50 protein-coding genes, 2 pseudogenes and 2 riboswitches (1 of these 54 running past the window's edge) are annotated in these 57,187 nt (G+C 70.2%); of the genes and pseudogenes, 14 read left to right on the plus strand and 38 right to left on the minus strand.

Annotated features, from left to right (window positions below; all coding sequences use genetic code 11):
* The first annotated feature begins 216 nt into the window (after window positions 1–216).
* A complete protein-coding gene (locus G412_RS0120895) occupies window positions 217–804 on the plus strand; it encodes a peptidase inhibitor family I36 protein (protein ID WP_244283144.1) in 588 nt (195 codons plus the stop codon).
* Between the two features lie 166 nt (window positions 805–970).
* Here the strand turns inward: G412_RS0120895 and serA are convergent, their stop codons facing one another.
* The 6 genes from serA to G412_RS0120925 all read right to left on the minus strand — a co-directional run bounded on the left by serA (window position 971) and on the right by G412_RS0120925 (window position 10,741).
* Window positions 971–2,563, minus strand: a complete 1,593-nt coding sequence (gene serA, locus G412_RS0120900; RefSeq protein ID WP_028813776.1) for a phosphoglycerate dehydrogenase — start codon at window positions 2,561–2,563, stop codon at window positions 971–973.
* A 236-nt stretch (window positions 2,564–2,799) separates the two neighbouring features.
* Window positions 2,800–3,801 (minus strand): ketol-acid reductoisomerase, encoded by a 1,002-nt coding sequence (ilvC, locus tag G412_RS0120905; RefSeq protein WP_028813777.1) that lies wholly within the window; start codon window positions 3,799–3,801, stop codon window positions 2,800–2,802.
* A 136-nt stretch (window positions 3,802–3,937) separates the two neighbouring features.
* Window positions 3,938–4,465 (minus strand): acetolactate synthase small subunit, encoded by a 528-nt coding sequence (gene ilvN / locus G412_RS0120910; RefSeq protein ID WP_028813778.1) that lies wholly within the window; start codon window positions 4,463–4,465, stop codon window positions 3,938–3,940.
* A 26-nt stretch (window positions 4,466–4,491) separates the two neighbouring features.
* Window positions 4,492–6,351, minus strand: a complete 1,860-nt coding sequence (locus G412_RS0120915) for an acetolactate synthase large subunit (protein WP_028813779.1) — start codon at window positions 6,349–6,351, stop codon at window positions 4,492–4,494.
* A gap of 205 nt (window positions 6,352–6,556) precedes the next feature.
* Window positions 6,557–9,466, minus strand: a complete 2,910-nt coding sequence (locus G412_RS0120920; protein ID WP_028813780.1) for a putative bifunctional diguanylate cyclase/phosphodiesterase — start codon at window positions 9,464–9,466, stop codon at window positions 6,557–6,559.
* Window positions 9,467–9,802: 336 nt separating this feature from the next.
* A complete protein-coding gene (locus tag G412_RS0120925) occupies window positions 9,803–10,741 on the minus strand; it encodes a 2-hydroxyacid dehydrogenase (RefSeq protein ID WP_028813781.1) in 939 nt (312 codons plus the stop codon).
* Between the two features lie 75 nt (window positions 10,742–10,816).
* Here G412_RS0120925 and G412_RS0120930 point away from each other — a divergent pair, with 75 nt between their 5' ends.
* Window positions 10,817–11,809, plus strand: a complete 993-nt coding sequence (locus G412_RS0120930; RefSeq protein WP_078607217.1) for an aldo/keto reductase — start codon at window positions 10,817–10,819, stop codon at window positions 11,807–11,809.
* Window positions 11,810–11,943: 134 nt separating this feature from the next.
* Window positions 11,944–13,122 carry a PQQ-dependent sugar dehydrogenase gene (locus G412_RS0120935; protein ID WP_028813783.1) on the plus strand — a complete coding sequence of 393 codons (1,179 nt, stop codon included), beginning with the start codon at window positions 11,944–11,946 and terminating at the stop codon, window positions 13,120–13,122.
* Window positions 13,123–13,464: 342 nt separating this feature from the next.
* Here the strand turns inward: G412_RS0120935 and G412_RS0120940 are convergent, their stop codons facing one another.
* The 15 genes and pseudogenes from G412_RS0120940 to G412_RS35425 form a co-directional block, all read right to left on the minus strand.
* Window positions 13,465–16,641, minus strand: a complete 3,177-nt coding sequence (locus G412_RS0120940) for a helix-turn-helix transcriptional regulator (protein WP_425274497.1) — start codon at window positions 16,639–16,641, stop codon at window positions 13,465–13,467.
* A gap of 32 nt (window positions 16,642–16,673) precedes the next feature.
* Entirely contained in the window at window positions 16,674–16,871 is a 198-nt protein-coding gene (locus G412_RS0120945) for a hypothetical protein (RefSeq protein WP_028813785.1), read from the minus strand.
* 176 nt (window positions 16,872–17,047) lie between these two features.
* Window positions 17,048–17,656, minus strand: a complete 609-nt coding sequence (locus G412_RS35415; protein ID WP_051338515.1) for a hypothetical protein — start codon at window positions 17,654–17,656, stop codon at window positions 17,048–17,050.
* A 35-nt stretch (window positions 17,657–17,691) separates the two neighbouring features.
* Window positions 17,692–18,243, minus strand: coding sequence for a GNAT family N-acetyltransferase (locus tag G412_RS0120955; protein WP_028813786.1), 552 nt, complete (start codon window positions 18,241–18,243; stop codon window positions 17,692–17,694).
* Between the two features lie 15 nt (window positions 18,244–18,258).
* On the minus strand, window positions 18,259–20,481 hold the full coding sequence (locus tag G412_RS0120960; RefSeq protein ID WP_028813787.1) for an MMPL family transporter: 2,223 nt from the start codon (window positions 20,479–20,481) through the stop codon (window positions 18,259–18,261).
* Between the two features lie 181 nt (window positions 20,482–20,662).
* Complete coding sequence (locus G412_RS0120965) at window positions 20,663–22,762, minus strand: phosphocholine-specific phospholipase C (RefSeq protein WP_028813788.1); 2,100 nt, start codon at window positions 22,760–22,762, stop codon at window positions 20,663–20,665.
* Between the two features lie 254 nt (window positions 22,763–23,016).
* Window positions 23,017–24,528, minus strand: coding sequence for an Asp-tRNA(Asn)/Glu-tRNA(Gln) amidotransferase subunit GatB (gene gatB, locus G412_RS0120970; protein ID WP_028813789.1), 1,512 nt, complete (start codon window positions 24,526–24,528; stop codon window positions 23,017–23,019).
* A gap of 16 nt (window positions 24,529–24,544) precedes the next feature.
* Window positions 24,545–24,778 (minus strand): hypothetical protein, encoded by a 234-nt coding sequence (locus G412_RS0120975; protein WP_028813790.1) that lies wholly within the window; start codon window positions 24,776–24,778, stop codon window positions 24,545–24,547.
* Between the two features lie 5 nt (window positions 24,779–24,783).
* Window positions 24,784–26,298, minus strand: coding sequence for an Asp-tRNA(Asn)/Glu-tRNA(Gln) amidotransferase subunit GatA (gatA, locus tag G412_RS0120980; RefSeq protein ID WP_028813791.1), 1,515 nt, complete (start codon window positions 26,296–26,298; stop codon window positions 24,784–24,786).
* Between the two features lie 5 nt (window positions 26,299–26,303).
* A complete protein-coding gene (gene gatC / locus G412_RS0120985; protein ID WP_028813792.1) occupies window positions 26,304–26,600 on the minus strand; it encodes an Asp-tRNA(Asn)/Glu-tRNA(Gln) amidotransferase subunit GatC in 297 nt (98 codons plus the stop codon).
* A 176-nt stretch (window positions 26,601–26,776) separates the two neighbouring features.
* A complete protein-coding gene (locus tag G412_RS35420) occupies window positions 26,777–28,966 on the minus strand; it encodes a putative bifunctional diguanylate cyclase/phosphodiesterase (RefSeq protein ID WP_425274498.1) in 2,190 nt (729 codons plus the stop codon).
* A 241-nt stretch (window positions 28,967–29,207) separates the two neighbouring features.
* Window positions 29,208–31,391, minus strand: coding sequence for an NAD-dependent DNA ligase LigA (gene ligA / locus G412_RS0120995; RefSeq protein WP_028813793.1), 2,184 nt, complete (start codon window positions 31,389–31,391; stop codon window positions 29,208–29,210).
* Window positions 31,392–31,429: 38 nt separating this feature from the next.
* Window positions 31,430–32,437 carry a methionine synthase gene (locus G412_RS0121000; protein WP_028813794.1) on the minus strand — a complete coding sequence of 336 codons (1,008 nt, stop codon included), beginning with the start codon at window positions 32,435–32,437 and terminating at the stop codon, window positions 31,430–31,432.
* Complete coding sequence (locus G412_RS0121005) at window positions 32,434–33,123, minus strand: SDR family oxidoreductase (RefSeq protein WP_028813795.1); 690 nt, start codon at window positions 33,121–33,123, stop codon at window positions 32,434–32,436. The genes G412_RS0121000 and G412_RS0121005 overlap by 4 nt, the downstream gene beginning before the upstream one ends.
* 16 nt (window positions 33,124–33,139) lie before the next feature.
* Window positions 33,140–33,315, minus strand: a pseudogene (locus tag G412_RS35425) (LOG family protein); the annotation flags it as partial.
* A gap of 123 nt (window positions 33,316–33,438) precedes the next feature.
* On the opposite strand from G412_RS35425, the gene G412_RS0121015 reads away from it, so the two are divergent.
* Window positions 33,439–33,771 carry a DUF427 domain-containing protein gene (locus G412_RS0121015; RefSeq protein WP_028813796.1) on the plus strand — a complete coding sequence of 111 codons (333 nt, stop codon included), beginning with the start codon at window positions 33,439–33,441 and terminating at the stop codon, window positions 33,769–33,771.
* 90 nt (window positions 33,772–33,861) lie between these two features.
* Window positions 33,862–33,969, plus strand: a pseudogene (locus G412_RS41070) (alpha/beta fold hydrolase); the annotation flags it as partial.
* A 49-nt stretch (window positions 33,970–34,018) separates the two neighbouring features.
* Here G412_RS41070 and G412_RS0121020 read toward each other — a convergent pair.
* The gene (locus G412_RS0121020; RefSeq protein WP_028813797.1) at window positions 34,019–34,516 is read right to left on the minus strand and encodes an ATP-binding protein; all 498 of its coding nucleotides are present in this window, start codon (window positions 34,514–34,516) and stop codon (window positions 34,019–34,021) included.
* Between the two features lie 279 nt (window positions 34,517–34,795).
* Here G412_RS0121020 and G412_RS0121025 point away from each other — a divergent pair, with 279 nt between their 5' ends.
* Window positions 34,796–35,650 (plus strand): helix-turn-helix domain-containing protein, encoded by an 855-nt coding sequence (locus tag G412_RS0121025; RefSeq protein ID WP_028813798.1) that lies wholly within the window; start codon window positions 34,796–34,798, stop codon window positions 35,648–35,650.
* A 12-nt stretch (window positions 35,651–35,662) separates the two neighbouring features.
* Window positions 35,663–35,863 (plus strand): DUF397 domain-containing protein, encoded by a 201-nt coding sequence (locus G412_RS38355; RefSeq protein ID WP_078607219.1) that lies wholly within the window; start codon window positions 35,663–35,665, stop codon window positions 35,861–35,863.
* A gap of 42 nt (window positions 35,864–35,905) precedes the next feature.
* Here G412_RS38355 and mnmA read toward each other — a convergent pair whose 3' ends face one another.
* Complete coding sequence (gene mnmA, locus G412_RS0121030; protein WP_028813799.1) at window positions 35,906–37,033, minus strand: tRNA 2-thiouridine(34) synthase MnmA; 1,128 nt, start codon at window positions 37,031–37,033, stop codon at window positions 35,906–35,908.
* A 54-nt stretch (window positions 37,034–37,087) separates the two neighbouring features.
* On the opposite strand from mnmA, the gene G412_RS35430 reads away from it, so the two are divergent.
* Complete coding sequence (locus tag G412_RS35430) at window positions 37,088–37,756, plus strand: N-acetylmuramoyl-L-alanine amidase (protein WP_037649427.1); 669 nt, start codon at window positions 37,088–37,090, stop codon at window positions 37,754–37,756.
* Between the two features lie 12 nt (window positions 37,757–37,768).
* Here G412_RS35430 and G412_RS0121045 read toward each other — a convergent pair whose 3' ends face one another.
* From G412_RS0121045 to G412_RS40270, 3 genes are all read right to left on the minus strand, one after another.
* Window positions 37,769–38,938: a cysteine desulfurase family protein gene (locus tag G412_RS0121045; protein WP_028813801.1), complete on the minus strand. Its 1,170-nt coding sequence runs from the start codon at window positions 38,936–38,938 to the stop codon at window positions 37,769–37,771.
* A gap of 78 nt (window positions 38,939–39,016) precedes the next feature.
* Entirely contained in the window at window positions 39,017–39,295 is a 279-nt protein-coding gene (locus G412_RS0121050) for a hypothetical protein (protein WP_028813802.1), read from the minus strand.
* Window positions 39,296–39,302: 7 nt separating this feature from the next.
* The gene (locus G412_RS40270; protein ID WP_028813803.1) at window positions 39,303–39,467 is read right to left on the minus strand and encodes a hypothetical protein; all 165 of its coding nucleotides are present in this window, start codon (window positions 39,465–39,467) and stop codon (window positions 39,303–39,305) included.
* 97 nt (window positions 39,468–39,564) lie between these two features.
* Between G412_RS40270 and G412_RS0121060 the strand changes: the two genes are divergently transcribed.
* The gene (locus G412_RS0121060) at window positions 39,565–40,191 is read left to right on the plus strand and encodes a TetR family transcriptional regulator (protein ID WP_028813804.1); all 627 of its coding nucleotides are present in this window, start codon (window positions 39,565–39,567) and stop codon (window positions 40,189–40,191) included.
* A gap of 28 nt (window positions 40,192–40,219) precedes the next feature.
* Here the strand turns inward: G412_RS0121060 and G412_RS0121065 are convergent, their stop codons facing one another.
* The 10 genes from G412_RS0121065 to G412_RS0121110 all read right to left on the minus strand — a co-directional run bounded on the left by G412_RS0121065 (window position 40,220) and on the right by G412_RS0121110 (window position 50,986).
* Complete coding sequence (locus tag G412_RS0121065) at window positions 40,220–41,065, minus strand: thioesterase family protein (protein ID WP_028813805.1); 846 nt, start codon at window positions 41,063–41,065, stop codon at window positions 40,220–40,222.
* 37 nt (window positions 41,066–41,102) lie between these two features.
* On the minus strand, window positions 41,103–41,777 hold the full coding sequence (locus G412_RS0121070) for a trimeric intracellular cation channel family protein (RefSeq protein ID WP_028813806.1): 675 nt from the start codon (window positions 41,775–41,777) through the stop codon (window positions 41,103–41,105).
* An 18-nt stretch (window positions 41,778–41,795) separates the two neighbouring features.
* Complete coding sequence (locus G412_RS35435; protein ID WP_106964138.1) at window positions 41,796–42,977, minus strand: ABC transporter ATP-binding protein; 1,182 nt, start codon at window positions 42,975–42,977, stop codon at window positions 41,796–41,798.
* Between the two features lie 20 nt (window positions 42,978–42,997).
* Window positions 42,998–44,131: an ABC transporter ATP-binding protein gene (locus G412_RS0121080; protein ID WP_078607234.1), complete on the minus strand. Its 1,134-nt coding sequence runs from the start codon at window positions 44,129–44,131 to the stop codon at window positions 42,998–43,000.
* A gap of 5 nt (window positions 44,132–44,136) precedes the next feature.
* A complete protein-coding gene (locus G412_RS0121085; RefSeq protein WP_028813808.1) occupies window positions 44,137–45,135 on the minus strand; it encodes an ABC transporter permease in 999 nt (332 codons plus the stop codon).
* Between the two features lie 116 nt (window positions 45,136–45,251).
* Complete coding sequence (locus G412_RS0121090) at window positions 45,252–47,027, minus strand: ABC transporter substrate-binding protein (protein ID WP_028813809.1); 1,776 nt, start codon at window positions 47,025–47,027, stop codon at window positions 45,252–45,254.
* A 112-nt stretch (window positions 47,028–47,139) separates the two neighbouring features.
* Window positions 47,140–48,138: an ABC transporter permease gene (locus G412_RS0121095; protein WP_028813810.1), complete on the minus strand. Its 999-nt coding sequence runs from the start codon at window positions 48,136–48,138 to the stop codon at window positions 47,140–47,142.
* Between the two features lie 407 nt (window positions 48,139–48,545).
* The gene (locus tag G412_RS0121100; protein WP_028813811.1) at window positions 48,546–49,349 is read right to left on the minus strand and encodes an enhanced serine sensitivity protein SseB C-terminal domain-containing protein; all 804 of its coding nucleotides are present in this window, start codon (window positions 49,347–49,349) and stop codon (window positions 48,546–48,548) included.
* 89 nt (window positions 49,350–49,438) lie between these two features.
* Window positions 49,439–50,212 (minus strand): enhanced serine sensitivity protein SseB, encoded by a 774-nt coding sequence (locus tag G412_RS0121105; RefSeq protein ID WP_051338518.1) that lies wholly within the window; start codon window positions 50,210–50,212, stop codon window positions 49,439–49,441.
* Between the two features lie 57 nt (window positions 50,213–50,269).
* On the minus strand, window positions 50,270–50,986 hold the full coding sequence (locus tag G412_RS0121110) for an AAA family ATPase (RefSeq protein WP_028813813.1): 717 nt from the start codon (window positions 50,984–50,986) through the stop codon (window positions 50,270–50,272).
* Window positions 50,987–51,158: 172 nt separating this feature from the next.
* A riboswitch (glycine riboswitch) is annotated at window positions 51,159–51,256 on the plus strand.
* Window positions 51,257–51,362, plus strand: a riboswitch (glycine riboswitch).
* 35 nt (window positions 51,363–51,397) lie between these two features.
* Here G412_RS0121110 and gcvT point away from each other — a divergent pair.
* The 4 genes from gcvT (at window position 51,398) to G412_RS0121130 (ending at window position 55,747) form a co-directional block, all read left to right on the plus strand.
* Entirely contained in the window at window positions 51,398–52,513 is a 1,116-nt protein-coding gene (gene gcvT / locus G412_RS0121115) for a glycine cleavage system aminomethyltransferase GcvT (RefSeq protein ID WP_028813814.1), read from the plus strand.
* 58 nt (window positions 52,514–52,571) lie between these two features.
* A complete protein-coding gene (gene gcvH, locus G412_RS0121120; RefSeq protein WP_028813815.1) occupies window positions 52,572–52,952 on the plus strand; it encodes a glycine cleavage system protein GcvH in 381 nt (126 codons plus the stop codon).
* A 19-nt stretch (window positions 52,953–52,971) separates the two neighbouring features.
* Window positions 52,972–54,234, plus strand: coding sequence for a serine hydroxymethyltransferase (glyA, locus tag G412_RS0121125; RefSeq protein ID WP_028813816.1), 1,263 nt, complete (start codon window positions 52,972–52,974; stop codon window positions 54,232–54,234).
* Between the two features lie 145 nt (window positions 54,235–54,379).
* On the plus strand, window positions 54,380–55,747 hold the full coding sequence (locus G412_RS0121130) for an L-serine ammonia-lyase (RefSeq protein ID WP_028813817.1): 1,368 nt from the start codon (window positions 54,380–54,382) through the stop codon (window positions 55,745–55,747).
* 22 nt (window positions 55,748–55,769) lie between these two features.
* Here the strand turns inward: G412_RS0121130 and G412_RS35440 are convergent, their stop codons facing one another.
* Window positions 55,770–56,315: a TetR/AcrR family transcriptional regulator gene (locus G412_RS35440; protein WP_037649430.1), complete on the minus strand. Its 546-nt coding sequence runs from the start codon at window positions 56,313–56,315 to the stop codon at window positions 55,770–55,772.
* 121 nt (window positions 56,316–56,436) lie between these two features.
* Between G412_RS35440 and G412_RS0121140 the strand changes: the two genes are divergently transcribed.
* Window positions 56,437–56,970, plus strand: a complete 534-nt coding sequence (locus G412_RS0121140; protein WP_028813818.1) for a hypothetical protein — start codon at window positions 56,437–56,439, stop codon at window positions 56,968–56,970.
* A gap of 92 nt (window positions 56,971–57,062) precedes the next feature.
* Here the strand turns inward: G412_RS0121140 and G412_RS0121145 are convergent, their stop codons facing one another.
* Window positions 57,063–57,187: the 3' portion of a CsbD family protein gene (locus G412_RS0121145; protein ID WP_028813819.1), read on the minus strand. The gene runs 64 nt beyond the window's last position; 125 of the gene's 189 nt are visible here — the last part of the coding sequence; the start codon falls outside the window, past its right edge; its stop codon occupies window positions 57,063–57,065.

Raw genomic sequence — 57,187 nt, forward strand, 5'->3', positions numbered from 1 at the left:
ACAGCGCCGCCCCTCGCCGGACACGGCGAACCGCCCCGCGACCTGCGGCCCTGCGCGCGACCACGTCGCCGCCGCCCCCGGCGACCGTGACGTGCGCCGCACAAGGGGGCGTACGGCCAGAAAGCCTCTGGAGGCTCACCGGCCGCGTCACTAGCGTTTGCGTCGCTCCGGACAGCCCGGAGCGACGTGAGCGAAGGGAACGCACTTCCTATGCGCATGAGAACCAAGCTCGCCGTCACCACCACAGCGGGAGCGATGGCAGTTCTGGGCCTGGCCGGCCCGACCTCCGCGTCGGCCACGCTCGAATCCAAGATCGCGTCCGAGGTGAAGCAGGCCGGGCTGAGCAAGAGCGAGGCCGCGGGACTCCAGAAGCAGATCGACAAGCAGCTCGCCACCACGCCCGGTGGCCGGCAGATCGGCGTCAATCAGGTCGCCTGGCGCGGCGGCAAGGCCGTCATGACGTTCCCGTTACCGGGTGAGAAGCGGGCCCGCACCGTCAACGAGCCCGTCGGCACCCTCGGAACGCCGAACTGCAGCTACGCCTGGACGTGTCTCTACGAGCACCGGAACTTCGAAGGCCGCCGCCTGACCTGGTCGGACTGCAACTTCGAGAACCTCGCCAACTGGGGCTTCAACGACAAGACGACGTCCTGGCACAACAACCAGACGCGGGGCACCCAGACTCATGTCTACAACTGGTCGGGCAGTTCCTGGGTCCGCCTGTGGACGTCCACCGCCCCGTCGTCCAGTTCCTACGTCGGCAACGCCAACAACGACAAGGCAGACGGCCTGTGGGTGTGCTGACGACTGACGGCTGAGCGCCCCTCCGGTCTCCCGCTGCCCTTCCTTCGCCCCCCTGGCAGGGACGTGCGGACCGGACAGCACCGTGCCCGGAACGCGGATGTCTCGTACACCTTCTTCGTACGAGGCATCCGTGCGTTCCGGGCACGGGCAGGAGAAACGAGCCGGGTCAGTCGGCCAGGTTCACGAAGCGGGCCGAGGCCGCGCCGATCTCGTCGGCGATCTCGGAGAGGACCGCCGGCGGAACCGTGTCGTCCACGGAGAGAACGGCCAGCGCCTCGCCGCCCTGGTCCGCACGCGAGACCTGCATGCCCGCGATGTTGAGGCCGCCCTCACCGAGGATGCGGCCGACCGTACCGACGACACCGGGACGGTCCTGGTAGCGCAGGACGACCATGTGGTCGGCCAACGTCAGGTCGATGTCGTGCTCGCCGATGCCGACGATCTTCTGGAGGTGCTTGGGGCCCGACAGCGTGCCGGAGACCGAGACCTCGTCGCCGCCGGAGAGCGTGCCGCGCACGGTGACGACGTTCTTGTGGTCCGGGGACTCCGAGCTCGTCGTGAGGCGGACCTCCACGCCACGCTCCTGCGCGAAGAGCGGCGCGTTGACGTAACTCACGGTCTCGTCGACGACGTCCTCGAACACGCCCTTCAGGGCGGACAGTTCGAGCACCTTGACGTCGTACTGCGTGATCTCGCCGTACACCTCGACGTCGAGTCGCACCGCGACCTCGCCCGCGAGCGCGGTGAACATCCGGCCGAGCTTCTCGGCGAGCGGCAGACCGGGGCGTACGTCCTCGGCGATGACACCACCCTGGACGTTGACCGCGTCCGGCACGAGCTCACCGGCGAGCGCGAGGCGCACGGACTTGGCGACCGCGATGCCCGCCTTCTCCTGCGCCTCGTCGGTGGAGGCGCCGAGGTGCGGCGTGCAGACGACCTGGTCGAGCTCGAACAGCGGGGAGTCGGTGCAGGGCTCCTTCGTGTACACGTCGAGGCCCGCGCCGGCGACCCGGCCCTCCTTGAGGGCGGAGTACAGCGCCTCCTCGTCGACGATGCCACCACGGGCGGCGTTGACGATCCGGACCTCGGGCTTGACCTTGTGCAGCGCCTCGTCGCCGATGAGGCCGAGCGTCTCGGGGGTCTTGGGGAGGTGCACGGTGATGAAGTCGGACACCGCGAGCAGCTCGTCGAGCGAGAGCAGCTTGACGCCCATCTGGGCGGCGCGCGCGGGCTGCACGTAGGGGTCGTACGCGACGATCTTCATGCCGAAGGCCGACATGCGCTGCGCGACCAGGACACCGATGCGGCCGAGGCCGACGACGCCCAGGGTCTTCTCGCTCAGCTCGACGCCCGTGTACTTCGAGCGCTTCCACTCGCCGTTCTTCAGGGCGGTGTTGGCCTGCGGGATGTTGCGCGCGGTGGCGACGAGCAGGCCGCAGGCGAGCTCGGCGGCGGTGACGATGTTGGACGTCGGGGCGTTGACGACCATGACGCCGGCCTTGGTGGCGGCGGAGACGTCGACGTTGTCGAGGCCGACACCGGCACGGGCGACGACGCGGAGCTTCTTGGCCGCGGCGATGGCCTCGGCGTCGACCTTGGTGGCGGAGCGGACAAGAATCGCGTCCACGTCGGCGATGGCCGGCAGCAGCTCTGCCCGATCGGCGCCGTTGCAGTGCCGGATTTCGAAGTCCGGGCCCAGGGCGTCGACTGTGGCGGGCGACAGCTCTTCAGCGATGAGTACGACAGGTTTCGAGCTCACGTGAGTCCTCACTGGTCCTTTGCGGACGGCCGTCCCGACGGCCGCAGGCGGTGGAGGGGCTAGCCGCGTGGAAGACGCACGACGCTGTGGGCCTGACGCGTTATGTAAGAAGCAGTCTAGTGGCGCGGGGCAGGTGGTCTTCCGCCTCAACGGAAGCATCACCCGTCCGTGGCTGGACGTTCTGTCCAGTTGTGCGCGAAGGGCCGCGGCGATACGCCGCGGCCCCCCTTCGAGACTTACGCCTCGTCGTTGTCGACCCAGCTCATGAGCTTACGGAGCTCCTTGCCGGTGGTCTCCAGCAGGTGCTCGGAGTCCTGCGTCTTGTACTCGTTGTACTTCTTCAGACCGCCGTGGTACTCGTCCATCCAGTTCTTGGCGAACGTGCCGTCCTGGATCTCGGCGAGGACCTTCTTCATCTCGGCCTTGGTCTGGTCCGTGATGATGCGCGGGCCGGTGACGTAGTCGCCCCACTCGGCGGTCTCGGAGACCGACCAGCGCATCTTCTCCAGGCCGCCCTCGTACATGAGGTCCACGATCAGCTTCAGCTCGTGGAGGCACTCGAAGTACGCGATCTCCGGCTGGTAACCGGCCTCGACCAGGGTCTCGAAGCCAGCCTTCACGAGCGCCGACGCACCGCCGCAGAGCACGGCCTGCTCACCGAACAGGTCGGTCTCGGTCTCCTCGGTGAAGGTCGTCTTGATGACGCCCGCGCGGGTGCCGCCGATGGCCTTGGCGTACGAGAGCGCCAGCGCGAAGGCGTTGCCGGTCGCGTCCTGCTCGACGGCGGCGATCGCCGGAACGCCGCGGCCTTCCTCGTACTGACGGCGGACCAGGTGGCCCGGACCCTTGGGGGCGACGAGCGCGACGTCGACACCGGCCGGGGCCTTGATGAAGCCGAAGCGGACGTTGAAGCCGTGGGCGAAGAACAGCGCGTCGCCGTCCTTCAGGTTGTCCTTGACGGACTCCTCGTAGACCTGGGCCTGGATCGGGTCCGGGATCAGGATCATGATGACGTCGGCCTCTTCGGCGGCCTGCGCCGGAGTGACCACGCGCAGGCCCTGCTCCTCGGCCTTCGCCTTGGACTTGGAGCCCTCGTGCAGACCGACGCGGACGTCGACACCCGAGTCACGGAGCGACAGCGCGTGGGCGTGGCCCTGGCTGCCGTAGCCGATCACCGCGACCTTGCGGCCCTGGATGATGGACAGGTCGGCATCGTCGTCGTAGAACAGCTCGGCCACTGGGTTTCTCCTTGTGTGCTGGTTGTGCGTCCCACCGTACGGCGGGGTGCGGAATGAAAGTTTTTGGGTCTCGCTATGCGAGCAGATGTCACGGCGCTATGCGAGCAGGTGTCACAGCGCTATGCGAGCAGCCGGGTCAGGCCGAGCGGTCGAGGGCCCGCAGGCTGCGGTCCGTGATCGACCGGGAGCCGCGCCCTATGGCGATCGTCCCGGACTGGACGAGCTCCTTGATGCCGAACTGCTCCAGCATCTTGAGCATCGCTTCGAGCTTGTCGGCGCCGCCGGTGGCCTCGATGGTCACGGCCTCCGGGGAGACGTCGACGGTCTTGGCGCGGAAAAGCTGGACGATTTCGACGATCTGCGACCGCGTCTCGTTGTCGGCCCGCACCTTCACCAGGACGAGTTCGCGCTGGATCGCGGCGCTGGGCTCGAGTTCGACGATCTTCAGGACGTTGACGAGCTTGTTCAGCTGCTTCGTCACCTGTTCGAGCGGCAGGGCCTCGATCACGTTGACCACGATGGTGATGCGCGAGATCTCGGGGTGCTCGGTGGTGCCCACCGCGAGGGAGTCGATGTTGAACCCGCGGCGGGAGAACAGGGCCGTGATGCGGGCGAGGACGCCCGGCTTGTTCTCGACCAGGACGGAGAGGGTGTGCTTGGACATTGGCTTTAAGTCTCTCTCTCGTCTGCTCAGTCGTCTTCGTTGTCGCCGAAGTCGGGGCGCACCCCGCGGGCGGCCATGACCTCGTCGTTGGAGGTGCCGGCGGCCACCATCGGCCAGACCATGGCGTCCTCGTGCACGATGAAGTCGACCACGACCGGGCGGTCGTTGATGGCATTGGCCTCGGCGATGACCTTGTCGAGATCGGCCGGGTCCTCACAGCGGATCGCGTGGCAGCCCATGGCCTCGGACAGCTTCACGAAGTCCGGGATGCGGGTGCCCGCGCTCGGCTGCTTGCCGTCGGCGTCCGGGCCGCTGTGCAGCACGGTGTTGGAGTAGCGCTGGTTGTAGAAGAGTGTCTGCCACTGGCGGACCATCCCGAGCGCGCCGTTGTTGATGATGGCGACCTTGATCGGGATGTTGTTGAGCGCGCAGGTGGTCAGTTCCTGGTTGGTCATCTGGAAGCAGCCGTCGCCGTCGATGGCCCAGACCGTACGGTCCGGCATGCCGGCCTTGGCGCCCATGGCGGCCGGGACGGCGTACCCCATCGTCCCCGCGCCGCCGGAGTTCAGCCAGGTGGCGGGCTGCTCGTACTGGATGAAGTGCGAGGCCCACATCTGGTGCTGGCCGACGCCCGCGGCGTAGATGGTGCCCTCGGGGGCGAGCTGGCCGATGCGCTGGATGACCTGCTGCGGGGAGAGCTGGCCGTTCTCCGGCAGGTCGTAGCCGAGCGGGTAGGTGTCGCGCCAGCGGTTGAGGTCGTTCCACCAGGCGGCGTAGTCACCGGTGTTGCCCTCGGTGTGCTCGGCCTGGACGGCCTGGACGAGGTCGGCGATGACCTCGCGGGCGTCACCGACGATCGGCACGTCCGCGGCGCGGTTCTTGCCGATCTCCGCCGGGTCGATGTCGGCGTGGACGATCTTGGCGTACGGGGCGAAGCTGTCCAGCTTGCCGGTGACGCGGTCGTCGAAGCGGGCTCCGAGGGCGACGATCAGGTCGGCCCGCTGCAGCGCGGTGACGGCGGTGACCGCACCGTGCATGCCCGGCATTCCCACGTGCAGCGGGTGGCTGTCGGGGAAGGAGCCCAGCGCCATCAGGGTGGTGGTGACGGGGGCGCCGGTGAGCTCGGCCAGGACCTTCAGCTCGGCGGTCGCGTTGGCCTTCATGACGCCGCCGCCGACGTACAGGACGGGTCGCTTGGCCTGGACGATCAGCTTGGCGGCCTCGCGGATCTGCTTGGCGTGCGGCTTGGTGACCGGGCGGTAGCCGGGCAGGTCGTGGCTCGGCGGCCAGCTGAAGGTGGTCTTCGCCTGGAGGGCGTCCTTGGCGATGTCGACCAGAACCGGGCCCGGACGTCCCGTCGAGGCGATGTGGAACGCCTCGGCGATGGTGCGCGGGATGTCCTCGGCCTTGGTGACCAGGAAGTTGTGTTTGGTGATCGGCATGGTGATGCCGACGATGTCCGCCTCCTGGAAGGCGTCGGTGCCGATCGCCTTGGAGGCGACCTGACCGGTGATCGCGACCATGGGGACGGAGTCCATGTGGGCGTCGGCGATCGGCGTGACCAGGTTCGTGGCGCCGGGCCCCGAAGTGGCCATGCACACGCCGACCTTGCCGGTGGCCTGCGCGTAACCGGTCGCGGCGTGGCCGGCCCCCTGCTCGTGGCGGACCAGGACGTGGCGGACCTTCGTGGAGTCCATCAGCGGGTCGTACGCCGGCAGGATGGCGCCGCCGGGAATGCCGAATACCGTGTCGGCCCCCACTTCCTCGAGGGAGCGGATGAGCGACTGGGCGCCCGTCACGTGCTCGACAGTGGTGGCGTGGTGTCCGCCGTTGCGGGGCCGCGGCTGCGGATGGTGGGCCCCGGAGGCCTGCTCGGTCATCGGCATTCTCTTCTCGAAGCTGAGGGATTTACGAGGGTTTGGGAAGTGCCAGTGCAACAAAAAACCCCCCGTGCCGTGAGGCAAGCGAGGGGAGCGCGCCGGTGCGGTCCGCAGAGCTGCATGTGCGTGCTCTGCTTCAGCCGACGCGCTTTCCAAGTACGAGAATTCGGGTGCGCATGGCACTGACCCTCCCTCCGGCAGCCAGTGCCTGTCAAGTAGGTGGGACGGGCGTCTCACTATTTGAGCGGATTGGAGGGCGTGTGATCGTTTCGCTTCCGTTCGTGCCCACATGGCGCACGGGAAGTGATCCACACGACCCGCCCGCCAGAACGGGCAGGGCCGCCGCCACTCCCGGCACGGGGAACTCACCGCGCACCAGCGCCCGCCGCAGCCGGTACTCGTCGAGCGGCCCGGAGAAGGCCATCCCCTGCCCGTGCGTACACCCCATGGCGCGCAGGGCCGTCACCTGTTCCGGCACGTCCACGCCGTCCGCCACGGACTCCATCCCGAGGTCGCACGCGATGCGCAGCAGCCCGCTTGTGATCTTGTGCAGCCGGGCGGACTCGACAACGCCCTCGACCAGACCGCGATCCAGTTTCAGTACGTCGATGGGGAGCCGGCGCAGCGCGTTGATGGCGGCGTACCCGCTGCCGAACCCGTCCAGCGCGATCCGCACCCCGAGCCTGCGCAGCGCCACCAGGCGCCGTTCGAGCTCATCGAAGGAGATCCGCGGGTCGCTGTCGGCCAGCTCGATGATGAGCGAGCCCGAGGGCAGGCCGTGCCGGGTGAGCAGGGCCTCGATGGAGCCGAGCGGCAAGCTCTTGTCCACCAGTCTGCGAGCCGAGAGCCGGACCGTCACGGGCGCGTCGTGACCCGCCCGGTTGCGCTCCGCCGCCTGCTCGACCGCCTGCTCGAGGAGCCAGCGCCCCAGCTCGGCGGTGCGGGCACCTTCCTGAGCCTCGCCGGTCTCGGCCACCCGCAGGAACTCGGCGGGCGTGAAGAGGATGCCCTGGGTGGACCGCCAGCGGGCCTGGGCGGCGACGGAGGCCACCTCGCCGGTGGTCAGGCTCACCACCGGCTGGTGGAGCAGCGCGAACTCGCCGTCGTGGAGGGCGGTGCGCAGCCGGGTGGCCAGTTCGCCCCTGCGGACCACCTCGGCCTGCATCTGTGGCGCGTACAGCTCGACCCGGTCCTTTCCGGCCGCCTTCGCCCGGTACATGGCGAGGTCGGCGTTGCGCATGAGGTCGGTGGGGCTGATGCCGGGCTCGGCGAAGGCGACGCCGATGGACGCGGCGACGCGCACCTCGTTGCCGTCGATCCGGTACGGCTGGGAGAGCGTGAGGCGCAGCCGGTCGGCGATCTCGTGGACCTGGCTTTCGCGGGCTGCCTGGTCCCTGGAGCCCTCGCCGACGATCAGTGCGGCGAACTCGTCGCCGCCGAGCCGGGCGGCGGTGTCGCCCGCGCGTACGGATTCCTGGAGGCGGCGGGCCGCCTGGATGAGCAGCTCGTCGCCGGCCTGATGGCCGATGGTGTCGTTCACCGCCTTGAAGCCGTCGAGGTCGATGAAGAGCACGGCCGTGCCGGGATCGCCGACGCGGCGGCCGCTGAGGGCCTGGCGGACCCGCGCGGTGAACAGGGCGCGGTTGGGCAGGTCGGTCAGCGGGTCGTGTTCGGCGTTGTGCTGGAGCTGCGCCTGAAGGCGGACTCTTTCGGTCACGTCCCGGCAGTTGAAGATCAGGCCGCCCTGGTGCCGGTTGACGGTGGACTCGACATTGAGCCACTCCCCCGTGCCCGACTTGAAGCGGCACTCGATGCGGGTGGTCGGCTCCTCGGCGGGAGGCGCGGCCAGAAAGCGGCGTACTTCGTGGACGACTCTGCCCAGGTCCTCCGCATGGATCAGCGAGGCGAGCTCGGATCCGATGAGATCCTCGGCCTCGCGTCCGTAGACGCCGGACGCGGCAGGGCTGACGTAACGCAGTATGCCGGTGGGGGCGGCGATCATGATGACGTCGCTCGATCCCTGCACCAGGGAGCGGAAGTGGTTCTCCTTCTGCGCCAGTTCCTGGGTGAGGGAGATGTTGTCGACGAGCATGATGCCCTGGCGTACGACCAGTGCGAGCACGACCGTGCAGCCGGTGAGGACCACGACGCGGTCCACGCGGCGGCCCTCGATGACGTTGTAGAGGATGCCGAGCGTGCAGACGGCGGCGGCGAGGTACGGCGTGAGGGCGGCCAGTGAGCCGCCGATGGGGCGGCTGCCCGCCGCATGGCGCGTGCCCGCGCCGTGGGTGCCCCGGTTGTACGGCGCGCCCTCCCCCCACTGCTCCGCGCGGCGCGCGCCCCAGGGCGCGTAGGCGAGGAGCAGCGAGCCGGCGAACCAGCCCGCGTCGAGGAGCTGGCCCGAGCGGTAGCTCTCGCGCAGCAGGGGCGAGGTGAACAGGGCGTCGCACAGCACGGTCGTGGCGAGGGCCGCGATCGCGGTGTTGATCGCCGTGCGGTTGGCGTTGGAGCGCCGGAAGTGCAGGGCGAGCACCATGCTGACCAGCGCGATGTCGAGCAGCGGGTACGCAAGGGAGAGCGCGGCGTGGGCCGTGCTCTCGGCCTGGAAGTGCGCCGTGTGCGCGAGAGCGAGGCTCCAGGAGAGCGTGAGCAGTGAGCCGCCGATGAGCCAGGAGTCGAGCGCGAGGCAGACCCAGCCGGCGCGCGTGACGGGGCGCTTGGCGAGGACCAGCAGGCCGACGATGGCGGGCGGGCCGAAGCAGAGGAAGAAGAGGTCGGCCAGGGACGGCGAGGGAACCTCGCGGTCCAGCACCACTTCGTACCAGCCCCACACGGCGTTCCCGCAGGCCGCCATCGCGGAGGAGACCGCGAACAGCAGCCAGGCGGGTCGAAAGCGGCTCTCACGCGCGCGTGCGTAGACGAAACAGGAGACCGCTGCGACCCCGGCGGCGGCGGCGAGGCCGAAGTCGCCCATGATCAGTGCGACTTCAGCAGAGCCCCAGCCGAGGGCCGAGCCGACGGCGTAGGCGCCGCAGACCAGGGTGAGGGTGAGCTGCGAGAGCAGGCTCACCCCGCCGCCGGGCACCTGCTGCCGGGCGAGGAGCGCGCCGGGGGCGCTCACCGGACCGCCCTGACGCGTGGCACTCCGGGCGCCGGAGGTCCGAGGAGCGGTCGCGGCTGCGGTGTGACTGCCGGATCGCAGGAGGGTGGTCGCCGATGGCCTTGCCGCGTCGGATCCTTGGTCCATTCGCCGTACATCGCCCGTCGCCCCCCTCACAGTCGGTCGCTCCCCAGCGCCGTGATAATGCGCGGCGCAGCCCCTTGGTCCGGACGATACACCAATCCAGTCACTCAGGGACATACTCCCTCTACTCTGCGTGACCAGCAGGGATGCAGTCGGCACGCCGCGCATTCGGGTGGCTTCGGAGTGTGTTCGCGGTGTCTTTCGCCGGGCCTTTCAGGACGTGGTGAGGACGATGTTGTGCAGCGGTTCCCCGGCGGCGAAGCGGGTGAGCTGGCCGGCGATCAGGCGCTTGGCGCGCGGCATGAAGGCCGAAGTGCTGCCGCCCACGTGGGGACTGATGAGGAGGCCGGGCGCGTGCCACAAGGGGTGGCCTGCGGGAAGGGGCTCCGGGTCAGTGACGTCGAGGGCGGCGCGGAGCCGGCCCGATTCGAGTTCGGCGAGGAGTGCCTTGGTGTCGACGACGGGGCCGCGCGAGACGTTGACCAGCAGCGCCCCGTCCTTCATCCGCGACAGGAAGCCGGCGTTCGCCAGGCCCTGCGTCGCCTCGGTGAGCGGGGTGGAGAGGATCACCACATCGGCGGAGGGCAGCAGTCCGGGCAGGTCGGCCAGTGGATGCACCGGACCGCGCTCCGTTGTACGGGCAGAGCGCGCGACGCGCGCCACCCGCGCACACTCGAACGGCGTGAGCCGGTCCTCGATGGCCGCGCCGATCGAGCCGTACCCGACGATGAGGACCGACTTGTCGGCCAGCGCGGGATAGAAACCGGCCCGCCATTCCTCCTTGTCCTGGCCGTGCACGAAGCCGGGGATGCCCCGCAGCGAGGCGAGGATCAGTGCGAGGGTCAGCTCGGCGGTGCTGGCCTCGTGGACGCCTCGGGCGTTGCACAACTGAACGCCGGCGGGCAGGCCCCCGAGGCCGGGCTCGACGTGGTCGATGCCTGCGGAGAGCGTCTGGACCGCGCGTACGGACGTCATCGCGGCGAGCGGGCGCACCGCGATCTCGGTGCCCTTCATGTACGGGACGACATAGAAGGCGCAGTCGGCGGGATCGGCGGGAAAGCCCTGGCCACCGTCCCAGAAGCGGTAGGTGAATCCCTCGGGAAGACCCTGTATCCCGTCGGTGGGGACGGGGAGCCATACATCTGAAGTCATGGTCAGGAGGCTATGCGAAGGGGCGTGCGAGGCAGAGGTTAGTTTGGGGAGCGGCAGAGGGAGGGGTACGGGGAGTTGGAGCGCAGGACAATCGGTGCGGCAGCGCTCGAAGTGGGCGCGATCGGCCTCGGATGCATGCCGATGAGCTGGGCGTACACCGGTTCGCAGCAGCGCGGGGACCGGTCGGTGCGTACCGTGCACGCGGCGCTCGACGCGGGGTGCAGCCTGCTCGACACGGCGGACATGTACGGGCCCTTCACCAACGAGCTGCTGCTGGGGCGGGTGCTCAGGGAGCGGCGTGCCGACGCGTTCGTCTCGACCAAGTGCGGGCTGCTCGTCGGTGATCAGCACATCGTCGCCAATGGGCGGCCGGGGTACGTACGGCGGGCCTGTGACGCTTCTTTGCGGCGGCTTCAGACCGATGTGATCGACCTCTACCAGTTGCACCGGCCGGATCCGGAGGTGCCGGTCGAGGAGACGTGGGGCGCGATGGCGGATCTGGTGCGGGCGGGGAAGGTGCGGGCTCTCGGGGTGTGCGCGGTGGGGGCGCGGGCGTCGCGGCGTCCGGGGGCGCGGATGCACGACGGAACGATTCAGCAGCTTGAGCGGGTGCAGCAGGTTTTCCCGGTGAGCGCGGTGGAGGCCGAGCTTTCGGTGTGGTCGCCGGAGGCGCTGGCGGCGCTGTTGCCGTGGTGCGAGGCGCGGGGCGTCGGTTTTCTGGCCGCCATGCCGCTGGGCAACGGTTTTCTGACGGGGACGCTCAAGCCGGGGCAGGGCTTCGAGCCGGACGACGCACGGGCCCGGCATCCGCGTTTCACGGCGGAGATGATGGCGGCGAACCAGCCGGTGGTGGCCGGGCTGCGGCGGGTCGCCGAGCGCCACGGCGCCACTGCGGCACAGGTGGCGCTGGCCTGGGTGCTGGGGCGCGGCCGGCATGTGGTGCCGGTGCCGGGGACCAAGCGCGAGCGGTGGGCGGTACAGAACGCGGGGGCGGCGGCGCTGCGGCTGACGGCGCAGGACCTGGCGGAGATCGCGGGACTGCCGCCGGCGCGCGGCTCCTGGGACTGACCGCCCCGCTCACCGGCCCCCCCCCGGCCGCAAAGAACCGATCACCGGGCCGGTCCAGAAGGGAACCCGCGGCGCACCAGCGGTGTATGAAGAGTGAGAGCCGCTGCCGGTGAGGACTGCCGGCCGTCGAAGGGATGCGTACCGTGCAACGTCCTGCTGTGACAGCTCTGTTGGCTGCCGCCGTTCTCCTGCTCACCGCGGGGTGTTCCGGCGCGGACGGGAGCGCGCCGGCCCCGACGGCCACGGGCGGCGCGAGTGCGCCGCCCTCGGGCGATGCGTCCCGGCCCGGGTCCGGGTCCCGTGCCGAGCCGCCGCCCGCGAAGGGGTCGGTCAAGGTGGTGAGCACCCTCACCGAGGACCTCAAGTCGCCCTGGGGACTCGCTCCGCTGCCCGACGGCGATCTGCTGGTCTCCTCGCGCGACGAGGGGACGATCACCCGCGTCGACGGCGAGAGCGGCAAGAAGACGGAGATCGGCACCGTGGCGGGGGTCGCCCCGGCCGGGGAGGGCGGCCTCATGGGCCTGGCCGTCTCGCCCGCCTTCGCCTCGGACCACCTGGTCTACGCGTACTTCACCACCGAGTCCGACAACCGCATCGCCCGCATGCTGTACGACGAGAAGAAGCCCGCGGGGCAGCAACTGGGCGCACCGGACACCATCTTGAGAGGCATCCCGAAGGGCACGGTCCACAACGGCGGGCGGATCGCCTTCGGCCCGGACAAGATGCTCTACGCCGGGACGGGCGAGACGGGTGACACCGGCCTGGCCCAGGACAAGAAGTCGCTGGGCGGCAAGATCCTGCGGATGACTCCGGACGGCGAGCCGGTGCACGGCAATCCGGAGGCGGACTCGGTCGTCTACTCGTACGGGCACCGCAACGTCCAGGGCCTGGCCTGGGACAGCGAGAAGCGGTTGTGGGCGGCCGAGTTCGGCCAGAACACCTGGGACGAGCTCAATCAGATCCGCCCCGGTCAGAACTACGGGTGGCCCGAGGTCGAGGGCAAGGGCGGCAAGGAGGGGTTCGTCGACCCGGTCGCCCAGTGGAGGACGTCCGAGGCCTCACCGAGCGGGATCGCGTACGCCGAGGGCTCGGTCTGGATGGCGGGCCTGCGCGGTGAACGGCTGTGGCGGATTCCGCTGGACGGTACGGAGCCGGTGGCGGACCCGGAGTCGTTCCTGGCGGAGGAGCACGGCCGGCTGCGCACGGTGGTGGCGGCCGGCGGCGGCAAGTTGTGGCTGGTCACCAGTGAGACGGACACCCGCGGCACGCCGGAGCCGGGCGACGACCGGATCCTGAACCTGGAGGTGAAGTAACCGGCCCGGCCCAAGGCCGCGCCCCCCAACCACCACCCGCGTGCACGCCATGCCATGCCACGGCCGGGCCCCGAAGTCCGGCTCCTGCAGCCGGGGCCGGAGTCGACTGGCCCAGGGGATCGGTGCCGGCGACTGGTGTGCCGACCGGGCCCGCCCCCGGCGTCCGGGCCCGGTCGCGGGTGCCGGGGCGGGAGGGGCCGGGGCGGGAGGGGCCGGGGGCGGCGAGCCCGTGGTGGGGCGCAGGGGGTGGCAGGCACGTGGTGAGGGTTGGCGGCCCGCACGTGGTGGCGCAGGCGACGGGTCCCGTGGTGGGGGCAGGGGGGCGTACGCCGCTGGATGGGGTCAGCCGGGGGTCAGGGGGTGGTCCTGTGTGTCGGGGAAGAGGCGCAGCCGGTGGGCCACGGCGGCGGCCTCGCCACGGCCGGAGACACCGAGCTTGGCGAGGATGTTGGAGACGTGGACGCTCGCCGTCTTGGGTGAGATGTAGAGCTCCTCAGCGATCTGCCGGTTGCTGCGGCCGGCCGCGACCAGGCGCAGTACGTCCTGTTCGCGCGGGGTCAGTCCCAGCGACGCGGCCGGGCTCGCGGTGAGTACCGGCACGGCCGACTCCCGGTTCAGCGAGAGGCGGGCGCGCTGGGCGAGCAGTGCGACGCTCTCGGCCAGCGGACGGGCGCCCAGGTGCTCCGCGGCGGCCCGGACCAGCCGGAGCAGCTCGGCGGCCCGCTCGCGCTCGTCGGCGTTCACTGCGCGCAGGCTCGCCGCACCGCCCTGCGCGGCGGCGGTCTCGGCGTCGCAGCCGCCGGTGTGGGGGGAGGCTGCGAGCAGGGCCTCCGCCCAGCGCAGGCGCGCGCGGGCCAGGTCGTACGGGCGCTCCAGCGTCTCGAACGCCGTGACGACGCCGCCCCAGTCGTCGGGGGTGGCGAGGCCCTCGGCCCGGCGCAGTTCGGCTCTCACCCAGCGCTCGTACGCCTGCCAGAGCGGCGCCGGGGCGGGCAGCCGCTTCGCCCGGTTCCGGATGAGCTCCAGGGCCTCGGCGCGGCCCGTCCCGGCGGCCGGGAGGCCACGTGCGTCCGCCTCGGCGGCGGCGGCTTCGGCCAGCAGCGCCCAGGCATAGCGGTGTGTGCCGAGGGGGAAGCCGGCCGCGGCGGCCCGCGCGAATCCGGCGCGGACATCCAGGATGCGGCCACGGGCGGCGGCGAGGGTCAGCTCGATCCGGTGCCTGGGGAGGTCGTGCTGGGGCATCGGGTCATGGGTGCCGAAGTACGCGTGGGCGGCTGCCAGCCGCTCGTCGGCGGCGGTCAGTTCGCCGCGGGCGCGCGCCACGTCGGCCTGTATCCAGGCGGCGGCGCCGCGCGGCTTCGCGCTGGGCGCGGAGGCCCGTTCGATGTCCACGGCGTGTCCGACGGCCTCGCTCCACTGCCCCAGGGAGACGAGCGCCTCGGCGAGATTTCCGCGCACCCAGGCTTCGATGTCGACGAGGCCGTACTTCCTGGAGAAGACGACGCCCTCCTCGGCGATCTTCAGCGCCTCTCGGGAGCGCCCCAGGGATTCCAGAACCGAGGGGAGGTTCACGTAGATGCGGCCCGCCACTCTGGTCATGCCCTGTGCGACCGCCTGTTCCTTGACGGCGTACAGCGTGGCGAGGCCGCCCTCGACGTCGCCCGCGTCGACCGTCAGGCCCCCCAGCGTGGTCAGCGCGGAGAGTTCGGTGTCCCGCGCTCCGACCATGCGCGCGTACTCCACGGCCTGTTCGGCGGCGACCAGGGTGTCGGGGCCCGGCTCGTGCAGCATGCCCCAGCCCGCGACGTACGACAGGACCTCGGCATGGACGGCCGACGGCGGCAGTCCGCGCATGAGTTCGCGGGCGCGGGCGAGTTCGGCCCAGCCGTCACCCCGTCCCAGGCTCGATATCAGCTTGCAGCGCTGCACCCAGAACCAGGCTTCGCGCTGGGCGTCGCCCTCGCCCTCCAGGAGCCGCAGCGCCTTCTTGGCGATCTTGAGGGCCCGTTCGCGCTCGCCGCCGAACCGGCCGGCGACGGTGGCCTCCGCCATGAGGTCGAGGTAGCGCAGCGGTGTCGTCGCGGCGTCACAGCCGCAGGGCGGGTAGACCTCGGCGTAGTCCAGGGGGCGCAGCACCGCGCGGATCTCGGCGGGGGCGTCGTCCCACAGCTCCATCGCGCGTTCCAGCAGGCTGAGCTGATCGGCGTACGCGTGGCGGCCGCGCGCCTCGACGGAGGCCTTCAGCACGGCGGGGAGGGCCTTGGCGGCGTCGTGCGCGGCGTACCAGTAGCTGGCGAGACGGGTGGCGTATTCGTCGGCCCGTACGAGTGAGGGGTCGGCTTCCAGGGCTTCGGCGTACCGCCGGTTGAGGCGGGAGCGCTCGCCGGGGAGCAGATCGTCGCTGAGCGCCTCGCGCACCAGGGAGTGCCGGAAGCGGTACCCGTCGCCGTCCGGCGTCGCGAGCAGCAGGTTGGCGCCGACCGCGGCCCGCAGGGCCTCGATCAGATCGTCCTCGGGGAGCCGCGCGACGGCGAGCAGCAGCCGGTATTCAACGGTTGAGCCGCCCTCGGCGACGATCCTGGCGACCTTCTGGGCGTCGTCGGGCAGCGCCTCGACCCGCACCAGCAGGATGTCGCGCAGGGAGTCGCTCAGGCCGGTGGTGCAGCCGGTCCCGATGCAGGAGGCCAGTTCCTCGACGAAGAACGCGTTGCCGTCGGAGCGCGTGAACACCTCTTCGGCGAGGGCCGCTTCGGGTTCGGCGGCGAGGATTCCGGTCAGCTGGCGGTGCACTTCCAGACGGTTGAAGCGGGACAGTTCGATGCGCCGGACCGTGCGCAGCCGGTCGAGTTCGGCGAGGAGGGGACGCAACGGGTGGCGGCGGTGGATGTCGTCCGCGCGGTAGGTGCCGATGACGACGAGGCGTCCGCGCCGCAGCGTGCGGAAGAGGTACGCGAGGAGGTGGCGGGTGGAGGTGTCGGCCCAGTGCAGGTCCTCCAGGGCGAGCACGACCGTACGGTCGGCGGTGATGCGCTCCAGAAGGCGGACGGTCAGCTCGAAGAGGCGCGTCATGCCGTCTTCGCTGTGCTGGTCGCGGGAGGTCTCGCCGAGTTCGGGCAACAGCCGGGCCAGTTCGCCCTCCTGGCCCTCGGCCGCGGCGGCGACCTCGTCGGGCATTCTGCGCCGCAGGGCGCGCAGCGCGGTGGAGAACGGCGCGAACGGCAGCCCGTCGGCGCCGATCTCCACGCAGCCGCCCACCACGACGACGGCGTCGGCCCGGCAGGCGGCGGCGAAGAACTCCTCGACGAGGCGGGTCTTGCCGACCCCTGCCTCACCGCCCACGAGCAACGCCTGCGGCTCGCCCGCGGTGGCGCGGGCGAGCGCATCGGTGAGCTGGGCCAGCTCGCCGGCGCGGCCGACGAACACGGGGCTGACAGACCTGGTCTCCACATCGCTGAGCATCGCACAGGGGTCCGACATCGCGGGCTGGACCAGGGAACCCGCAAAGGGCACGACACTCATCTCACGTCCTTCGCCGCGCCGTCAGTCCGCCGTCACGCGGCCCGTGCGAGCCGGTTGCGCAGCGAACTCACCGGCCCCTCGGATGCGTTCTGCCCGGACGTGCGGGCGGCCCGCCGGTCGGTCCTGCGGGCGGCGCGGCGGTCCTTGGCGGCCTGCCGTGCGAGGCGTTCGGCGGCGGCCACGCGCATCAGCTCGGCCGCGTACTGCTGCTGGATCTCGTGCTCGAACATGGTGTGCTCCTCAAGGAGTCGAGTCGTTCGTCGAGTTCGCATTCCGCGATGCCTCAACTCTCGTTTCCCAGGGGGCTCCGGCGCATCGGGAGAGTGCCGCATCTTGGGAGCACGAAGGGCCTTAGGGACGTACGCGCGAAGGTGCGTACGCGCCTAAGGCCCCTGGTGTGGCTGCCTTACTGGCCTGCTCCGGCGCCCGTTCCCGCGGTGGGCGGCGTAGGCATCGAGGCGAAGACGTCGAAGTACATCCCGGCGGAGACGAGCAGCCCGAGGGCGCCGAGTGCGATGCCGGCCCAGGCGAAGGAGCGGACCCAGCCGGGCTGGTGGCCGGCGCCGGGGGCGGCGAAGGCCGGGCGGGCCAGCACCACGGCGGCGACGACGAGCGCGAGCAGCGCGAAGCCGCCGTTGACGAGGGCGGTCAGGTGCCACGGGTCGCCGTACATCGTGCTGATCTGTTCGGCCGGGCCGGCGGTCTGCTCCATCCCCAGTTGCCCGACGATCCGCCGGCGCTCGGCGAAGACATCGCTGACCCAGGTCCCGGTGAGGGCGGCGAGGCCGAGCACCGTGGAAACCACGGCGGCGGCGCCCGCGCCGGCGCCGGGGGAAGAGACGCGCGGGGCCTGGTCGAGGACGTCCGCGTCGTCGTCCGCGTCGGTGAGCTCGTCGGTGTCGGCGGCGGCCTCTGCGGCGCCGTCGGCGGCCTCGCTCTTCTTGGTCTCTTCCGTCTCTTCTGCTGCGATCTCGTCGGCTGCTTTGTCGGTCTGCGTACGGGCTGTGGCTGTCATACGCCGCACGCTAGGCGCGGTTTCTGAGAGCTTTCTTAACGCCCCTTCCGCCACTCGTGCGCCAGCACGGACCAGACCTCGATGTCGTGCCGTACGCCCCGGTACGGGTGGCTTTCGCGCAGTACGCCGTCCCGCGTCATCCCCAGCCGCTTCGCCACCTTGATGCTCGCCGTGTTCGCGGACGCCGCGTGCCACTCCACGCGGTGCATCCCGCGCTCGTCCACCGCCCAGTCGATCAGGGCCCGCATGGCGCGCGTGACGAGGCCGCGGCCCGCCGCCCCTTCCTCCAGCCAGCAGCCGGCCTCGCAGTTCCCCGAAGCGGCGTCGAAGGTCCGGAAGAGCACGCCGCCGACCAGCGTGCCTTCGAGCCAGATGCCGTAGAGGTGGCCGGTGTCAGCGGTCCGCTTCTCGGCGTACGACTGGAGGAAGGCCCGCGCCGCACCGAGGTCCTTGGCGGCCGCCGCGAGCCCGATGTACTGGTCGATGTACTCGCGCCCGCGGTCGATGTGGGCGAGGTACTCCTCGGCCCGCCAGGGCTCCAGGGGGCGCAGCACCGCGCCGTCGTCGCCCAGTTGTATCTCGAACATCCCGCTCCTCGCCGGTCAGGGCACGAGCTGCGGAGGCTCCTGGGAGTCGCCCGTGCGCTGGGCATCGATCTTGTCATGTGCCGTAAGGCATTCGGCGGGTTCGATGCTGATGCGCGGCAGCCACCGGTCGAGCCGGCGCGGCAGCCACCAGTTCGCGCCGCCGAGCATGTGCATCAGAGCGGGGACCAGGAGCGTACGGAGCACGAACGCGTCCAGGGCGACGGCCGCCGCGAGCGCGATGCCGAACATCGCGATCACTCGGTCGCCGCTGAGGACGAAGGCCAGGAAGACCGAAATCATGATCACGGCCGCGGAGTTGATCACGCGGCTGGTCTCGGCCAGGCCGACCCGCACCGCCCGCCGGTTGTCACCGGTCTCCAGCCACTCCTCGTACATCCGGCTGACGAGGAAGACCTGGTAGTCCATCGAGAGCCCGAAGAGCACCGACACCATGATCACCGGCAGGAACGGCTCAATCGGTCCCGCGCTGCCGAGCCCGAGCAGTTCGCTGCCCCAGCCCCACTGGAAGACGGCCACGACGACTCCGAAGGAGGAGGCGACGGCGAGCACGTTCATCAGGGCTGCCTTCAGCGGGATGCCGACGCTGCGGAAGGCGAGCAGCAGAAGGGCGCATCCGAGCGCGATCACGATGCCGACGAAGAGCGGCAGCTTGCCCACTATGACCTCGGCGAAGTCGTCGTAACTGGCGGTGATCCCGCCGACGTACACCTCCAGCGAGGTCCCCTGCTCGGCCTGCGGCAGGATGTTGTCGCGCAGCCGGTCGACGAGGTCGCTGGTGTCCTTCGACTGCGGTGACGACTGCGGTACGACGGTGAGTGCGGCCGTTTCGCCGTCGCCGCTGTACGCCACCGGGCCGACGAACGCGACACCGTCGGCGTCGCGCACGGTGCCGGCGAGGGCGCCCATGGCGGCGCGGTCGTCCGCGCCGTGGACCTCGGCGACGAGGGTCAGCGGGCCGTTGCTGCCGGGGCCGAAGCCTTCGGCGATCAGGTCGTACGCCGAGCGGGTCGTCGAGGACGCCGGGTTGTTGCCCTGGTCGGACGTGCCCAGGTGCAGCCCGAGGGTGGGCAGCGCGAGGACCACCATGACGACGGCGGCGACGGCGCCGAGCAGTTTGGGGTGGCGCTCGACGAAGGCGGACCAGTGGGCGGCGAACCCGGTGGGCAGCTCGGGCTGCGGGCCGTGCTCGCTCAGCTGCCTGCGTTCGCGGCGGCTGAGCGCCCGCATGCCGATGAGGGAGAGCAGGGCGGGCAGCAGGGTCACCGAGGCGGCGACGGTGAGGATGACGGTCAGGGACGCGGCGATCGCGACGCCGTTGAGGAAGGACAGCCGCAGTATCAGCATGCCCAGCAGGGCGATGCAGACCGTGGCGCCCGCGAAGACGACCGCGCGGCCGGTGGTGGCGACCGCGTTCGCCGCCGAGTCGGCGACGGACAGGCCTCGGCGCAGCCCCTGGCGGTGCCGGGTGACGATGAACAGGGCGTAGTCGATGCCGACGCCGAGCCCGACCAGCATGCCGAGCATCGGTGCGAAGTCCGCGACCGTCATGACATGGCCGAGCAGGACGGTTCCCGCGTACGCCGTGCCGACGCTGACCAGGGCGGTCGCGATGGGCAGCAGGCTGGCCGCGAGCGAGCCGAAGGCGACGAAGAGGACGACGGCCGCGACCACGACCCCGACGAGCTCGCTGAGGTGGGAGTCGGGAGCCTCGGTGAGTGCTACCGCGTTGCCGCCGAGCTCCACCTGGAGCTCGGCGGTCTCCGCCGCCTTCGCGGTGTCGACGACAGCCTTCGCCTGCCGCTGGAGCACGTCGTCGGTCTGCGCGTCCAAGGTGACGGTGGCGTAGGCGGTGTGCCCGTCCTTGCTGATCTGGGAGGCGGCGCCCTGGCTCTCGTACGGGCTGACGACGCCCACCACGCCCGGAAGGTCCTCGATGGCGTCCAGCGTTCGTGTCATCGACTGCTGGACTCCGGCGGCCTCGACGGTGGTGCGGCCCGCGGTGTGCCAGACGACGGTGTTGCTGTCGCCTGCCCGGCCGTCGAATCCGGCATCGAGGAGGGCGGTGGCACGCCCCGATTCGGTGCCGGGTACCTCGTAGTCGTTGGAATATGCCGAACCGGCGATTCCTGCGGCTCCGGCCACTACGCCGAGCGCGAGCAGCCACAGCAGGACTGAGGCGAAACGGTGCTTGACGCACCACCGGGCGATTGCTGCCAACGGACTTGCTCCCTGGAGGGTTCGTGGATCTTTACCGGGAACAAACCCGCAAAGAACTCAGGACCTACGACCAGCAACTTTGACAGCCGAAAGCGATCCTTTGTCCCTTTCGTGCGCATAGTCACAGAAATCGCGGGAGCCAGGGGCACAGCTCCCGGCCTCCCGCGTACCACCCGGCGTGTCAGCCTGAGACGCTCGCGCGCCCGTTCTCCATGTGCCCCATGAGACGCCTGCGGAAAGATTCATCACCCGTAACGGTGATCGCCAGGTCGTACCACCCGTGCGCGTCCGCGGCGGAGTGCACCACGGTGCGGCTGCGGCCCGGCTTCACCGTGACCTCGCGGGGCCGGCTGTCGTCGAGGTCGGCCTCGTCGGCGTACGCGAGCGTCCGCACGGTGAAGGTCACCGGGTCCTTGCCCCGGTTGACGAGGGTGAGGTGCAGGTCACGGTCGCGTACGTCGAGGTGCGAGGAGACGTCGGCGACGCCCGTCTTCGTACCGGCGAACTCGCGGCGGAAGCCGTTCGGCCCGGTGATCGTGAAGCGGTAGTCGTCGCGCGTAAGGGGTACGTTCCATTGCACCGTGCCCCTTACATCCCGGTGCTGCGGAATGGCGAATTCACCGGCGTACGGGTAGAGCGCGAAGTGTGCGCTCGCGCGCCCCGTGTTGCTGAGCTCGACCGTGAAGACGCCGCCGTCGACCTTCCCGTGGGCGTCCGGCTGGTACGGCAGCGGGCGCGCGGGACGCGTCCCTTCCTCCTGTACGGGCATGTGCTGCTCCAGCGGCGGGACCGGCCGCCAGCGCCCCGTGAAGGGCGGTATCGCACCCGGCTGCTCGACCTGCGGCTGCCGGCGCCCGCGCTTGAAGTCGAACGCCGAGGTCAGGTCGCCCGTGACCGTACGCCGCCAGGGCGTGATGTTGGGCTCCTCGATGCCCGTCCACCGCTCCAGGAAGCGGATCACGGAGGTGTGGTCGAAGACCTCGGAACAGACGTACCCGCCGACCGACCACGGCGAGACGACCAGCATCGGGACGCGGATGCCCAGCCCGGTCGGCCGGCCCTGATACCGCTCGTCGGTGTTGCCGGTGGGCGGCACGGGCGGCGGCACGTGATCGAAGAACCCGTCGTTCTCGTCGTAGTTGATCAGCACGACGGTGTGCCGCCAGACGTCCGGGTGCGAGCCGAGCGCGTCGAGGACCTTGTAGACGAGCGAGGCGCTGGCGATCGGCGAGGAGGAGCCGGGGTGTTCCGAGTCGACCGCCGAAGGCACCAGGTACGACACCTCGGGCAGCTTGCCCGCCGCCACGTCGGCCTGGAAGTCGTCGGCGAGCCCGCCGGTCTCGACGCGCCGCAGGCCGCGTTCGAAGAGGGAGCGCTCAGCCTTCGTCAGCGTGGCCACGCCCTCCTCCAGCGCGGCGAGCAGCCGCTCGCGCTCGGCGGCGTCGCCGGTGTCGCGGACCTTGGCGTAGAAGGCCTCCATGTAGGTGAAGCCGCCGGGAGCCTTCGCGAGGGCCTTGCGGGCGATCTTCTTGAAGGCCGTGAAGAACTCGATGTTGTTGTCGGTGAAGTTCTCCCACTCCTGGTACGTCTTCCAGGACCGGCCCGCCTTCTCCAGCCGCTCGGCGTACGTCGGCCACGGGTAGCCGGGATGGGTGCCCTCGGCGTACGCCGCATTGGTGACGGCGCGGCTGCCGTCGGCCTCGTGCCCGGTCCAGCCGCTCCACAGGTGGTTGCGGTTCGGGCTCGTCGACGTATGGATCGAGGAGTGGTAGGCGTCGCAGATGGTGAACGTGTCCGCGAGCTCGTAGTGCAGCGGCAGGTCGCGGCGGTCGTAGTACGCCATGGTGGCGGCGGTCTTGGCCGACACCCAGCCGTCCATCCAGCCCTGGTTCCAGGCCTTGGCGCCGCCGCCCCACGAGTGGTCGAGGTCGCCGATGTACTGGAGGTCCTTCTTCTGCGCCTCGGCCGCGTCCCTCACCGGGAAGGGCAGGACGGTGCGCGAGGGGGCGGGCTGCTCGAAGACCGGCTTGCCGGACGGGAGCTCGACGGCGTTGCGGTCACCGAATCCGCGTACGCCGCGCAGGGTGCCGAAGTAGTGGTCGAACGATCGGTTCTCCTGCATGAGGACGACGACGTGCTTGACCGCTCCCAGCCCGCCCGAGGGCGGTTCGGCGGCCATCGCCGTCCGCAGCGAGGGCGGAAGCAGCGATCCGGCCGCGGCGGCGCCGATGGCGCCTCCGCCCAGAGCGAGCATCCTTCTGCGTGAAATGTCCGGTGACAAGCTCGACCTCCCAGTCGACAGCCAATGGTCCGCCTGTGATCCATTGAGTGGTTCGCCTGGGACGGTAGTGAGACCGGATGGCGACGAGAAGACCCGGCGACGACTCCGGTGTGAACGTCCAAGACAACGTGTTGAAGAGTCCAAGCCCTATCCGGCCACGCACGGGCCCCGGATCATGCCCGAGGGGCGGCGCCCCGGATGATTCCGGTGCGCCGCCCCTCGTACGTAATCAGGCGTGATCAGGCGTACGGGCCTCAGCCCTCGGTCACGCCGAGCTTCTCCAGAATCAGCTCGCGCACCCGCGCCGCGTCCGCCTGGCCGCGCGTGGCCTTCATGACCGCGCCGACCAGCGCGCCCGCCGCCGCGACCTTGCCGCTGCGGATCTTGTCCGCGATGCCGGCGTTGGCCGCGATGGCCTCGTCCACGGCCGTGCCCAGCGCGCCCTCGTCCGACACGACCTTCAGGCCGCGCTTCTCGACGACGTCGTCCGGGCCGCCCTCGCCCGCGAGGACGCCCTCGATGACCTGGCGGGCCAGCTTGTCGTTGAGCGAACCTTCCTTCACCAGGACGGTGACACGGGCGACCTGCTCCGGCGTGATCGGCAGCGACGCGAGATCGCGGCCGGACTCGTTGGCGTTACGGGCCAGCTCGCCCATCCACCACTTGCGCGCCGAAGCCGCGTCCGCGCCCGCCTCGATCGTGGCGACGATCGGGTCGATGGCGCCGGCGTTCAGGATCGACTGCATGTCGTGCTCGCTGACACCCCACTCCTCACGGAGGCGGTTGCGGCGTACGCGCGGCAGCTCGGGCAGGCCGCGGCGGAGCTCCTCGACCCACTCGCGGGAGGGGGCGACGGGCACCAGGTCCGGCTCCGGGAAGTACCGGTAGTCCTCGGCGTTGTCCTTGATGCGGCCGGCCGTGGTGGAGCCGTCCTCCTCGTGGAAGTGCCGGGTCTCCTGGACGATCGTGCCGCCGGAGTTGAGAACAGCGGCGTGCCGCTGGATCTCGAAGCGGGCCGCGCGCTCGACCGAGCGGAGCGAGTTCACGTTCTTCGTCTCGGAGCGCGTACCGAACTCCGCACGGCCGTGCGGCCGCAGCGAGAGGTTCACGTCGCATCGCATCTGGCCCTGCTCCATGCGCGCCTCGGAGACGCCGAGCGCCTTGATGAGCTCGCGGAGCTCGGCGACGTACGCCTTCGCGACCTCGGGGGCACGCGTGCCCGCGCCCTCGATCGGCTTGGTGACGATCTCGATGAGCGGGATGCCGGCCCGGTTGTAGTCCAGGAGGGAGTGGGACGCGCCGTGGATACGGCCCGTCGCGCCGCCGACGTGCAGCGACTTGCCGGTGTCCTCCTCCATGTGGGCGCGCTCGATCTCCACGCGGAAGATCTCGCCGTCCTCAAGCTGGACGTCCAGATAGCCGTTGAAGGCGATCGGCTCGTCGTACTGGGAGGTCTGGAAGTTCTTCGGCATGTCCGGATAGAAGTAGTTCTTCCGGGCGAAACGGCACCACTCGGCGATCTCGCAGTTGAGGGCGAGGCCGATCTTGATGGCCGACTCGACGCCGATCGCGTTGACGACCGGGAGCGAGCCGGGCAGACCCAGGCAGGTGGGGCAGGTCTGGCTGTTGGCGTCCTGCTTGAGCTCCGTGGAGCACCCGCAGAACATCTTCGTCTTTGTGCCGAGCTCGACATGGACCTCCAGGCCCATGACGGGGTCGTAGGACGCCAGCGCGTCCTCGTACGACACCAGTTCAGTGACGGTCACGGTGAAACTTTCCCTCTCAGCCCAGCAGAACGTCGTCGTCGCCGAGCTTCTTCAGCTCGCGGTAGAGCAGAGCGAGGCCCGTGACGATGGCGGCGGCGGAGACAGCGGCGTCGATGAGACGGAGCGTGTCATTGTCCTTGCGGGCCATCCTGGCCTGCTTGACGACGCTGATCGCGCCGAAGGCGGTGGTGCCGATCGACAGGTACGTACCGGCCTTGGAATTCTTGAATCCCTTTGCCTTGACAGTCATGGGGCTCACAGCGACGGTGCCTCCTCAAGCAGCGGGTGGCCCCACTTTTCCACGAAGGCGGCCTCTACGGCAGCGCCCACCTTGTAAAGGCGGTCGTCCTTCATGGCGGGGGCGATGATCTGGAGACCGACCGGCATGCCGTCCTCGGGCGCGAGGCCGCAGGGCAGCGACATGGCGGCGTTGCCGGCCAGGTTGGTCGGGATGGTGCACAGGTCGGCGAGGTACATCGCCATCGGGTCGTCGGCGCGCTCGCCGATCGGGAAGGCGGTGGTGGGCGTGGTCGGCGAGACGATCACGTCGACCTTCTCGAAGGCCTTCTCGAAGTCCTGCGTGATGAGGGTGCGGACCTTCTGCGCGGATCCGTAGTACGCGTCGTAGTAGCCGGAACTGAGCGCGTACGTGCCGAGAATGATCCGGCGCTTGACCTCGTCGCCGAAGCCGGCCTCACGGGTGAGGGCGGTGACCTCCTCGGCGGACTTCGTGCCGTCGTCGCCGACCCGCAGGCCGTAACGCATGGCGTCGAAGCGGGCCAGGTTGGAGGAGCACTCGGAGGGGGCGATGAGGTAGTACGCGGACAGCGCCAGGTCGAAGGACGGGCAGTCCAGCTCGACGATCTCGGCGCCGAGCTCCTTCATCAGCTCCACGGACTCGTCGAAGCGCTGGAGGACACCGGCCTGGTAGCCCTCGCCGCGGAACTGCTTGACGACGCCGACGCGCATGCCGGCGACGGAGCCGTTGCGGGCGGCCTCGACGACCGGCGGGACCGGGGCGTCGATGGAGGTCGAGTCCAGCGGGTCGTGCCCGGCGATGACCTCGTGCAGGAGTGCGGCGTCCAGGACCGTACGGGCGCAGGGGCCGCCCTGGTCGAGGGAGGACGAGAAGGCGACCATGCCGTAGCGGGAGACGCCGCCGTACGTGGGCTTGACGCCGACGGTGCCGGTGACGGCGGCGGGCTGGCGGATGGAACCGCCGGTGTCCGTGCCGATGGCCAGCGGCGCCTCGTACGACGCGAGGGCGGCGGAGGAGCCGCCTCCGGAGCCGCCGGGGATCTTGGTCAGGTCCCAGGGGTTGCCGGTCGGACCGTACGCGCTGTTCTCGGTGGAGGACCCCATGGCGAACTCGTCCATGTTGGTCTTGCCGAGGATGACGACGTCGGCCGCCTTGAGCTTGCGGGTGACCGTGGCGTCGTACGGCGGGATCCAGCCTTCGAGGATCTTCGAGCCGACGGTGGTCGGCATGCCCTCGGTGGTGAAGATGTCCTTGAGCGCGAGCGGTACGCCGGCCAGCGGGCCGAGCTTCTCGCCGTTCTCCCTCTTCGCGTCGACGGCGCGAGCCTGGGCCAGGGCCCCCTCGCGGTCGACGTGCAGGAAGGCCTGCACCTTCTCGTCGACGGCGTCGATCCGGGCCAGGTGGGCCTCGGTCACCTCGACGGCCGTGAGCTCACCCGAAGCGATCTTCGCGGCGGTCTCGGCGGCGGTGAGCTTGATGATGTGCTCGACGTTGTGTGTGGCGGTCGTCATGGTGATTAGTCCTCCCCCAGGATCCGCGGCACCTTGAAACGCTGCTGCTCCTGGGCGGGGGCGCCGGAGAGGGCCTGCTCCGGGGTGAGCGACGGACGGACCTCGTCCGCGCGCATGACGTTCGTCAGCGGCAGCGGGTGGGAGGTCGGCGGTACGTCTTGGTCGGCGACCTCGGAGACGCGGGCGACCGCGCCGATGATGTCGTCGAGCTGACCGGCGAAGTGATCGAGCTCTTCGCCCTTCAGCTCCAGACGCGCCAGCCGTGCGAGGTGGGCGACCTCCTCGCGCGTGATGCCAGGCATGCAGCGATCCTCAGGGGTGAGTGTGTGGATTTTGGCCCAATCCTATGGGGCTCGGGCCCCTGCCCACGAAACGGATTCCCTGCGAACCGCCTCGTACGCTCCTCACACACGTCCCATGTACTCCTCGCGCACTTCTCATGCGCTTCTCATGCGCTCCTGATGCACTCCGGGTGCCGCTACTTCACCGGCTGGCCGGACGGGGACGGGGACTGGCTCTGCGCCTCTTGCAGGGCGGCCGCGGCCGCGACGCGGTCCAGGTCGACCTGGCGGTGCCAGCCGCGCTCGCCCCTGGCCAGCAGCCAGGCCGTCGCCTCGTCCGGCGGCATCGCCGCCGCCACCAGCCAGCCCTGCACCGCGTCGCAGCCCAGGTCCCGCAGCCGCTCCCACGTCTCGTCGTCCTCGACGCCCTCCGCCACCACCAGCAGCCCCAGTGAGTGGGCGAGGTCGACCGTGCAGCGGACGATCTCGGCGTCCTCGTTGTCGACGGCCAGCCGGGCCACGAAGGACCGGTCGATCTTCAGCTCGCTCACCGGGAGCCGGCGCAGGTGCACGAGGGAGGAGTAGCCCGTACCGAAGTCGTCCAGCGACATCTTCACGCCGTGTCCGGTCAGGCCGGCCAGCGTGTCGGCCGCGCGCTGCGGGTCCTCAAGCAGCACGTGCTCCGTTATCTCGAGCTGGAGGGACCCGGCGGGAACACCGTGGCGGGCCAGCCGGGCCGCGACCGCTCCCGCGAAGCCGGGCGTGTGCACGTCGCGCGGCGACACATTCACCGCGACGGGAGTGTTCAGTCCCTGCGCCCGCCACCGGGCGACCTGTGCGAGCGCGGTCTCCAGGACGTACTCCGTCAGGTGCGGCATCAGCCCCGACGACTCCGCGATGGCGATGAACTCGTCCGGGGGGACCCGCCCGCGCTCCGGGTGCACCCACCGGACCAGCGCTTCCAGACCCGCCACCTGTCCGTCGAAGCGCACCTTCGGCTGATAGTGGAGTTCGACGTCACCCGCGTCGAGCGCCCGCCGCAGGTCGCCCAGCAGGCCGAGCCGGTCGGGTGTGTTGCTGTCCCGTTTGGATTCGTAGACCTCTACGCCCGTACGGTCCCGCTTGGCCTGATACATCGCCACGTCGGCGCGCCGCAGCAGTCCTTCCGCGTCCAGCGCGTGGTCGGGGAAGACGGCGACGCCCGCGCTGGCCTCCAGGACGAGCGTCAGGCCGTCCAGGTCGAGCGGCGAGGAGAGGTCGGCCACCAGGTGCCTGGCGATGCGCTGCGCACTGGTCGTCGAGTCCGCGGTGGGGAGCAGGACCGCGAACTCGTCACCGCCGAGCCGCGCGGCCTCCGCCCCGCGCGGCAGCGCCAGGCGCAGCCGGTCGGCTATCTGGAGCAGCAGCCGGTCGCCCGCCAGGTGGCCGAGGGTGTCGTTGACCGCTCTGAAACGGTCGAGGTCTATCAGTACGAGCGCGGACCTGGTGCCGGTGCTCTGGGCCTCTTCCAGCACCGGCCGGGCCCGCTGCAGCAGCCAGTGCCGGTTCGGCAGCCCGGTCAGCGGGTCCCGCAACTGCTCCTCCGCCCTGGCCCTGGCGATCCACAGCGTGGAGTCCAGCGCTATCAGCGGTACGGAGAACAGCGGCAGCAGGACCGGCAGCGCCACCGCGACCACGCAGATCAGCGGTGCGATACCGAGCAGGGCGACCGCGACGAGCGCCTGCCGGTACAGGGCCGTCCGGGCGACGGACGGCAGCCGTCCGCCGCGCGGCGCCAGCGTGTACCACAGGAGGACCCGGGTCAGGGCGAGATACGCGGTGGCGGCGAGCACGACCTCCGGGACCGTCTCTATCCCCCACTCCAGCGGGTTCCAGGGCTTCTCGACGGTCGGTACGTCGCCGAACACGGCCAGGACGAGCGCCGCGACACCTATCCCCAGGATGTCCACCGCGCCGTGCAGGAGTCCCTGTTTCCAGCGGTGCCTGCGGGCCACACCGACGAGCACCACGACGGCCAGACTGACCAGACCGGCGGGCACCCAGCCGTACAGCAGCAGGACGGCCAGGGTGAGCGCGGCGCCCGAGCCCGTGCCGCCCCACCACCGGTCGCGGCCGAGGGCGACCAGATGGCCGACGATGACTCCGGTGAGCAGCGCGAGGGACCAGCCGACCGTGCCGTTGGGGAACAGCGCGCGGTCCGCGGTCACGGCGCGGACCATCCCGGTGAACAGGACGAGGGCGGCCAGTGTCACGACGGCGGCGGGCAGCGCCCTCGGGGCGCCTGCCCACCGCCGCAGCCGTGAGGCCGGGTCGGCACTCTCGGTCGGTTTCATTGCGTCCCTCTCACAGCCGGCGGTGCCCCTGCCAAGCGGTGGCCCCGTTGTCATGCCGTTCACGACTGAAATCCCTTCCCCGGGCTCTTTATGAGCAGGGGACACCTCATTGCAGCCGTTCACGGCAGGCGCACATCTCAACAGTAGGCCGCAGAAGGCTCTCCGGGGCAGCGGTCCACCGCTGTTGCCCGAATGCGACCCAGCCACCCGAGTCCGTCTGCTATGCGCCGAACGGGTGATCCCGGCTGCGGTGCTTACCCCCTCTCACCGCCCCTTTCCCCGTCCCGCGCCACCCCTACTCCTCGGTCGGCACAGCCGCTTCACGGGCCGCGTCCGGACCCTCCGCCAAAAGGACGGCGAATCCCTCTTCGTTGAGAACAGGCACCTTCAACTGCATGGCTTTGTCGTACTTAGAGCCGGGGCTGTCGCCGACCACCACAAAACCGGTCTTCTTTGAAACAGATCCGGTCACTTTTGCTCCAAGGCTCTGGAGCGCCTCTTTCGCGCCATCCCTCGTGTAGTTCTGCAGGGTTCCGGTCACCACCACCGTGAGGCCCTCCAGCGGGCGCGGCCCCTGCTCCTCGCCGGCGCCCTCTTCCTCCATCCGGACCCCGGCGGCCCGCCACTTGCGCAGGATCTCCCGGTGCCAGTCCTCCTCGAACCACTGTTTGAGCGAGGCGGCGATGGTCGGCCCGACGCCCTCCACGGCGGCCAGTTCCTCCTCCGGCGCCTGCTCGATCCGGTCCAGCGAACGGAACTCGCGGGCCAACGCCTCCGCCGCGACGGGCCCCACGTGCCGGATGGAAAGACCGGTGATGATCCGGGCCAGCGGCCGCTGCTTCGCAGCCGCGATGTTCTCCAGCATGGCGAGGGTGTTCTTCTTCGGCTCGCCCTTCTGGTTGGCGAAGAAGGTGACGACCTTCTCCTCACCCGTCTTCGGGTCCCGCTTGGGAAGCCCTGAATCCTGGTCCAGTACGTACGACTTGATGGGCAGCAGCTGCTCGACCTTGAGGTCGAACAGGTCGCCCTCGTCGCGCAGCGGCGGCTCGGCCGGCTCCAGCGGTCTGGTGAGCGCGGCCGCCGCGACGTACCCGAAGTTCTCGATGTCCAGGGACTTGCGCCCCGCCAGGTAGAACAGCCGCTCACGCAACTGGGCGGGGCACGAGCGGGCGTTGGGACAGCGGAGGTCGATGTCCGCCTCCTTCATCGGCCGCAGCGGCGTACCGCACTCGGGGCACTCGGACGGCATGACGAACTCCCGCTCGGTGCCGTTTCGCAGGTCCACGACCGGCCCGAGGATCTCGGGGATGACGTCGCCCGCCTTGCGCAGCACCACCGTGTCCCCGATGCGCACGCCCTTGGCCTTCACCACTTCCTGGTTGTGCAGGGTGGCGAACTCGACCTCGGAACCGGCGACCGTCACCGGCTCCACCTGGGCGTACGGCGTCACGCGCCCCGTACGCCCGACCCCCACCCGGATGTTCACCAGCTTGGTGTTGACCTCCTCCGGCGCGTACTTCCAGGCGATGGCCCAGCGCGGCGCCCGCGAGGTCGAGCCGAGCCGCCCCTGGAGGCGGATCTCGTCGAGCTTGACGACGACGCCGTCGATCTCGTGCTCCACGGAGTGCCGGTTCTCGCCGAAGTACGCGATGAACTCCCGTACGCCCGCGAGGTCGTTCACGACCCTGTTGTGCCGCGCGACCGGCAGGCCCCACTCGCGCAGCAGCTCGTACGCCTGCGACAGGCGGTCGATGTCCAGGCCCTCGCGCGCCCCGATGCCGTGCACCACCATGTGCAGCGGGCGGCTCGCGGTGACCTTGGGGTCCTTCTGCCGCAGCGAACCCGCCGCCGCGTTGCGCGGGTTGGCGAAGGGCTTGTCCTCCGCGGCCACCAGCCGTGCGTTCAGCTCCTGGAACTTCTCCATCGGGAAGTAGACCTCGCCGCGGATCTCGACCAGGTCCGGGATCCGGTCGCCCTTCAGCCGGTCCGGGATGCCCGCGATCGTACGGACGTTGGGCGTGATGTCCTCGCCCGTGCGCCCGTCGCCCCGCGTCGCGGCCCGCGTCAGCCGCCCCTTCTCGTACGTCAGATTGACCGCCAGGCCGTCCACCTTCAGCTCGCACAGCAGGTGGTACGGCACCGAGCCCAGCTCATTGGCCACGCGCTCGCCCCAGGCCGTGAGCTCCTCGTCGTCGAAGGCGTTGTCGAGGGAGAGCATGCGCTCGCGGTGCTGGACCGCCGTGAAGTCCGTTTCGTACGCCCCGGCGACCTTCTGGGTCGGCGAGTCGGGCGTACGCAGCTCGGGGTACTCGTCCTCCAGCGCTTCCAGCGTCCGCAGCAGCCGGTCGAACTCGGCATCGCTGATGACCGGCTGGTCCTTCACGTAGTACCGGAAGCGGTGCTCCTCGACCTGCTCAGCGAGCTGTGCGTGCCGATCCCGTGCCTCCGCGGGTACCGCCACCTGCTGTTCGCCAGCCACCGTCTTGTCCTCCCGTTTCCGACAGTTTTCGATTCCCGTTACTCAGGGTTGTCCGCGAGCGATCTCGCGGCCCTGGCGCAGTGCGCGAGCGCGGCGCGCGCGTACGCCGGGGAAGCCCCCGCGAGCCCGCACGACGGAGTGATCACCAGGGACTCGGCCAGCGTCCCCGGATTCAGCCCCAGCCTGCGCCACAGCGTCCTGACACCCATGACGCTACCGGCCGGGTCTGACAATGCCGTGTCGGTGCCGGGCACGATTCCGGCGAACAGCTTCGTACCGCCCTCCACCGCTTCACCGATCGCGTCATCGTCACGCTCGGTGAGCAGGGAGAAATCGAACGAGACTCCCGCCGCACCCGCCCTGCGCAGCAGCGCGAAAGGCACGTCCGGCGCGCAGGAATGGACCACGGCCGGACCGTCGTGGGCCCTCATCACATCCCGCAGCGTCCCCTCGACGACCTGGCGGTCCACCGCCCGGTACGTCCGGTACCCGCTGGCGGTCCTGACCTGGCCCCGCAGTACGGCCGTCAGCGACGGCTCGTCGAGCTGGAGCACCACCCGCGCGCCCGGCACCCGCCGCCGCACCTCCGCGAGATGCGCCCGCAGCCCCTCGGCCAGCGAACCCGCGAGGTCGCGTACCGCGCCCGGGTCGCGGAGCACGGACTCGCCGTTGCGCGTTTCGACCCCGGCCGCCAGCGTCCACGGCCCGACGGCCTGGACCTTCAGCGGGCCCGTGTACCCCTGCGTGAACTCCTCCAGCGCGTCGAGGTCCTCCCCCAGCCAGGACCGCGCCCGCCGCGTGTCGCGCCCCGGCCGGTCGCTGACGCGCCAGCCGCTGGGTTCGAGATGGACGTACATCTCGACGAGCATTCCGGCGCTCCGCCCGATCATGTCGGCGCCGGGGCCGCGCGCGGGCAGCTCCGCCAGGTGCGGGAAGTCCTCGAAGCTGCCGGCGACGGCCCTGGCGGTCTCGCGGGCGTCTCCACCGGGCATGGACCCGACGCCGGTCGCCGGGCCACACGCGAACGCGTCCGTGGGCCCGCTCATCGGCCCGGCCGTACGGACAGGTCGTTGACCTCTGCGTCGCGCGGGAGGTCGAGGGCCATGAGGATCGTCGTCGCGACCGACTCCGGGTCGATCCAGCGCGACGGGTCGTACGTCTTGCCCTCCTGCTGGTGCACCTTCTCCTGCATGGCGCTGGCGGTACGCCCCGGATAGACCGAGGTGACGCGCACACCGTTGGCGTGCTCCTCCTCGCGCAGCGCGTCGGCGAGGGCCTTCAGACCATGCTTGCTGGCGGCGTACGGGCCCCATTCGGCATGCGCGGCGAGACCGGCACCCGAGTTGACGAAGACCACATGCCCCTTGTCCTGGCGGAGTTGGGGCAGGAAGAGCCGGGTCAGCTCGGCCGGGGCGACCAGGTTCACGTTCAGCTGGCTGTGCCAGGTCTTCGTACCCAGGTCGCCGATCCGGCCGAGGTCGACGACGCCCGCGATGTGCAGCAGCGAGTCCACCCGCTCCGGCATCGGCTGGTGCGAGAACGCCCAGGAGAGCCTGTCCGGGTTCGCGAGGTCGCCGACGAGCGTACGGGCGCCGGGGAGAGCGTCCGCGAGCTGCTTGGCGCGGCCCGCGTCGCGGGCCATCAGGACGACGTCGTCGCCGCGCTCGTGCAGGCGGCGGGCGACGGCCGCGCCGATGCCCGAGCCCGCTCCGGTGATCACATGTGTAGCCATAGGCCCCATGCTCGCATCACCGCACGCCGGTCGACTCCTCAAGGTAGGCGAGTGCCGCGACGCCGTCCTCCGCGAAGAAGACCAGGTCGGCTAGGGGGACGGGCAGGAAGCCCTCCGCCTCCATCCGCTGGAACGCAGCTTCAGGCCGTCGTAGAAGCCCGCCGCGTTGAGGAGCACCACCCGCTTGGTGTGATCACAACCGCGTCGGACTTGGCGAGCATCAGCGCCTTGGGGAAGAACCTAGGCCGCGCGCATGCTGGAGTGTGAGACGGCTGTCGCCCCACAAGGACCGACGAACCGAGGAGAGGGTCGCCCGTGACCGCAGGACACCGCATCACCGTCGAGCAGGGCACCGAGCATGTGCGCGTCACGCACGGCGGGCAGGTGCTGGCGGAGAGCCGGCGGCCGCTGCTGCTGCGCGAGACGGGCCTGCCGGTGCGTTACTACCTGCCGCCCGAGGACGTCAGGACCGACCTGCTGACACCTTCGGACAAGCGCACCCACTGCCCCTTCAAGGGAGACGCCTCGTACTGGTCGGTGCCGGACGCGCCGGACCTGGTGTGGGCGTACCTCGATCCGAAGCCCGAAGTGACCGCCGTGAAGGGCCACTTCTGCTTCTACGAGACGGACGTTGTCCGTACGGGCTGAATGTCTTTCGCGGGGAGCGATGAGTTCCCGGGCGCCGCCCGGTCAGCACCGTATGACCAAAGTGATTTCACGTGACGGCACGCCCATCGCCTGCTCGCGCCGCACTTCGGCGTCGTCACGTACGACCGGCGCGGACGCGGCGACAGTGGGGACACCGCGCCCTACGCGGTGGCGCGGGAAGTCGAGGACCTGGCGGCCCGTGGGGGGGCGCCGCCGCCTCGGGTTACGTGCACAGCAAATGCCCTGATCAGGCGACGAGCGCGGGCGGTTGCGGGGACGGTCCGTCCGCGATGGCGAGCTCGAACCAGATCGTCTTGCCGCCGGGCCCGTACGGCCCCTCCCCTATGGCGCAGCCGCCCCACCGGTCGGCGACGAGTTCCAGAATGGCCAGCCCCCGGCCCGCTTCGGAGTCGGCACCGGCGCGCGGTGCGTACGGCTTTGGCAGATCCGGGCTCATGTCCCAGACGCTGACGCGCAGTACGGGATGCAGCCATTGGAGCCGTACGGCGGCGGGCCCCTTGGTGTGCTGTACGGAGTTGGTGGCCAGCTCCGACGCCAATAGCTCGGCGCGGTAGCTGAGTTCGGCGAGGTCGTGCGCGGAGAGGATGGCACGGAGGGTGGTGCGGGCGATGCGTGGGCTGCGGGGGTCGCAGGGGAAGCTGAGTTCGTACTGCCACGGTTCGGTGAACGGGATGGGCGTGGGGTGGGGGCGTGGGTGTAGGTAGGGAGTTGACCCTGTCCTCACGAGGCACCTCCTGGGTGCGTGCGAGCGGCGACAAGTGGACGTGCGCCACGGGGCGTTGGGCGTCGGAAACGGTGGCAATGCCGACCTCCTGCCTCCGGGTAGGCCAGAAACCGGTGCACTTCCGTCTGCGACGGCTACGTTGAGTGGCGCAACACACACGCTAGAGCACTTCGGCTCACACGTGAGTCATTTTCTCACGAAAGAGTGACCTGTTGATTGGCTCACTAGACCGCCCGACAGTGCCCCTGTAAGACTGCGCGCGGGCACGAGAGAGGTTTCATGGCTCCACGGAATGCACCCACAGGCCGCCAGCGCCGCTTGGCAGCGGAAGTACGCCGCATGCGCGAGCAGGCCGGCATCTCGATCCAGGAGGCGGCCGCGATGCTCGGCGCCGACCGGACGATGGTCTCCAACATCGAGGCAGGCCGCACCGGGCTCAGCGAGGACCGGGTGCGTCAACTCGCCTGCCACTACAGATGTCCAGACTCAGCGCTGGTCGACGCACTCGCGGCGATGGCGGGCAGCCGCCGGACCCGGCACTGGTGGGACGAATACCGGGGCAAGCTCCCGGACGGGTTTCTCGACGTCTCCGAGATCGAGCACTACGCGACGCGCATCCGGACGGCACAGACTGTGCACCTGCCTGGCCTCTTCCAGATCGAAGAGCATGCACGCGCCATCTTCGACTTCACGGTGCCGAAGTTGCCACGGCTGGAGGTTGAACTGCGCGTAGCGCACCGGATGGCCCGCCAGGCCGTCCTCGCTGGAAAGAACCCCACTCCATACCTCGGCATCATCCATGAGGCCGCGTTGCGGCTGGAGTTCGGTGGCCGGGATGTGGCTCGCCAACAACTGGTACACCTCGCGGACGCATCCGAGCGAGACCATGTCACGCTGCTGGTCATCCCGTTCAGCGCGGGCGCCTTCCACGGCGCGGGACAGTCGATCCTCTACGCCGAGGGCCCCGTGCCGCAGTTGGACACGGTCCACCTGGACACGTCGTTCGGCGCGCAATTCGTGGATGCCCCTACGCCGCTGACCAACTATCGTTCCCTTCTGGACCTGATGGAGGGCTCCGCACTCCCTCCTGATGAGTCACAGAAGCTCATCCGGTCCATCGCCCGCGAGCTGTGAGAGGTCCAGAAGATGTCCGAACGTGACTGGCAACGCTCGTCTTTCTGCGGAGGAGGCGGCAACAATTGCGTCGAACTCGCTACGGCGCAAGGCAACGGCGTCGCGATCCGGGAGAGCGAGACTCCGGGGCTGGTCGTGTCGACGAACCGGGCCGCGCTGCGCGCGCTTGTGCTCGGCGTGAAGGCCGGGGAGGTCGGACCTCCCCGAGCCTGACACGTCGACCGCGCCGGGCCACAAGCCGTCCCCTGTGGTGGATCAGACGGCGGTCGCAGCCGCGCGCGCCGTCGTCGCGATCGTCGCCGAGCCGACCACGCGGGTGCCGTCGTACAGGACGATCGCCTGGCCGGGGGCGACGCCGCGTACCGGCTCGGTGAAGGTGACCCGCAGCTCCGAGCCGTCGACCAGCTCCGCCGTCACCGGTGTCTCGCCGCCGTGGGCGCGCAGCTGGGCCGTGTACGTGCCGCTGCCCGCCGGGGGCGTGCCGCACCAGCGGGGCTTGATGGCGGTCAGGGAGGTGACGTCCAGGGCCTCGGCCGGGCCCACCGTCACCGTGTTGTTCACGGGGGAGATGTCCAGGACGTAGCGCGGCTTGCCGTCGGGCGCCGGGTGGCCGATGCGCAGGCCCTTGCGCTGGCCGATGGTGAAGCCGAAGGCGCCGTCGTGGGTGCCGAGCTTGGTGCCCGACTCGTCGAGGATGTCGCCCTCCGCCTTGCCGCCGAGACGGTTCGCCAGGAAGCCCTGGGTGTCGCCGTCAGCGATGAAGCAGATGTCGTGGCTGTCGGGCTTCTTCGCGACCGCCAGACCCCGGCGCTCGGCCTCAGCGCGGATCTCGTCCTTCGTGGTGAGGGTGTCGCCGAGCGGGAACATCGCGTGCGCGAGCTGCCGCTCGTCGAGGACCCCGAGGACGTACGACTGGTCCTTGGCCATGTCGGACGCCCGGTGGAGCTCGCGGCTGCCGTCCTCGTTCACGACGACCGTGGCGTAGTGGCCGGTGGCCACCGCGTCGAAGCCGAGCGCCAGCGCCTTGTCGAGCAGCGCCGCGAACTTGATCTTCTCGTTGCAGCGCAGGCACGGGTTCGGGGTGCGCCCGGCCTCGTACTCCGCGACGAAGTCCTCGACCACGTCCTCGCGGAAGCGCTCGGCGAGGTCCCAGACGTAGAAGGGGATGCCGATGACGTCGGCGGCGCGGCGCGCGTCGCGCGAGTCCTCGATCGTGCAGCAGCCGCGCGCGCCCGTACGGAACGACTGCGGGTTCGCGGACAGGGCGAGGTGTACGCCGGTCACATCGTGCCCGGCCTCGGCGGCGCGGGCGGCGGCAACGGCGGAGTCGACCCCGCCGGACATGGCGGCGAGGACACGGAGGCGGCGCGGGGTCTCAGTCATAGCTCCACCAGGGTAGACGGAACCACCGACAGGGCCGAAAGCGTTAAAGGGCGCATGGGGCAGAAGAGGGTGGCAGGGGTGAGCAGACGGGCGCTGTTCATCGGGGGCGGGGCGGCCGTCGTGGGCGGTACGGCGGCCCTGTTCGGGGAGGAGTTGTCCCGGCTGTGGTGGCTCGTGCCGGGCATCGACAAGCAGCGGGTGGAGGGAGAGGTGGATCACAAGGGGGCCCAGTGGGTGGCCGCGTCGGCAGCGAATCTGCGGACCGCCGACCGGCCCGCCGACTACACCATCGACCGCATCGTGATCCACGTGACGCAGGGCAGCTTCGCGTCGGCCGTGCGCGTCTTCAAGAGCCCGCTGCACGCGGCCGCCGCGCACTACATAGTGCGCGCGAAGGACGGCCACATCACGCAGATGGCGCGGGAGCTCGATGTGGCCTACCACGCCGGGAACCGCTCGTACAACGAACGCTCCGTCGGCATCGAGCACGAGGGTTTCGTCGACCGGCCGGAGGACTTCACCGACGTCATGTACGCGTCGTCGGCGCGCCTCGCCGCGGGGATCTGCCGGCGGTACGAGATACCCGCCGACCGGGAGCACATCATCGGCCACGTCGAGATTCCGGGCACCGACCACACGGACCCCGGCCCGCACTGGGACTGGCCCCGCTACCTCCGGCTCGTACAGAAGGAGCTGGCCGGCGGCCCGCCCGCCAAGGCGTAGTCCTTCAGCGGATCAGACCAGTCCGGCCGTACGCGCCCGTTCCACCGCCGGGCCGATCGCCTCCGCCACTGCCGCCACGTCGTCGGCCGTGGAGGTGTGCCCGAACGAGAAGCGCAATGTGCCGCGCGCGAGGTCCGGGTCGGTTCCGGTGGCCAGCACGACATGGCTGGGCTGGGCGACTCCGGCCGTACAGGCGGATCCGGTGGAGCATTCGATGCCCTGCGCGTCGAGGAGCAGGAGCAGGGAGTCGCCCTCGCAGCCGGGGAAGGTGAAGTGGGCGTTGGCGGGCAGCCGGCCGGCCGGGGACGGGTCGCCACCGAGGACCGCCTCGGGAACAGCGGCGCGTACGGCCGCGACCAGGTCGTCGCGCAGGCCGCCGATCTCGCGCGCGAACCACTCGCGCCGCTCGGCCGCGATCCGGCCCGCCACCGCGAAGGCGGCGATGGCCGGGGCGTCGAGGGTGCCGGAGCGCACGTGCCGCTCCTGGCCGCCGCCGTGCAGCACGGGGACGGGGGTGTACTCGCGGCCGAGCAGCAGCGCGCCGATGCCGTACGGGCCGCCGATCTTGTGCCCCGAGACGGTCATCGCGGCCAGCCCGGAGGCGGCGAAGTCGACGTCGAGCTGGCCGAAGGCCTGTACCGCGTCGGCGTGCAGCGGTACGCCGAACTCGCCTGCCACGTCGGCCAGTTCGCGGACCGGCATGACGGTGCCGATCTCGTTGTTGGCCCACATCACGGTGGCCATGGCGACATCGGAGGGATCGCGCTCGATGGCCTCGCGCAGCGCCGCCGGGTGCACCCTGCCGTACGAGTCGACCGGCAGGTACTCGACGGTCGCGCCCTCGTGTTCGCCCAGCCAGTGGACGGCGTCCAGCACGGCGTGGTGCTCGACAGGGCTGGCCAGGACGCGGGTTCTGCGCGGGTCTGCGTCGCGCCGCGCCCAGTACAGGCCCTTCACGGCGAGGTTGTCGGCCTCGGTGCCGCCGGCGGTGAAGACCACCTCGCTCGGCCGGGCGCCGAGGGACTCGGCGAGCATCTCGCGGGCCTCCTCGACGGTACGCCGCGCCCATCGGCCGGCGGCGTGCAGGGACGACGCGTTGCCGGTGACGGCGAGCTGGGCGGTCATCGCCCCGACCGCTTCCGGAAGCATCGGGGTGGTCGCGGCGTGGTCGAGGTAAGCCATGGTGCACTCGATTCTACGAGTCCCCCGGCTCCCCCCGGTCCCGCCCTCGCTCCCCCGCCGGCATTCACCCGCGTCCGGTCAGCCGCCGAAGGTCCAGGACACGGTGTGGACGGCCGAGGCGAGGACGGCGAGCACCACCAGGTCGGCCACACCGAGGCCGAGGCCGAGCAGCGCCCTGCCCCGGCGTGCGGTGCCCCGCCACAGGGCCATGGAGGCCAGGACGACGGCGATGGGGCCGAGGAAGATGTTGAAGACGAGCAGTCCGACGAGGCCGAGCACGAACGAGGCGACGGCCATGCCGTCGGCGTCCCGCGTGCCGGTGCGGGCGCGTGCGGATGCGGATGCGGTGAACTCCATGGCGCGGTCAGCTCCTTCGGGTGGACCGTCGCGCGTGACGCTCACGGGCGGCGAAGACGAGCAGCCAGACGCCGATGAGCGCGGCGGCGGCCAGGGACACCGGGACCGGAACATGCGCCACCGAGCCCATCAGCACCCCCAGCAACATGAGTGCCGCTACGAGGACCAACACGTGAACCCCTCCTGAGAGTACGGCTGTTCACTGACTATCCAGTCTAGGACTCACCCCGCGGTTCCCCGCAACAGAGAACAGTTGTTTACTGAATGTCATGAGTCACACCGTCGGCGTCCGCGAGGCCCAGAAACAGAAGACCCGCAAGGCCCTCATGGAAGCGGCCCTCGTCCTCCTTGAGGGCCAGAGCCTGAGCAGCCTCGGTCTGCGCGAGGTCACCCGCGCCGTCGGCGTCGCCCCGACCGCCTTCTACCGGCACTTCCGCGACACGGCCGATCTCGGCGTCGCACTCGTCGACGAGGCGCTCGGCAGCCTGCACGCGGTGATCCGCGCGACCCTCACCGCGACCGGCGACAGCGCCGGGCGCATCGACAGCACGGTCGGCCTCATCGCCCGCCACGTCCACGCGCACCCCGCCCACATCCGCTTCATCACCCGCGAACGCCACGGCGGCGTGGAGCGGGTACGCACCGCGATAGGCGAGCAACTACGCCTGTTCGCCGACGAGGTGGCGGCCTGGCTCGCCACCCAGCCGGACTGCGCGGCCTGGAGCGAGGACGACCGGCGGATGCTCGCGCATGTCTACGTCGACCACATGGTGATGACCGCGTCCGCGTTCCTGGAGGCCGAGTCGTACGGCGCGGAGCGCGTCGAGGCCGCCGCCTCCCTCGCCCGCCGCCAGCTGCGCCTGGTCAGCCTCGGCCGCCGCCACTGGCTGGACTGACAGCCGGGGCGACCAGCCGCAGGGGCACTCAGCCGCGCGGTGCCCGCGCCAGCTGCCGGGACTGGGCGACGAGCCGGTCCGCGCTGTCCCAGACCTCGGCGTCCTCCTCCAGGAAGCCGCCGGCGAGGTTGCGGGTGGTGATGGAGACACGCAGCGGGCCGGGGGCGGGCCGGCAGCGTATGTGGGTGGTGAGTTCGACGGTCGGCGTCCAGCCCTTGAGGCCCAGCTCGAACGAGGTCGGCGGCAGGGCGTCGACCGTGAGCAGCAGCGAGAGCGGGTCGGCGTCACGGCCGTCGGCGAGGCCGAACCAGCCGCGCATCTCGCCCTTGCCCGAGGGCGCGCCGACGGCCCAGCCGGCGGTGGCGGGGTCGAGCCGGATGTCGAGGCGCTCGGTGATGCCCGAGCTGCCGGGGATGACGGCGGACCCGGCGTCGTTGCCCAGGCAGTGCTCGTACGGCGGCATGACAGGCGGCTTCGCCGTGGTGCGTACGTCGTCGGGCAGGGCGTCCAGGTCGCCGTAGGAGGCGAGGACCCGGATCCGCTCGACCTCGGTGCCGTCGTCGGCGTACTGGAAGAGGGACGCCTGGCCGGTGGAGAGGGTGCGTCCGCTGCGGACGGTCTGCGTACGGACGACTGCCTTGCCGGGTACGGACGGCGTCAGGTAGTGCGCCGAGACGGTGAACGGGTCCGGGTGCGGCAGGGCGTCGCGGAGTGCCCGGCCGAGCAGGGCGAGGAGGTAGCCGCCGTTGACGGCGTGGATGATCGTCCAGCCTGCGGAGAGTTCCGCGTCGTAGACGCCGGGTTCGCCCGATTCGCGCGGGGAGATCGCGGTGTCGCGGTCGAACTCGCTGTCCCCGATGGATGCCTGTGCCATGGCATGCACGGTACACCGGCACATTACTAAGCGGTAGCTAAGTGGTGGCCTCGGATTGCTCCTCGGCCTTGGCCGAGCTCCGGTGCCAGGCGCGCGGCGCCCGCCAGTGGAAGTGCATGGCGAGCAATCGCAGCATGAAAGCGGTGACGACGGCGACGCCGCTGGTCAGCGCGTTCAGCGCGTCGAAGCGGATGCACAGGGCGACCATCGCGGCCCCGACGATCGCAGGGACGGCGTACAGATCGCGGTCCCAGCGCAGCAGCGAGGGCACCTCGTTGGCGAGGACGTCCCGCAGTACGCCGCCACCGACCGCGGTCGCCAGGCCCAGGGCCGCCGAAGCGGTCAGGCCGAGCCCGTAGTCGTACGCCTTGGTGGTGCCGGTGACGCAGAAGAGCCCGAGCCCGGCGGCGTCGAAGGCGTTGACCCCGCCCTGGATGCGCTCGACCTCCGGGTGCAGGAAGAAGACCAGGGCGGCCGCGATCAGCGGGGTGGTGAAGTACCCGAGGTCGGTGAAGGCGGCCGGCGGCACCGCGCCGATGATGAGGTCGCGGAACAGCCCTCCGCCCAGCGCGGTGACCTCTGCGAGCACCGCGATGCCGAAGACGTCGAAGTTCTTGCGCACGGCGAGCAGGGCGCCGGAGATCGCGAAGACGAAGATCCCGGCGAGGTCGAGCGAATGCTGGACGGAGGGCGTGAAGAGTTCCTGGAACACCGGGCAATTGTGCCGGTTCTATTCCTTGCTGCTGTCCTCCGTGCCCGCGGGCGCGGTTCCCCCGCTTTCGGCAGTCCCCGCCCCCGCCGCCGGCGGCGTGACGTCGACGATCGCGATCGCCTCACGCGCCGTCTCCAGCACCGCCGACGATTGAGGCGCCTGGTCGGGCGCGTTCTCCGCGTGATGGCAGGCCACCTGGTGGCCGGTCTTCAGGGCCGTCAGCACCGGCTCGCGCGTCGTGCAGATGTCCGTCGCCTTCCAGCACCGCGTGTGGAAGCGGCACCCCGAGGGCGGCGAGATCGGCGAGGGCACATCGCCCTTGAGCAGGATGCGCTCGCGCTTGTGCTTGCTGCGCGGGTCGGGCACCGGGACGGCCGACAGCAGCGCCTTGGAGTACGGGTGCATGGGCGACTCGTACAGCGCCTTGCGGTCCGCCAGCTCGACGATCTTGCCGAGGTACATCACGGCGATGCGGTCCGAGACGTGCCGGATGACCGAGAGGTCGTGCGCGATGATCACGTACGTGAGGCCGAGCTCGTCCTGGAGGTCGTCCAGCAGGTTCACCACCTGCGCCTGGATCGACACGTCCAGGGCCGACACCGGCTCGTCGGCGACGACCAGCTTCGGCTTGAGCGCGAGCGCCCGCGCGATGCCGATGCGCTGGCGCTGCCCGCCCGAGAACTCGTGCGGATAGCGGTTGTAGTGCTCCGGGTTGAGACCCACCAGCTCCAGCAGCCGCTGGACCTCCCGCTTCACCCCGCCCTCGGGCGTGATGTTCTGCAGCTTGAAGGGGGCGCTGATGATCGTGCCGACCGTGTGACGCGGGTTCAGCGAGGAGTACGGGTCCTGGAAGATCATCTGTACGTCGCGCCGCAGCGGACGCATCTGCCCGGTGCCGAGGTGGGTGATGTCCCGGCCCTCGAACTCGATCTTCCCCTTGGTCGGTTCCAGCAGCCGCGTGATCAGCCGGCCCATGGTCGACTTGCCGCAGCCCGACTCGCCCACCACGCCGAGGGTCTCCCCCGGCCGTACGTCGAAGTCGAGGCCGTCGACGGCCTGGACCGCGCCGACCTGGCGCTGGAGGACGCCCTTCTTGATGGGGAAGTGCTTCACCAGGCCGCTGACCCTGAGCAGGGGCTCGGGTGAAGGGGAAGGGGAAGAAGGGGAAGGCGAAGAGGATGCCTGCTCCGGGATCGTCACTTCAGGATCCTTCGTCTCGCTCACAGCTTCGGCGCAATCTCTTCGGTCCAGATCCGCGTCCGGTCCTCGGCCGCCATATGGCAGGCGGAGTAGTGCCGTTCGGCTTCCTGTCCGGGCAGCACCTTGAGTTCCGGCCGCTCGGTGCGGGTGATCCCGCCCTTGGGCACGTCCGCGTACGGGCAGCGCGGGTGGAACGCGCAGCCGCTCGGGATGTTGATCAGGCTGGGCGGCGAGCCCTTGACCGGGATGAGGCGCTCGGTCTGGTCGCGGTCGATGCGCGGCATCGAGCCCAGCAGGCCCCAGGTGTACGGGTGCTGGGGCTCGTAGAAGACCTTCTCGGCGGGACCGCGCTCCACGCACCGGCCGCCGTACATCACGAGGATGTCGTCGGCCAGCTCGGCGACGACGCCCAGGTCGTGCGTGATGACGATGACGGCCGAGCCGAACTCCTTCTGCAGATCCCGGATCAGGTCCAGGATCTGCGCCTGGACGGTGACGTCCAGGGCGGTGGTCGGCTCGTCCGCGATGAGCAGCTCGGGGTTGTTGACGAGCGCCATCGCGATCATCGCGCGCTGGCGCATGCCGCCGGAGAACTCGTGCGGGTAGCCGTCGAACCGTTTGTCGGGCTGCGGGATGCCGACCCGGTCCAGCAGTTCGATCGCGCGCCGCTTGGCGGCCTTCTTGTCGACCTTGTTGTGGATGCGGTACGCCTCCACGATCTGGTGGCCGATCGTGTAGTACGGGTGCAGTGCGGACAGCGGGTCCTGGAAGATCATCGAGATCTCGCGGCCGCGCAGCTTGCGTACGTCGTCGGGGTCGGCGGACAGCAGTTCCTTGCCGTCCAGCCAGATCTCGCCGGAGATCTGGGCCTTGCGCCGGCCGTACTGGCCGACGGTGTGCAGGCCCATGATGCCGAGCGAGGTCACCGACTTGCCGGAGCCGGACTCGCCCACGATGCCGAGGGTCTTGCCCTTCTCCAGTTGGAAGGAGAGGCCGTCCACCGACTTGACGAGACCGTCGTCGGTGGGGAAGTGCACCTTGAGGTCGCGGACGTCGAGGAAGGCATCCGGCTGCGGGGAGCCGGAGCGTACGGGCTCCCCGACCGCACCGGTCTTCGTCAAGGGGGCTCCGGGGGCCTCCTCCGGGACAGGCACAGTGGTCACGAGAGCCTCACTCGGGGGTCGATCACGGAGTACAGGATGTCCACGACGAGGTTCGCGAGCACCACGGCGGCGGCGGCGATGAGCGTGACACCGAGGATCAGCGGAAGGTCGAAGTCACCGATCGCCTTGACCGCCGCCTGGCCGAGGCCGGGGAGGCTGAAGGCGGTTTCGGTGAGGATCGCACCGCCGACCAGGGCACCGAGGTCCATGCCGAGGATGGTGAGGATCGGCGTCATCGTGGAGCGCAGGGCGTGCTTGCCGACGACGACCGGTTCGCTCAGGCCCTTGGCGCGGGCGGTACGGATGTAGTCCTCGCCCAGGACCTCCAGCATGGTGGCGCGGGTGAGCCGGGCGTACATCGCGGCGTACAGGAAGGCGAGGGTCACCCACGGGAGCACCAGGCCGCTGAACCAGCCGAGCGGGTCCTGCGCGATGTCCACGTACTCGGCGTCGAACCAGCCGAGCTGGGTGCGGAAGACCGCCAGGGAGAGCAGCGCGGTGAAGTAGATCGGCAGCGACACACCGGCCAACGCGATGGTCATCGCCGTACGGTCGATCGCCGTACCCCGCTTGAGTGCGGAGATGATGCCGGTGGTGACACCGACGATGACCCACAGCACGCACGCGCCGGCCGCCAGCGACAGCGTCACGGGGAGCCGCTCGGTGAGTACGGGCCAGATCTCCTGCTCCGTACGGAAGGAGTAGCCGAAGCAGGGCGCGTCGCAGTGGAACGACGAGCCGCCGCCGGTGTAGTCACGGCCGACGAAGATTCCGCTGATGAAGTTCCAGAACTGCACCAGGATGGGATCGCCGAGGCCGAGCTTCTCCCGGACGCCTTCGACCGCGCCTGGGTCCGCCTGCTTGCCGATGAACATCGCGGCGGGGTCGCTGCCGGTCAGTTTCGGGATGACGTAGAAGATGCCGAAGGTCACGAGAGTGACCACGAGCAGCATCACGACGACGGCGGTCAGCCGCCTGATGAGGTATGCGAGCACTACGGTCGGCCCGGCGGCGGCCCGGAAGTCCGGTGAGGGACTGCCGGGCCGCCGCACGCGGCCATCACCTGCCCTTCGGGCTTAGCGGCGGGTGTGCCGGCGGAGCGAACGGACGGTCACTTGACGCCGAGGGAGGCGTAGTCGTAGCGGCCGTTGTAGGAGTCGGCCGTGTAGACGTTGGTCAGCCGCGAGCTGCGCCAGATCACGTTCTTCTCGAACGTGAAGGGCAGGTAGACCGCGTGCTCGGAGACCTTCTCGTTGATCTGCTTGTAGTACTCGGCGGCCTTGTCGGGGTCCGTTTCGAGCAGCGCCTTGTCGAACAGGCCGTCGATCGACTTGTCCTTCATCATCGAGAAGTTGTTGTTGCCGCTGTCGAGGATGAAGCGGCTGTCGACCAGCGGCTGCAGGAAGCCCTGGCCGGTCGGGAAGTCGGCACCCCAGCCCATGATGATGATGCCGTAGTTCTTCTTGTCGACGTTCTTGGGAGCGCCGATGATGCCCGAGGTCTGCGCACCGTCGTACTGGTCGATCTGCACCTTGATGCCGATCTTGCCCAGCGACGCCTGCATCGACTCGGCGGTGGCGATCTCCTGCGGCTTGTTGTTGCGGACCGCGATGGTGGTCTCGAAGCCGTTCGGCTTGCCGCAGGCCTTGAGCTCTTCCTTGGCCTTGGCGACGTTGCCCTCGGTGTCCTTCAGGACGTTGTACGGGTCGTACTTCGCGTCCGAGCCCTTGATGCTCGGCGGCAGCATGTTGGTGGCGATGTCGCCACCCGCCATCGGGCCGCCGCGCGCGGTCTGGAGCGACTTGTGGTCGGAGCCGTAGATGACCGCCTTGCGGCAGTGGACGTTGTCCATCGGCTTGACCGTCTGCGGGAACACCGCGTACCGGATGAAGCCGGTCTGCGGGTTGTCGACGTTCGCCTTGTGGTCGCGCAGCGCCTTGGTGCGGCCGGCCGGGCTGATGCCGGTGGCGTTGATGTCGACGTCGTAGGCGCCCTCGATCAGGCGGTTGTCCATGTCGTCGGCGTTGGTGATGAGCTTGAGCGAGACCTTGTCCGGCAGCGCCTTGCGGACGGTGTCGGTCTCCTTCTTCCAGTGGGGGTTGCGGCTCAGCTCCATGCCCTTGTTGGGGGTGTAGGAGTCGATCTTGTACGGGCCGTTGGAGAAGGGCTTCAGGCCGTACTTCTCCACCGTGTCCTTGTCCTGGCGGACCGGCGTGGCGGCCGGCATGGCCAGCATCTGGAGGAAGTCACCGTTGGGCTTCGGGAGCTTGAAGACGATGGTCTTGTCGTCCGGCGTCTCGATGGCCTTCAGGCCCAGCTTGTCGGCCGACTTGTCCTTGTACGGGCCCTTGTACTCCTTCTTCGGGTCCAGGACCTGCTGAAGGTAGATCGGGCCGCCGGAGATCTTGTCCTGGGCCCAGATGCGCTCGATGCCGTACTTGATGTCCTTGGAGGTGATGGGCTTGCCGTCCTCCCAGGCGAGCCCGTCCTTCAGCTTGAAGGTGTACGTCTTCTTGTCTGCGGAGACCTGGCCGGTGTCGGTCGCCATGTCGGCGACGAGCTCGGTGGACTCGGTGCCCGGGACCGGCTTGAAGGTGATCAGCTGGCGCGTGTAGTAGCGGGCGAAGTCCCACATGAAGCCGTAGTAACCGCGCTGCGGGTCCCAGGAGTCGGAGTCCTGCGTACCGATGAACTTGATCGTGCCGCCCTTCTTGTCCGAAGGGTTCGCGATCTTGCCGACGGCCGCGTTGAAACCAGGGGCCTTGCCCTTGCCGTCGGACTCGTCCTTGCCACCGCCGCCGCAGGCCGCGGTTCCGACGAGCGCGGCGACAACGAGCGCCGCGCTTGCGGCGAGCCGTCGCCGGGAAGAACTGTTGGCTGTCACGATCAGCAACCTCCGTAAGAGTGCCGGTCCCTTGCGGGTCCGACGGTTTGGGTGGCCTCCTGACACATCGGCAGGGGCGGCGCGGTAAGAACGTGCGGTGGTGCGGGAGGAACGGTCAGCGGGAGCCCTTCGGGTCCAGCGCGTCACGCACGCCGTCACCGAAGAGGTTGAAGGCCAGGACCGTGACGAAGATGGCCACGCCGGGCGCGATCATGAACATCGGGTCCGCCTCGTAGTACTCCTTGGCCTTGGAGAGCATCTGGCCCCAGGAAGCGGTGGGCGGCTTGACCCCGGCGCCCAGGAAGCTGAGCGCGGCCTCGCTGAGCACGTTGGTCGGGATCATCAGCGTCGTGTAGACGGTGATGGGGGCCACCAGGTTGGGCAGCAGTTCCTTGAAGAGGATGTACGCGCGGCCCGCGCCGAGGCTGCGGGCCGCCTCGACGTACTCGCGCTCCCTGAGGGACAGCGTCTGGCCGCGGACGATCCGGCCCACGTACGGCCACCCGAAGAAGCCGATGACGACGATGAGTGCACCGATGCGCACACCGGAACCGCTGAACCCCCAGAGGGAGTTGGGCAGTACCGAGACCAGCGCGATGATGAACAGCAGTTGCGGGAAGGCCAGCAGGACGTCCATCACCCGGCTGATCGCCGCGTCGACCCAGCCGCCGAAGTAACCGGCGATGATCCCGAAGACCGTGCCGAGCGCGACGGCGAAGAGGGCCGCGAGGAAGGCGACCAGCAGCGAGATCCGGGCGCCGTAGACGAGGCGGCTGAACACGTCGCGGCCGTTGACGGGCTCGACTCCCAGCAGGAAGTCGGAACTCATGCCGCCGAAGCTGCCGATCGGCGTGCCGAACAGCGGGTCGATCTTGTCCTCGTGGAAGTCGTTCGGCGGGTGGCCGAACGCGCTCACGATCAAGGGCGCGAACACCGCGACCAGGATCAGGAACAACACGACGACGCCACCGGCCAGCGCGACCTTGTCGCGCTTGAGACGCACCCATGCGATCTTCCAGGGCGAGCGGCCTTCGATGGCTTTCGCCGGAACATCGGCCGCGACGTCAACGGCCGCGGTCTGGGCCGCGTTCGTGTCGTGCAGTGGTGCCGTCATCGTGGTGGGGACCCCTCTCGGCTCGGCCGACGGGTGGTCGGCCCGCGCCTGCCGCTGTAGCGGCTTGTTCGCATCGCAGGTGCAAGTGGTGCGGAAACGTGCGGAAGGTGTTCAGAAAGAGCTGGGACAAACACAGTTGACACGGGGAAAGCGGGTCGCACACAGGACCGACGTTCCTTGTTGCGGGAGTCTTCAATGAGCGCGCGATCACCCGCCAGCCCTGACGGGCAATGGATGCGTAACCGTGATGTGGCCTGTGGCCTTCCGTTATCCGGACGCCGTGATCGGCTGAGCGGATCAGAAGCGGCCTATTGCACCAGACCGGACATGCCGCCCAACGGCCGTTATGGGCCGCGGAATTGGGCTATGGGTGCCGTGGCATCGGGTCGGGGGCCCGAGAGGCCGGCTCAGTAGGCGCGCGGGGCCGGGTAGCCGTAGCCACCCTGCGGGGCGGCGGAGGAGGGGGCGGCGGGCGCGTGCGCCTCGCGGGCGTAGAACGGGCGGGCGTTGGCGCGCAGCCACAGGGAGACGGGGTCGTACTCGTCGGACATCGCGACGGTGGACACGGGCAGGCCGTCGGGGACCACGCCGACCGACTGCTGCATCATCGCGCGCACCGCCTCGACGGACGGCTGGCTCGTGTCGTAGAGATCGAGACCGATGGCCAGGTACGGCGCCCCGAGCGCCGGCTGCACCCACGCGCGGCGCAGCGAGCGGACCGCGGGCGTACGGTGGGCGTTCTGTGTGAGCAGGGCGTAGAACTGGGGGATCTCGATGGCCGGTTCGGAAAGCCGCAGCGGCCCGGCGGGCATCCGGTCGAGTCCGGTCGCGATACGCCGCAGATCGAGCCAGGGGATGCCGACGCCGCCGCCGGGGGCGTGCGGGTTGAGCCAGATGCCCCAGCGGTCGGGGAAGAGGGCGCGCGCGACGTCGCGCGCCGGCACCACTTCGTACGCCCGGCTCCAGCCGCTCGCGGCGAGCTCCTGGGCGGAGGTGACGCACGGCGCGTAGCCGAGGCCGTCGACGTCCATGTTCCCGTACTGCGCGTCGGGGGACCCGGCCTGGCCGTGCCAGAGCAGCATCCAGACCTGACCGCCCGCCGGGTCGGCGAGGGCGCGCAGCAGCGCCTCGTACGCGTCGTACCGCCCGGGTGTCACCTGGCGCAGCATGTGCTCGACCTGCCCGGCCGCCGCAGTGCCTGACGCGCTCACCCTGGGTCCCGCCCCTCTTCGATCCACCGTGTCGGTTGTCGACCAAGCTTAAGCGGCAGTACTGGCACAGAGCACGAGTCGGGCACGAGTCAGGCGCGCGTGTAGAAGGGCCGCACCTTCTCCAGCATCCAGCCGGCGACCGGGTCCTGCGCCACGTCCAGCAGGATCAGGTTGACCTCCCAGGGCACCTGGACGCGGCCGAGCGCCCGGCCGAGGGCGTCCATCGGGGCGTTGGGGTCGGCGCCCTCCCAGGTGGAGAGCTGTACGCCGACGAACAGCGCGGGGGACTCGCCTTCGACGCTCGCGAGCGCCCGGCGGGCGGTCAGCACCACACCGCTCTCCTCGAACTCCCCGGCCGCGGCGGAGAGGAAGTCGACCGGCTCCTCCTGCCAGTCCGGCTCGAAGAGCCGCACCCTGCCCCCACTGGCCGGTCCGTCCAGCGGCGTACGGCCGGCCCGGCAGAGCTCGGCGACGGCGGGCGGCGGCAGTGGCACGCCGACCGCGCCGTCCGGGTTCACCGCGATGCCGAGCTGCGGCGGCAGGCCGCGGGCGAACTCGCGGGCGGGCGCCACGGTGAAGGACATGTGAGGCCCGGCGCACTGGCGCAGCTGCTCCTCGGAGCTGTACACGGGGACGTACGCCTCGCCGTGGATCAGCACGGTGGGCAGGTCGAGGTTCGGGGAGTCGGGCCCGCCACCGGACGGCAGCGGCACCCACACCTGGCTGCGCCCCAGCACCTCGACGATGCGGCCGCCCGCGCCGGGGTTGCCGAGTGAGGCGCCCAGCACCTCTTCGAGCTCGTTGCCGGGCCAGCCGTTGCCGCCGTGCGGGTGGGCGGGTATCGGGAAGTCGGGGAAGTCCACGGCACGACTTTAACGCGGCGCGCCGCGTGCCCCGGAGCACTGTCCCAGGCCCGCTCCTCAGACGCCGGAGGGGCCGGATGTGCCGGGCAGGGGAAGGAAGTCGATCACCGTGAGCGCGCCCGCCGCATCCCGGTCGAGCAGCACTGCCGACGCACAGCCCACCGGCAGCCGGCCATCCTCCGCGTCCCGCACCAGCCGGCCCACCGCACGCCGGTGCCGGGCGAAGGCGTACCCCGAAACTCCGCGGCCCCGCTCCTGCTGCCCGGCCCGCGCCACATCGGCCGTCACGTCGAGGAGGACCAGGTGCAGCGCGACCCCCCGGCGGCGGGCGTCGCGCGCCAGCCAGCGCCGTACCCACGCCTGCGTGCCGCAGTCGTGCACCACGACGCCCTCGCCGGAGCGCAGCGCCCGCCACAGCCCGGCGTAGTGCGCCGCACGCACCAGGGGCCGGTAGAGCGCGTACGGCAGCAGCCGCGGCAGGCGCGCGTCCCAGCGCTCGCGCGCGTCCTGCGAGTCGATACGGTGCGCCGCCGCGCTCGCCGTACGCCGGATCAGGGTGCTCTTGCCGCTGCCGGGCAGGCCGGACACGACCACCGTGTCACCGGCCGCGAAGGCGAGTACCCGCGGGCTGCGCCCCTCGCGCTCGCGCAGATCGCGCACGGTGGGCGCCGGCCGGCGGGCGGCGGCCCGCACCGGCACACCCTGCTGCGCGGGCACCGCGCGGTGTGCGGTGCCCGCGGTCGTCGCGTACGCACCTGGCTGCTGGAACGTCATCGTCTTCCCCCTGTCGGGTGGCCCCCACCCTTCCCCCCACCCTTCCCCAAGAAGTGTAAAGAAAAGGTAATGCGCCACAAGTCCATTTCCGGATCTGTCCAGGTGCTGTCCAGGTGCTGCCCGGACGCCGCCCACGTGCAATGATGTGCGCGCCAACTGCATACCGGCCGCTTGAATCCGCGCGGGAGAGTCCGAAGCACTGTGTGCCGAGGACGCCGAAGGAGCAAGTTCCTCCCTTGAATCTCTCAGGCCCCGTACCGCGCGGGCGAGGCAGATCTGAAAAGCGGGCCGCTTCGTCGCGGCTCCACCCAAGGTGCAAGCCGAGACCGTCACTCTCTCGGTGAACCTCTCAGGTTCCGATGACAGATGGGGAGGATTGTCCTCGCCTGTCATGCCCTGGGAGCCCCACACATGAGCAATGTCCCCCGTCACACCGCCCTCGACGCGCTGCACCGTGCGCTGGGCGCGACCATGACCGACTTCGCGGGCTGGGACATGCCGCTGCGGTACGCCAGCGAGCGCGACGAGCACAACGCCGTACGCAACCGCGCCGGCCTCTTCGACCTCTCCCACATGGGGGAGATCACCGTCACCGGACCCCAGGCCGTGAACGCCCTCGACTACGCACTCGTCGGCAACATCGGCACGATCGGCCCCGGCCGCGCCCGCTACACGATGATCTGCCAGGAGGACGGCGGGATCCTCGACGACCTGATCGTCTACCGCCTGGCCGAAACCGAGTACATGGTGGTCGCCAATGCCGGAAACGCGCAGATCGTCCTCGATGCGATCACCGAGCGCGCCGCCGGTTTCGACGCCGTCGTACGGGACGACCGGGACGCGTACGCCCTGATCGCCGTCCAGGGCCCCGAGTCCCCCGGCATCCTGAAGTCCGTCACCGACGCGGACCTCGAGGGGCTCAAGTACTACGCCGGCCTGCCCGGCACCGTCGCCGGAGTCCCGGCCCTCATCGCCCGTACCGGCTACACCGGCGAGGACGGTTTCGAGCTGTTCGTGGAGCCGCAGCACGCCGAGAAGCTGTGGCAGGCACTGACCGACGCGGGCAAGGACGCGGGCCTCGTCCCGGCCGGCCTCTCGTGCCGTGACACCCTGCGCCTGGAAGCGGGCATGCCGCTGTACGGACACGAGCTGACCACCGCGCTGACCCCGTTCGACGCGGGCCTGGGCCGGGTCGTGAAGTTCGAGAAGGAGGGCGACTTCGTCGGCCGCGCCGCCCTTCAGGCCGCCGCCGAGCGCGCCGAGACCGCCCCGCCGCGCAAGCTCGTGGGCCTGATCGCGCAGGGCCGCCGGGTCCCGCGTGCCGGTTTCTCCGTCGTCGCCGACGGCAAGGTCATCGGCGAGGTCACCTCCGGCGCCCCGTCCCCGACGCTGGGCAGGCCGATCGCCATGGCGTACGTCGACGCCGCGCACGCGGCGCCCGGCACCTCCGGCGTCGGCGTCGACATCCGCGGTACGCATGAGCCGTACGAGGTCGTCGCGCTGCCGTTCTACAAGCGCCAGAAGTGACCCCCCGCACAACCTCCCCGTTCACCACCACTCCCCCGCGTACAGGAGAATTCAGGTCATGAGCAACCCCCAGCAGCTGCGTTACAGCAAGGAGCACGAGTGGCTGTCGACCGCCGAGGACGGCGTCGCGACGGTCGGCATCACGGAGTTCGCGGCCAACGCGCTCGGTGACGTCGTCTACGCCGACCTCCCGGCGGCCGGCGACACGGTGAGCGCGGGCGAGACCTGCGGCGAGCTGGAGTCGACCAAGTCGGTCAGCGACCTCTACTCCCCCGTGAGCGGTGAGGTCGTCGAGTCCAACCAGGACGTCGTCGACGACCCGTCGCTGGTGAACTCCGCCCCGTTCGAGGGCGGCTGGCTCTTCAAGGTGCGCGTCACGGACGAGCCGGGCGACCTGCTCTCCGCCGACGAGTACGACGCCTTCTCCTCCGGCAACTAAGACCTCGATCGGGACCGTGATGACGCTTCTCAACACTCCCCTGCATGAGCTCGACCCGGACGTCGCCGCCGCCGTCGACGCCGAGCTGCTCCGCCAGCAGTCCACCCTCGAAATGATCGCCTCGGAGAACTTCGCTCCGGTCGCGGTCATGGAGGCCCAGGGCTCCGTACTCACCAACAAGTACGCCGAGGGCTACCCCGGCCGCCGTTACTACGGCGGTTGCGAGCACGTCGATGTCGTCGAGCAGATCGCGATCGACCGCATCAAGGCGCTCTTCGGCGCCGAGCACGCGAACGTACAGCCGCACTCGGGCGCCCAGGCCAACGCCGCCGCGATGTTCGCGCTGCTGAAGCCCGGCGACACGATCATGGGTCTGAACCTCGCCCACGGCGGTCACCTGACCCACGGCATGAAGATCAACTTTTCCGGCAAGCTCTACAACGTGGTCGCGTACCACGTGGACGACGCCACCGGTGAGGTCGACATGGCCGAGGTCGAGCGCCTCGCCAAGGAGTCGAAGCCGAAGCTGATCGTGGCCGGCTGGTCGGCGTACCCGCGTCAACTGGACTTCGCCGCCTTCCGCCGCATCGCGGACGAGGTCGGCGCGTACCTCATGGTCGACATGGCGCACTTCGCCGGTCTGGTCGCCGCGGGCCTGCACCCGAACCCGGTGCCGCACGCCCACGTCGTCACCACGACCACGCACAAGACGCTCGGCGGCCCGCGCGGCGGAGTGATCCTCTCCACCGCCGAGCTCGCCAAGAAGATCAACTCGGCGGTCTTCCCCGGTCAGCAGGGCGGCCCGCTGGAGCACGTCATCGCCGCGAAGGCCGTCTCCTTCAAGGTGGCCGCGAGCGAGGAGTTCAAGGAGCGCCAGCAGCGCACCCTGGACGGCGCCCGCATCCTGGCGGAGCGCCTGGTGCGGGCCGACGTCACCGAGCACGGCGTGTCCGTTCTCACCGGCGGCACGGACGTCCACCTGGTCCTGGTCGACCTGCGGAACTCCGAGCTCGACGGCCAGCAGGCCGAGGACCGTCTCCACGGTCTCGGCATCACGGTCAACCGCAACGCCATCCCGAACGACCCGCGCCCCCCGATGGTCACCTCGGGTCTGCGGATCGGTACGCCGGCCCTGGCCACCCGCGGTTTCCAGGCCGAGGACTTCGCCGAGGTCGCGGACATCATCGCCGAGGCGCTGAAGCCGTCGTACGACGCCGAGGCCCTGGCCGCCCGGGTCACGGCCCTGGCCGGGAAGCACCCGCTTTACCCTGGTCTGAAGTAGTTACGTACGGCACAGACTGAATAACGGGGCACCGCGCACACTGAACAGTGAGTGCGGTGCCCCGCACCGTGTTGCCCCGCCCTAGATCATCTGCACCACCCCCGCAGGCAGACAGCGGCGTCTACCAACCCTTAGGAGTCACCCCGTGGCCATCTCGGTCTTCGACCTGTTCTCGATCGGCATCGGCCCGTCCAGCTCCCACACGGTCGGCCCGATGCGCGCCGCCCGCCTCTTCGTGGGCCGCCTCAAGAACGACGGCCTCATGGCCCACACCGCTTCGATACGCGCCGAGCTGTTCGGCTCGCTGGGCGCGACCGGCCACGGCCACGGCACCCCGAAGGCCGTCCTGCTCGGGCTGGCGGGCAACTCCCCGCGCACGGTCGACGTCGAGACCGCCGACGAGGAGTTCGAGCGGATCAAGGCCGACGGGCGGATCAACCTGCTCGGCGTGCACGAGATCAGCTTCGACTTCGACGAGGACCTGATCCTGCACCGCCGCAAGGCTCTGCCGTACCACGCCAACGGCATGACGCTGTGGGCGTACGACGCCGAGGGCGCGCCGCTGCTGGAGAAGACGTACTACTCGGTGGGCGGCGGTTTCGTCGTCGACGAGGACGCGGTGGGCGAGGACCGGATCAAGCTCGACGACACCGTACTGAAGTACCCCTTCCGCACCGGTGACGAGCTGCTGCGCCTGGCGAAGGAGACCGGCCTGTCGATCTCCGCCCTGATGCTGGAGAACGAGAAGGCCTGGCGCAGTGAGACGGAGATCCGCGAGGGCCTCCTTGAGATCTGGCGGGCGATGCAGGACTGCGTCGCGCGCGGCATGTCCCGTGAGGGCATCCTGCCGGGCGGTCTGAAGGTACGCAGGCGCGCCGCGAACACCGCGCGCAAGCTGCGCTCCGAGGGCGACCCGCTGGCCCTGTCGATGGAGTGGATCACGCTCTACGCGATGGCGGTCAACGAGGAGAACGCGGCGGGCGGCCGCGTCGTCACCGCGCCGACGAACGGCGCCGCCGGCATCATCCCGGCGGTCCTGCACTACTACATGAACTTCGTGCCCGGCGCGGACGAGGAGGGCGTGGTCCGCTTCCTGCTCTCCGCGGGCGCCATCGGCATGCTCTTCAAGGAGAACGCCTCGATCTCCGGCGCCGAGGTCGGCTGCCAGGGCGAGGTCGGCTCCGCCTGCTCGATGGCGGCCGGCGCGCTCGCCGAAGTCCTCGGCGGCACCCCCGAGCAGGTCGAGAACGCGGCCGAGATCGGCATGGAGCACAACCTGGGCCTGACCTGCGACCCGGTCGGCGGCCTGGTCCAGATCCCGTGCATCGAGCGCAACGGCATGGCGGCGGTCAAGGCCGTCACGGCGGCGAAGATGGCGATGCGCGGCGACGGGAGCCACAAGGTGTCTCTGGACAAGGTCATCAAGACCATGAAGGAGACCGGCGCGGACATGTCGGTCAAGTACAAGGAGACGGCGCGCGGCGGTCTGGCGGTCAACATCATCGAGTGCTGAGGGAACAGCCCCGGTTTGCGTATTACGGCGTGACGATGCGCTCGACCGCGGCTGCGACGAGCGCGTCGCGTTCGGCCTCGGAGAAGACGTCCGGCAGGGTGAGCTGTTCCACGACGATCCAGTTGAACGCCAGGTAGAGCAGGCGAACGGCCGTCGCGTCGCCGGGCAGGCCGGAGGCCAGGTGGTAGGCCACGTTGGCGTTGGCGTCGATGTCCGCACGGACTCTCCCGGTCAGCACCGCGCGCAGCTCGGGGCGGCGGGTCGCTTCCAGCCGGAGTTCGAGCAGGGCGAGGTGGCCGGTCCGGAACGCGCCGATACGGGCGATGAGTTCGCGCATCAGCACCACGTAGGTGTGACGGTCCGGTGCGCTCGTCCGGTGCCGGGCCATCGTCGCGTCGTCCGGCTGGAGCCGTTCGTACACTCGGGAGCCCGCCCGGGTGAGCAGGTCGTCGCGGCTGGCGAAGTAATTGGACGCCGTCCCCGGAGGTACGGCGGCCTCGACGTCCACCGACCGGAACGTCAGGCCGCGGGCGCCTTCCCTGGCCAGCACCTCAATAGCGGCATCCACGAGGGCCGCCCTCCGCTCGGTGTTCTTGCGTTGCGCGCGTCCGGGTGAGCGGGCGCGGCAACGGGGTGCACCGCGGGGCGTGGAGTGGGTGGACGCACCGGCAGGGGGTACGCGGCAGGACATGATCAAACGCGCATTGTGGCAGGGCCTGGTGGCCGGCGCCGCCGGAGGCGTGGTGATGACGCTCGGCGAGAAAATCGAGCAAGCGATCACCGGCCGACCCGACTCCCACGTCCCCGGACGCGTTCTGGAACGCCTGACCGGCATGGGCGAACGTCCCGGCAAGCAGCCGCTGCCGGTCAACTGGGCCATGCACTTCGGGCAGGCCGCCCTCCTCGGCGTCCTGCGCTCGGTGATGGCCCACGCGGGCCTGCGCGGGCCGGTGGCCTCGGCGCAGTTCACCGTCGTCCGTCTCACCAATGACCAGATCCTGGAGAACGCCACGGGCGTCGGCGCCCCGCCCGCGACCTGGCCACGCACCGAACTGGTGGTGGACCTGCTGCACAAGACCGTCTATGGCTTCGTCACCGGCGCCGTCGCCGACGCACTCGCCGCCCGCAGCGGCCCCGGACCCGGCCGGCGCCACGCCGCCGTGCGCCCCGGCCGGCACGCCGACGCCGGTCCCCTGCCCCGTACGGACGCCTACGGGCGGTAGGGCGGTAGGGCGGTAGGGCGGTAAAGGCTCACGCGTCCGGCCCGGTCAGGCGTGACTTGACCGGGCCGGACGCATCCCGCTCTTCCCGCACCTCAGTGCTTGAAAGTGTCCTTGATCTTTTCCTTCGCCTGGCGTGCGTCGCCCTTGGTCTGTTCCACGCGGCCCTCGGTTTCCATGGACTCGTCGCCCACGGCCCGTCCGGTGGCTTCCTTGACCT

This window comes from Streptomyces flavidovirens DSM 40150, assembly GCF_000429085.1.
Lineage (GTDB): Bacteria > Actinomycetota > Actinomycetes > Streptomycetales > Streptomycetaceae > Streptomyces > Streptomyces flavidovirens.

What these genes read in the sequence shown, in the direction of transcription:
- gcvH (WP_028813815.1), top strand. Translation starts at nt 52,572, where the DNA reads ATGAGCAACCCCCAGCAGCTGCGTTACAGCAAGGAGCACGAGTGGCTG.
- G412_RS0121110 (WP_028813813.1), bottom strand. Translation starts at nt 50,986, where the DNA reads ATGACGTTCCAGCAGCCAGGTGCGTACGCGACGACCGCGGGCACCGCA.
- G412_RS0121060 (WP_028813804.1), top strand. Translation starts at nt 39,565, where the DNA reads ATGAGTCACACCGTCGGCGTCCGCGAGGCCCAGAAACAGAAGACCCGC.
- glyA (WP_028813816.1), top strand. Translation starts at nt 52,972, where the DNA reads ATGACGCTTCTCAACACTCCCCTGCATGAGCTCGACCCGGACGTCGCC.
- G412_RS35415 (WP_051338515.1), bottom strand. Translation starts at nt 17,656, where the DNA reads ATGACAGCCACAGCCCGTACGCAGACCGACAAAGCAGCCGACGAGATC.
- gatA (WP_028813791.1), bottom strand. Translation starts at nt 26,298, where the DNA reads ATGACGACCGCCACACACAACGTCGAGCACATCATCAAGCTCACCGCC.
- G412_RS35430 (WP_037649427.1), top strand. Translation starts at nt 37,088, where the DNA reads ATGGGGCAGAAGAGGGTGGCAGGGGTGAGCAGACGGGCGCTGTTCATC.
- G412_RS0120925 (WP_028813781.1), bottom strand. Translation starts at nt 10,741, where the DNA reads ATGACTTCAGATGTATGGCTCCCCGTCCCCACCGACGGGATACAGGGT.
- G412_RS0120945 (WP_028813785.1), bottom strand. Translation starts at nt 16,871, where the DNA reads ATGTTCGAGCACGAGATCCAGCAGCAGTACGCGGCCGAGCTGATGCGC.
- G412_RS0120915 (WP_028813779.1), bottom strand. Translation starts at nt 6,351, where the DNA reads ATGCCGATGACCGAGCAGGCCTCCGGGGCCCACCATCCGCAGCCGCGG.
- G412_RS0120935 (WP_028813783.1), top strand. Translation starts at nt 11,944, where the DNA reads ATGCGTACCGTGCAACGTCCTGCTGTGACAGCTCTGTTGGCTGCCGCC.
- G412_RS0121095 (WP_028813810.1), bottom strand. Translation starts at nt 48,138, where the DNA reads ATGACGGCACCACTGCACGACACGAACGCGGCCCAGACCGCGGCCGTT.
- ilvN (WP_028813778.1), bottom strand. Translation starts at nt 4,465, where the DNA reads ATGTCCAAGCACACCCTCTCCGTCCTGGTCGAGAACAAGCCGGGCGTC.
- G412_RS0121065 (WP_028813805.1), bottom strand. Translation starts at nt 41,065, where the DNA reads ATGGCACAGGCATCCATCGGGGACAGCGAGTTCGACCGCGACACCGCG.
- G412_RS0120940 (WP_425274497.1), bottom strand. Translation starts at nt 16,641, where the DNA reads ATGAGTGTCGTGCCCTTTGCGGGTTCCCTGGTCCAGCCCGCGATGTCG.
- G412_RS0121005 (WP_028813795.1), bottom strand. Translation starts at nt 33,123, where the DNA reads ATGGCTACACATGTGATCACCGGAGCGGGCTCGGGCATCGGCGCGGCC.
- G412_RS0120955 (WP_028813786.1), bottom strand. Translation starts at nt 18,243, where the DNA reads ATGTTCGAGATACAACTGGGCGACGACGGCGCGGTGCTGCGCCCCCTG.
- G412_RS0121045 (WP_028813801.1), bottom strand. Translation starts at nt 38,938, where the DNA reads ATGGCTTACCTCGACCACGCCGCGACCACCCCGATGCTTCCGGAAGCG.
- G412_RS0120975 (WP_028813790.1), bottom strand. Translation starts at nt 24,778, where the DNA reads ATGACTGTCAAGGCAAAGGGATTCAAGAATTCCAAGGCCGGTACGTAC.
- G412_RS0120895 (WP_244283144.1), top strand. Translation starts at nt 217, where the DNA reads ATGAGAACCAAGCTCGCCGTCACCACCACAGCGGGAGCGATGGCAGTT.
- G412_RS0121000 (WP_028813794.1), bottom strand. Translation starts at nt 32,437, where the DNA reads ATGAGCGGGCCCACGGACGCGTTCGCGTGTGGCCCGGCGACCGGCGTC.
- G412_RS35420 (WP_425274498.1), bottom strand. Translation starts at nt 28,966, where the DNA reads ATGACAACGGGGCCACCGCTTGGCAGGGGCACCGCCGGCTGTGAGAGG.
- mnmA (WP_028813799.1), bottom strand. Translation starts at nt 37,033, where the DNA reads ATGACTGAGACCCCGCGCCGCCTCCGTGTCCTCGCCGCCATGTCCGGC.
- G412_RS0121050 (WP_028813802.1), bottom strand. Translation starts at nt 39,295, where the DNA reads ATGGAGTTCACCGCATCCGCATCCGCACGCGCCCGCACCGGCACGCGG.
- gcvT (WP_028813814.1), top strand. Translation starts at nt 51,398, where the DNA reads ATGAGCAATGTCCCCCGTCACACCGCCCTCGACGCGCTGCACCGTGCG.
- G412_RS0121025 (WP_028813798.1), top strand. Translation starts at nt 34,796, where the DNA reads ATGGCTCCACGGAATGCACCCACAGGCCGCCAGCGCCGCTTGGCAGCG.
- G412_RS38355 (WP_078607219.1), top strand. Translation starts at nt 35,663, where the DNA reads ATGTCCGAACGTGACTGGCAACGCTCGTCTTTCTGCGGAGGAGGCGGC.
- gatC (WP_028813792.1), bottom strand. Translation starts at nt 26,600, where the DNA reads ATGCCTGGCATCACGCGCGAGGAGGTCGCCCACCTCGCACGGCTGGCG.
- G412_RS0121140 (WP_028813818.1), top strand. Translation starts at nt 56,437, where the DNA reads ATGATCAAACGCGCATTGTGGCAGGGCCTGGTGGCCGGCGCCGCCGGA.